We start from the raw sequence: 55467 nt of genomic DNA on the forward strand, positions 1-55467 counted from the left end.
TCCAGCCGCCGTGCCAGGTCGGAATGGTTCTTGGCCTCCATCAGGTCCAGGGTCGCGACGTGGGTCTGGGTCTGGGCGGCGAAGTTGGCGCGGGCGACCAGTTCGATCTCACGCCGGGCGCCGGTCTCGCGCTCGACCACGGCCTCTAGCCGCGTCAGGGCGGCGGCACCGAACTCGACCACGTTGCGGCCGTGCGGCCGCAGACCGATCTCTTCCAGCAGAGAGCGGTCGTCGAGCAGGGTCTGGGGATGGGTCTGCAGCCAGCCGCGCACGTCGGGCCAATGCAAGCCGTCGCCGATATGGGGCGTTGCGTCCGATTCCGACGTTTCGAAAAGGTCCAATGAGCCGCTCAAACAGACCTCTCCGGGAACCGCGATGCTACAGAATGGACTGACCCGTCTTGGCCCAGTCCGCCACGAAGGCATCAAGACCCTTGTCGGTTAACGGGTGGTTCACCAAGGCCTTGAATGTGTCGGCGCCGAAGGTGGCGGCGTCCGATCCGGCGACGGCGGCGGCGGCGACATGGCCGACATTGCGCAGGGACGCGGCCAGGATCTGGGTCTCGAAACCGTGGACGTCATACAGGACGCGGATTTCTTCCAGCAGGCCGATGCCGTCGGCGCCGTTGTCTTCCAGACGTCCGACGAACGGCGAGACGAAGGTGGCGCCGGCCTTGGCGGCCAGCAGGGCCTGGGCGGCCGAGAAGCACAGGGTGACGTTGGTCTTGATGCCCTTGTCGGTGAAGACGCGGCAGGCGCGCAGGCCGTCCCAGGTCAGGGGCAGTTTCACCACCACGTTCGGCGCGATGGCGGCCAGCTTGTCGCCTTCCTTGACCATGGTCTCGAAATCGAGCGAGACGGCCTCGGCGGAAATCGGCCCCTCGACCAGGGCGCAGATTTCGGCGATGACCTCGGCGATGTTCCGACCCGACTTGGCGATCAGCGACGGATTGGTGGTGACGCCATCCACCATTCCTGTGGGGACCATGTCCTTGATGACGGCGACGTCGGCGGTATCGAGAAAGAGTTTCATGGGCGGCTTCATAGCCGAGGGCGCAGTTCGGTGAAAGTCGCCTCCGTCCTCATTCCCCTGCCGGTGCCCGAGGCCTTCGATTACGAGGTGCCCGAAGCCCTGAGCCTGGCCCACGGAGATTTGGCGCGGGGCGATCAGGTCGCCGTGCCGCTGGGGCCGCGTCTGATCCGGGGCGTGGTTTCCGAGGTGTTCGAGACGACGGGGTCGAACCGGCGGCTGAAGGCGATCGACAGCTTGCTGGACGATCCGCCCCTGCCGGCGGGCGTTATGGATTTCGTGGAATGGGCCGGACGCTGGACCCTGTCGGCGCCGGGCGAGATGGCGGCGACGGCGTTGAAGGGCTTGCGCGCGCCTCGGCCCCGGCCGGAACGCCGGGTGCGTCGGGTGGGCGAGCGGTCGCCCTCGCGCGCCACTCCAGCCCGGGCGGGCGTGCTGGAGGCCCTGGGCGATCGCGCCATGCCGCCGGCCGATCTCGCGCGGGCGGCGGGCGTGTCGTCGGGCGTGGTCAAGGGCCTGATCGACGAAGGCGTGTTGGAGATCATCGAGATCGCGGCCGAGGCGGCGTTCGACCGGCCCGACCCCGACCATGCGCCCGCCGCGTTGAACGGCGACCAGGCGGCGTCGGCGACGGCGTTGGCGGAGGGCGTGGCGGGTGGCGGCTTCCGCCCCTTCCTGCTGGATGGGGTGACGGGGTCGGGCAAGACCGAGGCCTATCTGGAGGCGATCGCGCGGGTGCTGCACGCCGATCCGGCGGCGCAAACGCTGATCCTGCTGCCCGAGATCGCTCTGACCCAGGCCCTGATCGAACGGATCACGGCGCGGTTCGGCGCCGCCCCGGCCGAATGGCATTCCGGCGTCGCCCCGCCGCGCCGCCGCCAGGTGTGGGAGGCGGTCGTCGCCGGGCGCTGCAACATCGTGGTCGGGGCGCGCTCGGCCCTGTTTCTGCCCTTCGTCAATCTGCGCCTGATCGTCGTGGACGAGGAGCATGACGGCTCGTTCAAACAGGAGGAAGGCCTGGTCTATCACGGCCGCGACCTGGCCGTGGCGCGGGCGCGGATCGAGGGGGCGGCGGTGGTCCTGGGCTCGGCGACGCCGTCTCTGGAGACGCTGTGGAACGCGCAGAGCGGGCGCTACGACTGGCTGAAGCTGGGCGCGCGGCACGGGACGGCGGTCCTGCCGGACATCGCCCTGCTGGACCTGCGTCAGAACACACCCGATCCGCAGACCTGGCTGTCGCAGCCGCTGCGGTTGGCCATCGGCGAAACCCTGCTGCGGGGTGAGCAGACCCTGCTGTTCCTTAACCGGCGCGGCTATGCGCCCGTGGTCCTGTGTCGCGTCTGTGGTCATCGGCTGACGGCGCCGGACACCGACAGCTGGCTGGTCGAGCATCGCTACACCGGGCGGCTGGTCTGTCACCTGACCGGCTTCTCTATGGCGCGGCCCAAACTGTGTCCCTCGTGCGGAGCTGAGGATTCGCTGGTCTCGGTCGGGCCAGGGGTCGAGCGGGTCGAGGAAGAGGTGCGCCAACTGTTTCCTGAGGCGCGCACGGCGGTCTTCAGCTCCGACACTGCGCCCGACGCCCGGTCGGCGCGCGCCTTGATCCAGAAGATGACGGACGGGGAGATCGACATTCTGGTGGCGACACAGGCCGCGGCCAAGGGTCACAACTTCCCGCGCCTGACGTTGGTGGGCGTGGTGGATGCGGACCTGGGGCTACGCGGCGGCGACCTGCGTGCGGCCGAGCGGACCTATCAGCTTTTGGCCCAGGCGACCGGGAGAGCGGGACGGGCGGATCGGCCGGGGCGGGCGCTGCTTCAGACCTGGACGCCCGAGCACCCGGTGCTGATGGCGCTGGCGGCCGGTGATCGCGACGCCTTCGTCGAGGCGGAAATGGCCGAGCGCGAGGCGGCGTCCCTGCCGCCCTATGGCCGGCTGGCGGCGATCATCCTGTCCAGCGAGAATGCGGCCGCCGTCGAGAAGACGGCGAACGACCTGGCCCAGGCCATTCCCAACGCCGAACGGCTGGAGGTCTATGGCCCCGCCGATGCGCCGCTCGCCTTGGTGCGGGGGAGGCGGCGCAAGCGGCTGCTGGTGCGGGCCGACCGGGACGTGAACCTCCAGGCCTTCCTGCGGGCCTGGCTTCAGCGGGTGAAGGTGCCGGGCTCCGTCCGCCTGACGGTGGACGTGGACCCCTACTCGTTCCTCTAGAGGCGGAAGTCAGACCGCCATAACGGTGCCGAGCAGCAGGCGGGCGCCGGGGCGGCCCAGGGTGGCGTTGGTCGCCGCCTGAAGCGCGGCCGACAGCTGGTCGATGTCGGGCACGACGCCGGGACGCAGGCCGTTGGCAAAGCGCTGGGCGGCGGTGTTGTAGGCGGCGCGGAGGCGCGGCGCGGACTGCTGGGCGCGGGTGCGAAGGGTCGCATCGGGCACATCGACGCCGGTTTCGATGGTCAGCACGCCCCGACGACCGTTCGCCTGAAGGATCGAGGCGGTGATGACTGGCAGCCGGATATAGGTGTCGGCCGACGGCGCCGCGCCGCCGCTCGAAGCGCGGGCGGAGGGTGAGGCGGCCGTCGCGACGACGGCGAGACCGAGAAGAGCGCGGCGTTCCATGGTGAGGTCTCTACCGGCCAGGATTTAAGAAACTGCTGAGCCTGGATCGCATAAGGATATCTTTATGTGTTTGTTGATACTCGGCGCGCGCCGGGCTATGAGGGCCCAAACTCATTGCGGCCGGGAGCCCAAGCCATGACCGACTACATCGTTCGCGACATCACCTTGGCCGATTGGGGCAACAAGGAAATCGAGATCGCTGAAACCGAAATGCCGGGCCTGATGTCCCTGCGTGACGAGTTCGGCGCAAGCCAGCCGCTGAAGGGCGCCCGCATCGCCGGCAGCCTGCACATGACCATCCAGACGGCGGTCCTGATCCAGACGCTGGAAGCCTTGGGCGCTGAAGTGCGCTGGGCCTCGTGCAACATCTTCTCGACGCAGGACCACGCCGCCGCCGCCATCGCCGCCAACGGCACGCCGGTCTTCGCCACCAAGGGCGAGACGCTGGAAGAGTACTGGGACTACGCCCACAAGATTTTCGAATGGGCCGACGGCGGCTATCCGAACCTGATCCTGGATGACGGCGGCGATGCGACCCTGCTGTGCGTGCTGGGCCCCAAGGCCGAGAAGGACATCTCGGTTCTGGCGAACCCGCAGAACGAAGAAGAAGAGGCTCTCTTCAAGGTCATGAAGCGCTATCTGGCTGAGAAGCCCGGCTTCTATTCGGCCATCCGCGACGCCATCGGCGGCGTGTCGGAAGAGACGACCACGGGTGTGCACCGCCTGTATCAGATGGCCGAAAAGGGCGAGCTGCCCTTCCCCGCCATCAACGTCAACGACAGCGTCACCAAGTCCAAGTTCGACAACCTGTATGGCTGCCGTGAATCGTTGGTCGACGCGATCCGTCGCGGCACCGATGTCATGCTGTCGGGCAAGGTCGCGGTGGTCTGCGGCTACGGCGACGTGGGCAAGGGCTCGGCCGCTTCGCTGCGTCAGGGCGGCGCCCGCGTGATCGTGACCGAGATCGATCCGATCTGCGCCCTGCAGGCTGCGATGGAAGGCTATGAGGTCCAGACGCTGGACGACACCGCCGGCCGCGCCGACATCTATGTGACGACGACCGGCAACAAGGACGTCATCACCGTCGATCACATGCGGCAGATGAAGAACAACGCCATCGTCTGCAACATCGGCCACTTCGACTCGGAGATTCAGGTCGCCGGCCTGAAGAACTTCAAGTGGGACGAGATCAAGCCGCAGGTCCACCACGTCGAGTTCCCGGACGGCAAGAAGATCATCCTGCTGTCGGAAGGCCGCCTGGTGAACCTGGGCAACGCCACGGGCCACCCGTCCTTCGTGATGTCGGCGTCCTTCACCAACCAGACGCTGGCCCAGATCGAACTGTGGACCAACGCCGACAAGTACGAGAACAAGGTCTACACCCTGCCCAAGCACCTGGACGAGAAGGTCGCCATGCTGCACCTGGCCAAGCTGGGCGCCAAGCTGACCGTCCTGACCAAGGACCAGGCCGATTACATCAACGTGCCGGTCGAAGGCCCGTTCAAGGCGGATCACTACCGTTACTAAGCTCTCCCCGAGGCTGGAACCGCGAGGTTCCAAGTGACGAGGGCGTCTTCGGACGCCCTCGTCGACGTCCTGGTGGTCGGGGCCGGCGCGGCCGGGATGATGGCCGCCATCGAGGCCGGGCGACGCGGGCGGCGGGTCAGGGTCGTGGACCATGGCGACCGGCCCGGCGAGAAGATCCGCATCTCGGGCGGCGGACGCTGCAACTTCACCAATCTGGGCTGCGGACCGGCGAATTTTCTGGGCGAGAACCCCCGGTTCGCGACGTCGGCCCTGCGCCGCTACACCCAGCACGACTTCGTCAAGCGCATCGATAGGGCCGGGATCGCCTGGCACGAGAAGACGCTGGGCCAGCTGTTCTGCGACGACAGCGCCAAGCAGATCGTCCGTATGCTGACCGACGACATGGCGGCGGCGGGCGTCGTCCTGAGCCTGAAGACCGGGGTGTCGCGGATCGAACGATCCGGCGAGGGCTTCACGGCGATCCTGTCGGACGGATCGCAGGTCACGGCGGCGTCGCTGGTCGTGGCGACCGGCGGCAAGTCGATCCCCAAGATGGGGGCGACCGGCTGGGCCTATGAGATGGCGCGGCAGTTCGACATTCGCGTCACCGAGACGCGGCCGGCGCTGGTGCCGCTGACGTTCGAGGCCGGGCTGCTGGAGACGCTGACGCCGCTGGCGGGCGTGGCGGTGGACGCCTCGGTCGCCTCGGCGCCCGAAGGGGCCAAGGCGCGCAAGGCCAGCTTCCACGAGGCGATGCTGTTCACCCACCGCGGCCTGTCGGGTCCGGCCATTCTGCAGATCAGCTCCTACTGGCGCGAGGGCGAGGCGGTGGTGGCCTCGATGGCGCCCGGCCGCGACGTGTTCGAGGAGTTGAAGGCGGCCAAGGCGTCGAACGGCAAACAGGCGGTGCACACCGCGCTGGGCCATATCGTGCCGCGCCGTCTGGCCGAGAGCCTGTGCCACCGCGAAGGGGCGTCGGGCAATCTGGCGGACCTGTCGGACAAGGTGCTGCGGCGGCTGGATCAGGCGGTCAACGCCTGGGCGGTCAAGCCGGTGGGGTCCGAAGGTTACAGGACCGCCGAGGTGACGCTGGGCGGGGTCGATACGGCCGCGCTGGACCAGCAGACGATGCAGGCCAAGGCGGTTCCGGGCCTATATTTCATCGGCGAGGCGGTGGACGTGACCGGCTGGCTGGGCGGCTATAATTTCCAGTGGGCCTGGTCGTCGGGCTGGGCCGCCGGGCAGGTCTGCTAGAGTTTTTGAGGTGCAATCTGTGCACTTTAGCCGGCGGGTTCGCCGACAAAAACACCGTCTAATTCGTCTAATCTGTCTATTTCGGCGCGCGTTCTGGCGGCGCGCGAAGATGTCAAAGATCGGGGCGCCATTTTAACCCGGTCCAGGGCCATGACAGGCGAAGGGTCGCTGGTCGGTCGTAAGCCGTGGTAAAAGCTCGCAATCGTCGTCGCCTATACGATGGCAGGGGCGGCCAAAGCCCCCTGCGGCCCCGCGACGCATGGCGGCGGGCTGCGACGGCGCCTAGCTTGAAGAGGCGGAACGGGCCCCTCTGGCGTTCTCGCGGTCTGGCGTCCCCCTTCCTTGCGCCGGATCGTGCGACGCGATGTCGGACCGCAAGGGCGTGTCGATGCGGCGAAGCTTTCCCCTCCTGGCCTGTCGCATCGACCGCCCATTCTTTTTCGATCGGAGCCCGACATGCCCCTTCTGATGTGCCCCAATGACAACGCCGCCATGCAGACGCTGGAGCGCAACGGCGTCCAGTTCGACATGTGCCCCGACTGCCGTGGGGTCTGGCTGGATCGCGGCGAGCTGGAAAAGCTGATGGCGGCCGCCGTCGAGGAGGGCCGCGCCACAGCCCCGGTCGCGCCCGCGCCGCAGGCCTATGCGCCGCAGCCTCAGCCCTATGCCCAGCCCCAGTCCCAACCCTGGGGCGGCGGGGCGTCACAGCCGTATCGCGGCGACGATCGAGGCTACCGGAGCGACAAATATCGCGACGACCGGCATCGCGACGACGACTATCGCTACAAGAAAAAGAAGCGCGACAGCATCTTCGACATCTTCGATTGAGATCGGTTAGGCCGCCAGACCGGCCTGTTGCATCAGTCCCTTGATCGCCGTGACGCCTTCCGGCGCGGCGGTCAGGGCGGTGCGGACATCGGGCGAGCGCAGCAATTTGATGGCTTCGACGCGGGCGCGGTCGGCGACGGGGCCCAGCGGGCCGGCTTCGCCGGTCGCCAGTTTGAGAAGGGCCGTCAGCTTCTGCGGCGCCGTCACCTGGGCGCGGATAATCTGGGCGACCAGTTTGGCGTCGGCTTCCAGATTGGCGCCGACCGCGCCGATGGCGCCCATGATCTGGGTCTGGTCGTGGTCGGCCAGATGCGCGGCCTGGACCGAGCGTTGAAGCCGCGCCAGGGTCGCGAGTTTGTGCGAGGCGCTCGGGCCGCCGGGGACGGACTGGCGGATCTCGGTTTCGAAACGCAGCGAGCCGATACAGGCGCTGAGCCAGCGCGCGGCGGCGCGTTTGTTGGCCCCGCCGGTGACGTTCTCGCACAGGCGGGTCAGCTGCTCGGCCTCGGCCAAGACCGTCGGGCAGGGGTTGACGTAGGCGCCGACGAAATCGGCCGTGACCAGGCTCTTGGAGCGTTCGACGAAGGCGGTCTGAACCTCTTCCAGCGTCAGCAGTCGCCCGGCCGAGGCCGTCAGGGCCATGGCCAGCAGACGCAGGATATCGATCTCTCCGACCGGATCATGGGGGCGGAGGCGGCGCTGGCTGGTCAGTTCGCGTGTGACGAGACGAGCGAGGGATGCGGCGAGAAGCGGAAACTCACCCGAGGCCAGATGCAGGCCCAGGCGCGCGGCCGGTCCCTCGACCTGGGGCATCATCAGGGCGAGGCGCGGGTCCATCCGTAACAGGGCGTCCATCTCGTCCGGCGCGACCATGCGGACGATAGCCGCCAGATTGGCGCCCTGATCCAAGGACGGGCCCAAAATCTCGGTCAGGTTGGTGCGCACGGCCAGCATTTCGGCGACGATCTGCTCGACCACCACGACGACCAGGGCGCGCGGCGGGCCGTCGGCGGGCGCGGCGTCCATCAAATCCATCAGCACGGTCAGGCGATCACGGGCGCCGCGCCGATCCTTCAGCGCGCCGGCGACGACGCCGCCCATGCGCAGCGCCCGATCCGGCGCGCCGGTCAGCCGATGCGCCAGATCGGCGATGGAGCGGTCGTCCAGAGCGGGGAACAGGCCGTCGCGTCCGGCCTTGCGCAGCCGGGCCATCGCCTGTTCGGTGAGCTTTTGATAGTGGCGCACGACCCCGTGCACCTCCTGGCCCGTGGCCTGGCTTTCGGGGACCGCGACCTTTTGGATGGCGTGCTGGAGCTCGACCCCGGCCGCCTCCAGCCGTTCGGCGACATCGGGCCGATGCAGCAGTTCGAAGGCAGTCACGCCCTCGCGTTTCAGCCAGTCCTCCAGCGCCCGGCCGATCAGGGCGCGGGCATGGGGCGAATAGAGTTCGGCCGGACTGCTGCAGGCCGGCGGGACCGCCTTGTCGGCGACCTTCTTCTTTCGCTCCTCCGGCGCGCCCAGCGTCAGGATGGTCAGGGAGCTGAACTCCATCGTCTCGGGGTCCAGCGTCTCCTTGGTCACGCGCGAGGCGATGGCGAGACGGTCCCGAAGCTGTTCCTCGGCGGTTTCGATGGCGTGTTTGCGGTCTTCGGTCGCGATCAGCAGCGTCCACGACGACGGGGCGCTCTTGCGGACATAGACTTCGTAGTGGATCGGACCCGCCATGGGGCGATCCTGCATCCCAAGCCTTTAAGGCGAGGTTTTCGAAGGCGGAATGTTTCTGCCCGCGCCGGAGCGACGCGGTGCGCGCGTTGAAACGAGGCGGCGCCGTGACCATCTGGACGTCACCGAACCGCTTTCGGGTTGCAGGCGATTTTCATTCGGCCCGAAACGCCTTAGCCCTAATGTGACCGAGATCGAACGGTTACGCTTGCTGTGCGTTCTTGCTCGCGGGAACGTAAAGTTCAGGAGAAGACACCCTTGGCCAACATCACTCTGGTCGATGACGACGAGAACATCGTGGCGTCTGTTTCGCTGGCGCTGGAAAGCCATGGCCACAAGATCACCGCCTATCACGACGGGGCCTCGGGTCTGGCCGCGCTGGAATCCTCGCCGCCCGATCTGGCGATCCTGGACGTGAAGATGCCGCGCATGGACGGGATGGAGGTGCTGCGTCGCCTGCGCCAGACCTCGCAGATCCCGGTGATCATGCTGACGTCCAAGGACGAGGAGATCGACGAGATCCTGGGCTTCAACCTGGGCGCCGACGACTATATCCACAAACCCTTCAGCCAGCGTCTGCTGATCGAGCGGGTCAAGGCGCTGTTGCGCCGCACGGGCGCCGATGGCGGCGAACCGGAATCGGCGGCCGAGGTCTCGGGCCGGGCGATCAAGCGCGGCAAGCTGTCGATGGACCCGGCGCGCCACGAGTCGACCTGGGACGGCAAGCCCGTCAAGCTGACGGTGACCGAGTTCCTGCTGCTGCAGGCCCTGGCTCAGCGTCCCGGCTTCGTGAAGAGCCGCGACAACCTGATGGACGCCGCCTACGACGACCAGGTCTATGTCGACGACCGCACCATCGACAGCCACGTGAAGCGGATGCGCAAGAAGTTCCGCGCCGTGGACAATGAGTTCGACGCGATCGAGACCCTGTATGGCGTCGGCTACCGCTACCGCGAGAGCTGAACCGGGCGGGCGCGAGCCCGACGAGGAGCCCCAGCGCCGGCCGTTGTTCCGCTTCGGCGGATCGCGGCTGGGCGGCTTCATCCTGGTGCTCAATCTGCTCAGCCTGCTGATCCTGTTCGGCGGGGCGTTGGCGATCAATGAATGGCGTCCGGGCCTGATCGAGGCGCGTCAGGAATCGCTGACGGTCCAGGCCGAGCTGCTGGCAAACGTGTTGCGCGAAGAAGGCGTGACACGGGGCGAACCGACGCCTGAACTGGACCCCATCCGCGCGTCGATCTGGCTGACCGACCGGTTCATCCCGGCGGGCCAGCGGGTGCGACTGTATGATGTGAACGGCCTGTTGCTGGTCGACAGCTATCAGGTGACGGAGGCCATCGGCGGGCGGCCACTGCCCGACGCGCAGCCGGCGGGGACGGCGACCGAGGACGCCGCCAAGGCCAATCTGCTGTCCGAGCGCCGCGTCGCCCGCGCCGACAGCGAACTGGCGGCCGAGGTCGCCGCGGCGCTGGACGGCTCGCCCCAATCGACCCTGCGTCGCAATGAATCCGGCGACCGCGTCGTCTCCGTCTCCATCCCCGTGCGCCATGTGCGTCAGGTGCTGGGCGTGCTGACCGTCGAATCGGGGGACGTGGACGAAATCCTGGGCGCTCAACGGCAGGCGCTGTTCCCGTTCGCCCTGGTGGCGCTGGGGGTCAATCTCCTGGGGTCGCTGCTGCTGCATCTGTTCGTGGCGCGGCCGATCATGCGGCTGTCTGCGGCGGCGGATCAGGTGAAACTTCAGCGCGCGCGGGCCATCTCCCTGCCGGATCTGGAGGATCGCAAGGACGAGATCGGCGATCTGGCGCGGTCGCTGGAATCGATGACCGACACCCTGTCGACGCGGATGGACGCCATCGAACGGTTCGCGGCCGATGTGTCGCACGAGATCAAGAACCCCCTGACCTCGATCCGGTCTGCGCTGGAGACCCTGCCGCTGGTCAAGACCGATGCGCACCGCGAGAAGCTGACGGCGCTGTTGCAGCAGGACGTGCGTCGGCTGGACCGGCTGATCACCGATATCTCCAACGCCTCGCGGCTGGATGCGGAGCTGTCGCGCGATCGGCCCCGGCCGGTCGATCTGAACCGTCTGCTGGTCGATATCGTCGGCGTCTATGAGACCACGGCCAAGCCGGGCGACATTCCGGTCGTGCTCACGGCGCCCGAACAGGCCCTGCGGGTCATGGGGCGCGACGGGCCGCTGGGGCAGGTGTTCCGCAACCTGATCGACAACGCCCGCTCGTTCAGCCCCGCAGGCGGCGTGGTGCGGGTGACGCTGGAGGACATCGGGGACGATCTGCCGATCCGCGTGCGGGTCGAGGACCAGGGGCCAGGCATCCCGGCCGAGAACCTGGAGACGGTGTTCGAGCGGTTCTACACCTCGCGGCCCAAGGGGGCGGTGTTCGGCTCCAACTCGGGCCTGGGCCTGTCCATCGTGCGTCAGATCGTCGAGGCGCATGGCGGTCGCGTCCACGCCGAAAACAAGACCGAAGGCGGGGCGCGGTTCGAGATCGTCTTCCCGGCGGTCGGCCGCTGGTCGTGACCCCGGGCCAGCCAGTCCACGCCACCACCGTCGCCGTGCGCCGGCGCGGGGCCTGGCAGGGGGTGATGATCCTGGGACCGTCGGGCGCGGGCAAAAGCGATCTGGCGCTGCGGCTGATCGCGCGCGGCTGGCGGCTGGTCAGCGACGACTACACCCAGGTCTGGGCCTCGGACGGGGCCGTTCATGCGTCGGCGCCAGCCTCCATCGCCGGTCGGATCGAGGTGCGCGGCCTTGGAATCGTGGCCGCCAGAACACGCCCGGTCTGTCGCGTGGCGCTGGCCGTCGCCTGTGTGGCGGAAGGCGTCGAACGGCTTCCGGAGCCGCAGACACGGGCTTTCGCGGGGGTCGATCTGCCCCTGCTGGCGTTCGATCCCCGACCCGCCTCGGCCGTCGATGTGGTCGCAGCGGCGTTGGAGACGCTTTGAAACCCCGAAAGACGGGTCTATGACACGCCCCTTGCGGTCCATAGAGGGCGGCGTCCGGCCTCCCTTGCCGGGCGGGGGAATGCCTGGGACGGTTCGGGGCGGGATGCGAGTGAAGTCCTCATGATCGGTCTGGTGATCGTCACCCACGGCGGGTTGGCGTCCGAGTTTCTCTCCGCCATGGAGCATGTGGTCGGCCCGCAGCGCGGCGTCGCGGCCATCTGCATTGGCCCCGACGACGACATGGAGCGTCGGCGTCGCGACATCGTCGATGCGGCGGCGGCCGTGGATGACGGCGAAGGGGTCATCCTGCTGACCGACATGTTCGGCGGCACGCCGTCGAACCTGGCCATCTCGGTGATGGAACAGACCCGCGCCGAAGTCATCGCCGGGCTGAACCTGCCCATGCTGATCAAACTGGCCAGCGTGCGCGGGCGCGAGACGCTGGAATCCTGCGTGGCCCATGCGCAGGATGCGGGCCGCAAATACATCTCCGTCGCGTCCTGGGTGCTCGCAGGCGAAAAATGACCGTCACCGCGACCCTGAACATCTGCAATACGCGCGGTCTGCACGCCCGCGCCTCGGCCAAGTTCGTCAAACTGGCCTCCAGCTTCGAAAGCGAGATCCACGTCACCCGCGACGGCGTGACGGTGGACGCCCGCTCGATCATGGGCCTGCTGATGCTGGGCGCCGGCATCGGCTGCAGCATCGACGTCTCCGCCGAAGGCCCTGACGCCGAAGAGGCCATGGAAGCTCTGACCGACCTGGTCGCGCGGAAATTCGACGAGGATCAGTAGGGCGTCGTCATCCCCGGATATGGAACCACTTCGATTTTTGAGCGGTCCATTGCCAGGCGGCTGATTTCAAAACGAATCTACGAAACGGCGGGGATCCAGATCTCGATCCTGGATCCCAGGCGAGCGCCGGTCAAGTAACGCGCCGATCCGCCGTGGGCCTCGGCGATTGCGCGGACCGCGGCCAAGCCCAGGCCGGTCCCGCCGTTCTCGCCTGACCCGTGTTTGAAGGCGGTGAAAACGGATCGGGTCATGGCGTCGGGCAGACCTGGGCCGCTGTCCTCCACGGCGATGACGGCGAAGTGTTCATCGGTGATCAAGCTGACCGAGACAGGGCCGGGATCGGCGTGGCGACGCACGTTGTCGAGCAGAGCCAGGACAGCCTGCTGAATGCGGTCGCCGTCGCAAACGACCACAGTAGTCGGCGTCGTCCAGGTGATCGGATAGCCCTCCGCCTCGGCTTCCGCGTCGACCAGGGCGCGGACATCCTCCAATCGCTTACCCAGGTCCTGGGGCGTCAGGCGCAGTTGCAAACGACCGCTATCTGCCAAGCTCACGACACGCAGATCCTCGATCAGGCGGCCCAAGGCGTCGACCGGCTTGAGCAAAGTCAGGATCATCTCGCGGTCCAGCGGCAGGACGCCGTCGGCGGCCGCTTGCAGGCGGCCTTTCACGATGGTGACGGGCGTTCGCAGTTCGTGCGCGATCGAGGCGTTCCAAGTCGTCATGTCGGCGGCGAGCGTCTCCAGCCGCGCAGCCATCAGGTTGAAGTCGTCCACAAGGTCGGCTGTCTCGGAAAAAGACCGATCGCCAGCCATGGCGCGCGCCGACAGGTCGCCATCGGCGATCGCACGTGCGGCGCCGGACAAGGAGGCGAGAGGCATGACAAGGCGGCGGGCCAACTGCAGCCCGGCCACGGTCGCGCCGATCAGGGCCACGACGGCGGCTGAGGCCAGAGCGACATAATCCACGGACTGCGGTCGCCAGGCCTGGGGCGAGGCCACCGCATCGGGATAATTTTCGAAGACCCAGCCGTACAGGGCGAATGCGCCGGCTGCGCTCAGTCCAAGCACCCCCAGGATGACCAGCGCCGTGCGCACGGCGATGCGACGGCCGAGCGCGCGGGCGGCCCTCACGTCAGGACCTCGAGGCGATAACCCACGCCACGAACGCCGACGAGGACGCCGTCGGCGCCTGCGTTTCGTAACTTGAGCCGCAGCTTGCTGAGGTGGCTATCCACCGTGCGATCGAGCACCTCGTCGCCTTTCAAGCAGGCGTCGGCTAGCTCGGCGCGAGAAAAGACCCGCATCGGATAGCGCGCCATGTGGGCCAGCATGCGGAACTCGGTCAGGGTCAGGGGCAGGCGCTGCGGCTTGTCCAGCCCGCACCACTGGACGATGTGCGCCTCCAGATCGATCTCGAGCGGACCCAGGCGGATTACGCCGCCTTGGCCCGAGCCGCCGCTGCGGCGCAGTATGGCGTGGGCGCGCGCCACGACCTCGACCGGATTGAACGGTTTGACGACATAGTCGTCCGCGCCGATGCGCAACGCCTGAAGCTTGTCGATGTCCTGATCCAGCGCAGTGAGCATGATGACGGGCGTCTCGCCTCTACGCCTCAGTTCGCCCAGCACGCCCCAGCCATCGACGCGCGGCATGCGCACGTCCAGCAGCACCAGATCGGGCCGAAGGGCGGCGTGCAGATCCAGCGCGATCTGGCCATCCATGGCGCGGACGGTGCGAAACCCCTCACGCACGAGATAGGCGTCAAGCACGGCGGCGATCTCGGGTTCGTCTTCGGCGATGATGACCAAGGCGCTCATGGTGTCTCCACGACATCGCCCAGCGATGGACGGCGATCCAGACCAGATGGGGTGCCTCCACGATTTCTCCACCAAGTCCACACCCAGGCCCCACGGCCCCGTGCGAAGCGGCCCCAAACCGAAACCGCCTCCGAGATCCAATGAAGTTCAGCGCCCACCAGATCTTCGTCGCCGCCATGACCGCCGTAAACGTCGCCGTGTTGGCCGCCTGTGGCGTGTTCATCCTGGCGATGCTGTGAAGCGCAGGGATCGGCATTGGGCGCGGGTTGCGGCGGCCGCGAGCCTGATCGCGCTGATCGCGGGGTGCGCCAAGCCGGTCGAACCGCCTGCGCCGCCCCCGCCTCCGCCGCCTTCGATTCAGCTGGACGACAGCGTGGCGCAGACGGCGTCGGTCTATCTGGTCTTCATGCGGGATGTCGCCACATTCGAGGGCGGCTTCGTCGATGCGGAGGCGGTGCAGGCGGCGTTGCAGCGCGGAGCGACTTCCAACGCCGAGCAGTTGGCGCGGGGGCTGGTAGCCTATGGAGCGGTGCTGGCGATGCAGTCGCCGGACTTCGTTGCGGGGGTGCGGTCCTATGCCGCCGATCCTACGCAGCGCCGCGAAATCCTGGACCGTCTGACGGCCGACCCCGCCTATGCGGTGAGCCTGCCTGGCGCAGACGTGGCGGCCGGGCTGATCGCCGAGGTCATGGAGGAGGGCGCCGCAGCCATCGAGGCCGCAGCGGATCGGGTGGAGACGGATGCCTATACGATCCAGGCGCGTAGCGATCCGCGCCGTCGATGGGCGGGCCAGCCCGTCGCGGACCGACAGGGGCGGCTGGAGCGTGCGAAGGCCGCGTCCGCCGCAATGCAGCTGGCGTCGGACGTCGAGAGCGAGACGCTGCTGAAGGTTGCCCACGCCGAACCCTCTCGGATCCCGACGTCGCCTCTGGCGGCTCCCTATAAACCGGCGGTGGCCCGGTCCCTGTCCGTCGCCGCGCGGGCGCTGCTGGGCGAAAGCGTCAAGGACGATGGAAATGACGGTGTCCTGCAGGATCCGAACGCCACCTTCTGCCTGCAGATGTCCAAGCTGAACCTGTTTCAGTGCCTGGCCGCCGCCAAGCCCAGCTACGAAGACATGTTCTGCATCGGCCGACACGTCGTCAGGGACATGGCCGACTGCACGCGCACGGCGTTGAATGCCGTAGGATCTTGATGAAAGAGACGTGATCGAGGGCGACCGCCGCCGAGGGGCCGCTACAGCCCCAGCGCCCGTCGGATGTCGCGCCAGTCGATGTATTTGAAGTTCTGCGTGCCGACATCGTTGACGTCGTCCTGGATGACGACGAGGCCTTCGGGGAAGGAGCCGACCTGACCGCTGGCGGCCGCCAGGCCGTCGGTGCCGGTGACGCCGTCGACCGCGCCGTCCACGATCTTGAAGCGGCCCTTGTACTCGGGCGCCGGGCCGTCGATGCGCCAGACGGGGAAGGTGGAATCGCCCTGGCTGGAGGCGATCAGGTAGCGGCCCGAGGCGTCGGCGATCGTCGTCAGGCCTTCGGCGTCGGCGACCAGGATGTCCCTGGCGATGGGCTGGATCAGGGTGCGGGCCGCGCCCGAGGCCGGGTTCAGGCCATAGCGCCACAGGCCGACGTTCTCCTCGTTGATATAGAGGGCGTCGGTCGCTTCGTCGGCGGCGCAGCCTTCGGAGATGGTTCCGATCTCGGCGGTGCGGACCAGACGCGCCGTGGGCCGGCCGGCGGCGTCCACGCCCAGGATGAACTGGCGAAGCTCGCCCTCGTGCCCGACCAGGATGGCGTAAACCTCGGCTCCGCGCCGCGCAAAGCAGAAGCCGTAGGGTTCGACCACGTCGGTGGCGACCGCGCCCCAATAGCGCACGCCGTTCTGGCCGGTCCCGGCCGGGTCGAAGGTATAGAGGGAGATGCCGGTCTTGCCCGGCGTGCGGTCGCTGGCGCCCAGCACCACCTGCGGACGGCCGCCGACCGATAGGCCCTCGACCACATCGACATTGTTCAGCAGGCCCTCGGGCAGGAACTGCAGGATCTTGCCGTCGAAGCCGTAGATGTAGAGGCCGGACTTCTTGTCCGTGCCGGCGACGAAGCCGGGGGTCGATTGGCCCATGATCCTGACCGGGTTCGCTGAGGCCCAGACGGCGGGGTCGTCGGCGGCGTCCTGACCCGCCGTGCCGACCGACGGGGTTTCCAGCACGGCCTGGACCGGGGCGCCGGCGCCGACGAGGCCCGCGCCCTCGCCCTGATAATCGACCTCATGCGTGGCGCAGGCGGCGAGCAGGGCCAGGGCGGCGCAGGCGGTCAGCGAGCGGGCGAGGGAAAAGCGCATTTTGGTCTCCGGACGATCTGAACGCGTCCCTGTGGCCAAGCCGCGTGTGGGTCAACGGCGCGGGCGTGACGGTTCGGCGTCGGTTCGATGACTGATGTTCCGTCAAGGGATCAAGCGTCGCCGTTCCGTCGGAAAACCGCGAACTGGGCGTCGTGGAATCGTCGCGGTCGCGTCGCCGCCCAAGGTTAAGCGGCCCCTCCATCGGCTGAAGCGAAACTTCGCTCGCCGAAGGGGACCTGACATGAAACTGAACCTGCTGATGGGCGCCGCGATCGCGCCGATGATCCTGGCGCCGCTGGCCATGCCCGCCCATGCCGATGTCGACGCCGTGGCCTCGGCATCAGCTGCGGTCGCCGGCGACGTGATCTACGGCCGGGTGACTAACGCCGCCGGCGCGCCCCTGCCGGGCGCCGAGGTTCTGGTGCGCGGGACCAGCCAGCGAGCCGTGACCAACACCCAGGGCGAGTTCACCCTGCCGACCGCCAGCGGCTCCATGGTGCTTGAGGTCAACTATCTGGGCCTGCCCTCGACTAGCCAGACGGTCGTGACGACGCCGGGCGAAGACGCCAACGTCGCCATCGTGCTGGGCGCCCAGTCTGCGACGGACGTGGCCGACGTGGTCGTGACCGGCGTGATCACCGACGGCGTCGCCCGCTCGCTGAACCAGCAGAAGAATGCGCAAGGCACGGTCAACGTCCTGTCGGCCGACGCCATCGGCCGCTACCCCGACCCCAACGTCGCCGAATCCCTGCAACGCGTCCAGGGCATCGCTATCCAGCGCGACCAGGGCGAAGGGCGCTACATCAATGTGCGCGGCGCGCCGGCCGCCTTCACCGCCGTGTCGGTGGACGGGGTCGCCATCCCGGCCGTGTCGCCGACGACCCGCGCCGTCGATCTGGACACCCTGCCGTCGGACATCGTCTCCAGCGTCGAGGTGTCCAAGACCCTGACGCCCGCCCAGGACGCCGATTCCATCGCCGGCGCCGTGGACATCAAGACCCGCTCGCCCTTCGACAAGCGCCGCCTGGCCGTTAGCGGCTATGCGGGCGGCAGCTACAACGACTACGGTGGTTCGGACACACGCGCGGGCGCCACGGCGTCCAACGTCTTCGGCCTGGATCAGACCTTGGGCGCCCTGGTGTCCGTCAGCTATTCCGAGACCAACCGCCGCCCGGACAACGTCGAAAACGGCTGGGTTCTGATCAACCGCAACGCCGCGCAGGGCGGCGGCCAGATCTGGGGTCTGGAGAACACCCTGTTCAAGGACTACGAGACCGAACGGACCCGCAAGGCCGTGACCGGCGCGCTTGAATGGCGGCCCAGCGACGCCATCCGTTTGTGGGTCAAGGGCTCCTACGCCCAGTTCCGCGACGACGAGTTCCGCAACACGCTGAACTTCACCTATAGCGACGGAACGCTGCAGCCGGGTTCGACCGACACAAGCGCGACCTTCACCAACGCCCGCATCTACAAGCAACTGCGTCACCGCACCCAGGAGAACGACATCTCCACCCTGGTGCTGGGCGGCGAGCAGACGTTCGGCAATGGGGCGGTCTGGGACGGCGCCCTGTCGTTCGCCAACAGCAAACAGACCTATCCGCATCGCGACGAGCTGGTCTATCGCTCCAGCGCGACGACCCTGTCCTACAACACGGCCGACCATTATCAACCGACCTATTCGGCCTTCAGCGAGCCGACCGGCTTCTATCTGAACGCCAACAACTACAGCTTCCGCGAAAACACCTTCCGCTCGAACACGACCGAGCAGGACGATGTGGCGTTCAAGACCAATCTGTCGCTGCCTACCGTCATCGGCGGCCGCGAAGTCGAGCTGAAGTTCGGCGCCAAATACAGCACCCGCGACGTGGCGGCCGATGAAGAGCGGTTCCGCGACCGCAGCGCGGCCGCCAGCTCCGGCACGCTGGCCCCGCTGCTGAGCGATCGTCCGTCGCAGAACTACGACTACAATCTGGGCTTCAAGTTCGATGCGGGCTTGGTAACCGACTATTTCGACCGCGTCCGCGCGGGCTCGACCAATCCCGATCCGGCCGCCGGCGTGCGCCGCATTCCGCAGTCGATCACCGCCGACTATACGGCGCAGGAAGATATTCTGGCGGGTTACGGCCAGGCCCGGTTCGATATAGGCGCGACCAATGTGCTGGTCGGCCTGCGTGTCGAGAAGACCGACTTCGAAGGCTCGGCGACCAGCGTGGCCCTGTCCGGCGCGCAGACTCCGGTCAAGGTCGATCGCGACCAGACCGATTTGTTCCCCAACCTGACGCTGCGCCACAGCTTCAGCGATCAGCTGGTCGGTCGTTTCGCCCTGACCCGCGCCATTTCGCGCCCGGACTATACCGACATCGTTCCGCGCGTTCTGGAAACCACCGACAGCGGCCGCACGACGGTCACGCGCGGCAATCCCGACCTGAAGCCGACCCTGTCGAACAACGTCGATGCGGGACTGGAATACTACCTGCGTCCGCTGGGCGTGATTTCGGCCAACGCCTTCTACAAGGACCTGTCGAACTACCGCTTCACCCTGGTGACGGACGGCGTGCCCTATGTCACCCCGACCACCACGGTCGCTCAGGTCACCGAGGCCCGCAACGCCCGTGACGGCCATATCGCCGGCATCGAGTTCAACTGGCAGCAGACGTTCGACTTCCTGCCGGGCTGGGCGTCGGGCTTCGGCGTCTTCGCCAACTACACGCTGACGGATGCGGAGATCAAAACCAGCCGCGCCTTCGCCGGTCGCGACACCTTCGTTCTGCCGGGTCAGTCTGACGAGACCTATAACGCCGCCCTGTTCTACGAACAGTACGGCTTCAGCGCCCGCATCTCCTACACGCATCGCAGCGACTTCCTGGAGGCGATCGACGCGACCAACCCCGGCAAGGACCTCTATGTCGAGGGTCGCGGCCAGCTGGACTTCACCGCCAGCTACGACTTCGGCAATGGGGTGGAAGTGTTCGGCGAGGCCAAGAACCTGACCGACAGCGCGGGCGTCCGCTACTACGGCGTCAAAGAGCGGACCTACGAGTACGAGAAGTTCGGCTACAACGTCTTCCTGGGCGTACGCTTCAAGCTCTGAGCGCGCCGGTCAGACATGATCGAAGGGGCCGGGCGGCGACGTCCGGCCCTTTTTCGTGGTTTCCGCCTCTGCAATTGCTCGAAACGCGGCCCCATATGGGGTCTAGCGGTTGACCCGTGCGGGGTCGGCGCTAGTGTCCGCGCGCCTTTCCCCGCGCGCCAGAAGACCAGAGGATACCATGGCCGAAGCCACCGCCGCCTACGACGTCGTCATCATCGGCGGAGGCCCTGGCGGCTATAACGCCGCGATCCGGGCGGGCCAGCTGGGCCTGAAGGTCGCCTGCGTGGAGATGCGTTCGACGCTGGGCGGAACCTGCCTGAACGTCGGCTGCATGCCATCCAAGGCTCTGCTGCATGCCTCGGAACTGTGGAATGCCGCAAACACCGAGTTCGCCAAGATCGGCATCGAGGTCCAGCCCAAGCTGCACCTGGGCCAGATGCACAAGGCCAAGGACGACAGCGTCACGGCCCTGACCAAGGGGATCGAGTTCCTGTTTAAGAAGAACAAGGCCGACTGGATCAAGGGCAAGGGCAAGATCGTCGGAAAGGGCAAGGTCGAGGTGACCGCCGCCGACGGCTCGGTCCAGACGCTGGACGCCAAGAACATCGTCATCGCCACCGGCTCGGAGCCGACCCCGTTGCCGGGCGTCGCCTTTGAAGACGGCAAGGTCATCGATTCCACCGGCGCCCTGTCGCTGCCGGCCGTGCCCAAGAAGCTGATCGTGGTCGGCGCCGGCATCATCGGCCTGGAGCTGGGTTCGGTCTGGCGCCGTCTGGGCGCCGAGGTCACTGTGGTCGAGTTCCTGGACCGGATCACACCCGGCATGGACACCGAGGTCGCCACCGCCTTCCAGCGCATCCTGACCAAACAGGGCATGAGCTTCAAACTGGGCGCCAAGGTCACGGGCGCCAAGTCGGGCAAGGACGGGGTGGAACTAACCGTCGAGCCGTCGGCCGGCGGCGCTGCCGAGACGATCAAGGGCGATGTGGTGCTGGTCGCCATCGGCCGTCGTCCGTACACGGACGGTCTGGGCCTGGAGAGCGTCGGCGTGACGCCGGACAAGCGCGGCTTCATCGACCATGACCACTTCAAGGTGGCGGATGGCGTCTGGGTGATCGGCGACGTGACCCACGGTCCGATGCTGGCCCACAAGGCGGAAGAAGACGCGGTCGCCGTGATCGACACCATCGCCGGCAAATACGGCCACGTCGACTATGCGCTGGTCCCCAGCGTCGTCTACACCTTCCCCGAAGTGGCCTGGGTCGGTCAGACCGAGGACCAGCTGAAGGCGGCCGGCGTTCAGTACAAGAAGGGCAAATTCCCCTTCACCGCCAACAGCCGCGCCAAGATCAATCACGAGACCGACGGCTTCGTGAAGGTTCTAGCCGACGCCGCGACTGACAAGGTGCTGGGCGTCCACATCATGGGCCCGCAGGCCGGCGAGATGATCCACGAGGCGGCCATCACCATGAGCTTCGGCGGCGCGTCGGAAGACATCGCCCGTACCTGCCACGCCCACCCGACCCGTTCGGAAGCCGTCCGTCAGGCGGCCATGGATGTCGAAGGCTGGATGATGCAGGCCTGATCCGAAACGGCTCGAGACTCCAAGCAAGGCCCGGATGGCGACGTCCGGGCCTTCGTCACATCAGGCCAGACCCTTCAGCCGATAAAGCGCCTCCAGCGCCTCGCGCGGGGTAAGGTCGTCGGGGTCCACGTCACGCAGGGCCAGTTCCACGGGGGAGGGGCCGCGTATCGGTTCCGGCTCGGCGACGGCGAACAGGGGCAGGTCGTCCAGTCGGGCGGCGGCGGCCTTTTCGCCTTCCAGCCGGTTCAGCACCGAGCGAGCGCGGGCGACGACGGAGGCTGGGACGCCGGCTAGTTTGGCGACCTGAACGCCGTAGGAACGATCGGCGGCGCCGGGCGCCGCCTCGTGCAGGAAGACCAGCTCGCCGTTCCACTCGCGCGCGACCATGGACAGGTTGCAGACGTGATCCAGCCGCGTCTCCAGCTGGGCCAGCTCGTGATAATGGGTGGCGAACAGGGTGCGGGCGCGATTGGTCTCGTGCAGGGCCTCGGCCGTGGCCCAGGCGATGGCCAGACCATCGTAGGTGGCGGTGCCGCGCCCGATCTCGTCCAGAACGACGAAGCTTTGCGGCGTGGCCTGGGTCAGGATGGCGGCGGTCTCGACCATCTCCATCATGAAGGTGGAGCGGCCGCGCGCCAGGTCGTCGCCGGCGCCGACGCGACTGAACAGACGGTCCACCACGCCCAGCCGCATGGACCGAGCGGGCACGAAGGCGCCGGCCTGGGCCAGGATCACCAGAAGCGCGTTTTGGCGCAGGAAGGTCGATTTACCGGCCATGTTCGGGCCAGTGACGATGGCGAGGCGCGATCCGTCCTGACCCGACCCGTCCAGCCGGGCGTTGTTGGGGGTGTAGGGATCGCCGCCCGCCTTGACCGCCGCCTCCACGACGGGGTGGCGGCCGGCCTCGACGCAGAAGGTCAGGGTGTCGTCCACGATCGGGCGGGTCGCGCCGACTTCCTGGGCCCATTCGGCGAGGGCGGCGTGGGCGTCCAGTTCGGCGAGCGCCTCGGCGACGGCCTGCAGCGGCTGGGCCAGCCGGGCGGCCTCGCGTCGCCAGCCCTCGAAGGTCTCGCCTTCGATGGCGAGCGCCCGGTGGCCGGCCTGGCTGATCTTGGCGTCCAGTTCCGACAGTTCGACGGTGGTGAAGCGGACCTGGGCCGCCAGGGTCTGGCGGTGGATGAAGAGGCTGTCGGGCCCGGCGCGGAGCAAGGCTTCGGCGGCCTTGGCGCTGGTTTCGAGGAAATAGCCCAGCAAGGCGTTGTGCTTGATCTTGAACGGCACGCCGGACTCGGCGACGGCGCGGGCCTCCAGATCGGCGACGACGCGGCGGCTGTCGTCGCGCAGGGTGCGGGCGGCGTCCAGTTCGGGGCGATAGTCGGGGCGCACATAGCCGCCGTCGCGGGCCAGATGGGACGGCTCGTCCACCAGGCCGTCGATCAGGTCGGCCTTCAGCCGCGAGACGTCGGCAGACAGGGTCAGCCGGTCCAGCGCCGAGGCGATGCGGCGCGGCTGGCCGGTCAGGGGATCGACCTGACCCACGAACAGACCGGCGACGCCCTCCGCGATCGACAGGCCGGTGCGCACGGCGGCCAGGTCGCGCGGGCCGCCCCGACCCAGCGCCAATCGTCCGACGGCGCGGGCGATGTCGGAGGAGGCCTTCAACGCGTCGCGCAGATCGCGACGCAGATCGCGGCGCTCCAAGAGCCATTCGACGGCGTCGAGCTGCTCGTTGATGGCCAGGGGATCGCGCAGGGGCCGGGCGATGCGTTCGGCCAGGGCCCGGGCGCCGCCCGAGGTGACGGTGCGGTCGATGCAGGCGAGCAGGCTGCCCTCGCGCTCGCCGCGCTGGGTGCGATCGATCTCAAGACTGGCGCGGGTCGCAGGGTCGATGGCCAGAAAGCCGCTTTCGCCCAGACGGCGCGGCGGGGCCAGGGCAGGGACCTTGCCGGCTTGGGTCGTCTCCAGATAGGCGGCGATCAGACCCAGCGCCGAGACCTCGGCCTCCTCGAAAGCGCCGAAGCCGTCGAGCGCCGAGACGCCGTACAGGCGTTCGACGCGGGCGCGCGCGGCCTGGGGTTCGGCGATGGCGCCGGCCAGCGCCTGGACCACGCCGCCCGAGCCGTCCAAGGCGTCGCGGGTGGTCTCGTCAGAATACATACGGTCGGTGACCAGGACTTCAGACGGGCGGAAGGCGGCCAGGGCCGCGCCCAGGTCTTCGATAGAACAGGCGACGCTGTCGACCGCGCCGGACGACAGTTCGACCACGGCGACGGCCGCCCGACCTTTACGCACCGCGACCGCCGCCAGACGGTTGGCGCCGCGCGCGTCCAGCAGGCTGTCCTCGGTCAGGGTGCCGGGGGTGACGACCCGGACCACGCCGCGATGCACCACGGCCTTGCCGCCGCGCTTCTTGGCTTCGGCGGGGTCTTCCAGCTGTTCGCAGATGGCGACCTTGTGGCCGATGCGGATCAGGCGGGCGAGATAGCCCTCCATCGCATGGACCGGCACGCCGGCCATCGGAATGTCCTCGCCCTGATGCTTGCCGCGCTTGGTCAGGGTGATGCCGAGCGCCGCCGCCGCGACCTCGGCGTCCTTGAAGAACAGCTCGTAGAAGTCGCCCATGCGGAAGAACAGGATGGCGTCCGGCTGGCCCGCCTTGGCCGTCAGATATTGCGCCATGAACGGCGTCGCGCCTTCCAACGAGGCGGCGATTTCCGGGGGATGAGAGACGGGGGCGTTCATGTGGCCACAGGGTGACGGATCGCGCCCGGCGGCTCAAGGCCGTTGACCGGCTCTTGCACAGGCTTGTCGGCCCTGCGATAGGCCGCGTCAGGCGGTTAAGGGAACACGGTGTGACGCCGTGGCTGTGCCCGCAACTGTAGGCGGCGAGAGCGTCGTCCGTCCGGGGTTTCGATCCCGGCGCCACTGGGCAACTGGGAAGGCGAGGACGGCGGTTTACGACCCGCAAGCCAGGAGACCTGGCCGCCGACGTCGCTCGCTCCTGTCCGGGACCAGACAGCAGCGCGGTTTCTCCGTGGAAGCGACCCGACCTTGCGCCGTCCAGACCCTTAAGCGGTCTGGCGGGTCGGTTCGCTCATGACGGTCTCTCGCGCGCATTCGCGGGACCGAACACGGGGGTATCGCTCAATGAAGCGTTCCATTCTTCTTTCGACGGCGGCGATCGCGGCCGCCTTCGCCGCACCTGCCTTTGCCGAGGACGCGACCCAGCTGGACCAGGTGATCGTCACCGCCACCCGCATCCCGGCCATCGTCGCCGACACGCCCGGCGCCCGCGTCATCGACGGCAAGATCATCGCGCAGCGCGGCGCGATCTTCGCCGCCGACATCCTGGCCGATGTGCCGGGTCTGTCGGTGACGCGTTCGGGCGCCTTTGGCGGTGTAGCCCAGGTGCGGATGCGCGGCGCGACGCCCGGCAAGACCCTGGTCCTGGTCGACGGCGCGCCGGTCAACGATGCGGCCGAGCCGAACGGCGCCTATGATTTCTCCAGCTTCGAGCTGGCCGATATCGCGCGGATCGAAGTGCTGAGCGGCCCGCAGTCGTCGCTGTGGGGATCCGACGCCATTGGCGGGGTGATTTCCTTCACGACGCAAGAGATCGACGGCCTGCGCGCCGAGGCCGAGGCCGGCAGCTTCGACACCGTGCGCGGCCGCGTGTCGGCGGGCGTCGCCAACGAGACCTACGCCTTCAGCGCCTATGCGTCGCGCTTCGACACCGACGGGATTTCGGCGGCGGACGAGGCGGACGGCAACACCGAGGCCGACGGCTTCCGTAGCACGACGCTCGGCGCCAAGGGTCGCTATGTCCTGTCCGATGCAGTCAAGGTCGATGGATCGGTGCGCTGGAACAAATCCAAGGCCGATATCGACGGCTTCCCGGCGCCGAACTATGCGCTGGCCGACACCGACGACACCCAGGAAAGCGAGCAGTGGTCGGGCTTTGGCCGGGTGACGGCCAAGGCGTTCGGCCTGACGCATCAGTTCAGCGTCTCGGCGTCGGATTTGGATCGCAGCTCGGTCAGCGGCGGCTTCGGCTCGACCTTCACCGGCGACCGTCAGGCCTATCGCTGGCAGGCGAACGGCCAGGCGCAGGACATCGACTATGCGTTCGGCGTCGAGCGGAACGAGGCCTCGGCGGCCCTGTCGTCAGGCCTGTCGCGCGACCTGTCGATCACCTCGGTGTTCGGCGTGGCCCAATACGATGTCGGCGCGCTGAACCTGACCGGCGGACTGCGTTATGACGACACCGACGATTTCGGCTCCAAGACGACGGGGCGGGTGTCGGCGGCCTATGATCTGGCCGGGGGTTTCATCCTGTCGGGCGCCTATGGCACAGGCTTCAAGTCGCCGACGGTCAGCCAGGCGGTCTGCGACTTCTGCTTTGCGCCTCGGCCCTATCCCGAGCTGAAGCCGGAAACGGCCGACAGCGTCGAGGTCGCCCTGGGCTGGGCCTCGGCCGACGGACGGTTGGACGGGCGGGCGACCCTTTATCGCCTGAATGTCGAGGACCAGATCACTTATTCGGCCGGTCGCTACATCAATGTCGCCAAGACGCGTTCGGACGGGTTCGAGCTGGAAGGCCGCGCCCTGCTGGGCGGCGGCTTCGACCTGACCCTGGCCTATGCCTGGACCGACGCGACGGACCGCACGACAGGCGCGCGCCTGCTGCGAGTGCCGGAACACGCGGGTTCGGCGACCCTGGGCTGGACGGGCGACCGTCTGTCCGGCGCGCTGACCGTGCGGGCGGAAGGCGATCAGGACGATTCGGGCGGCTTCTCGACCGTGGCGCGCGACGGCTTCGTCACCGCCAATCTGAACGCGGCCTATGAACTGACCGATCAGGTCACGCTGACGGCGCGGATCGAGAACCTGGGCGACGAACACTATCAGCAGGTGTTCGGATACGGCGAGCCGGGACGGTCCGGCTATGTCGGGATCAGGCTGCGCTACTGATCCGGGCGCGGGCGTCGGCGGTGAAGGCCGCCGGCGCCTCGAGCGCCAGGGCCGACCAGTCTAGATTGGGACAGGGGGCGTGGGCGGCGGCCAGGATGGCGCGCAGTTCGGCGGCCGAGGCGACGCTGGCCACGACCTTGTCGACGCCGGGAAGGGCCAGGGCGTAACCGAGCGCCGCCTGCATCGGATCGCAGCGCTGCTCGGCCAGACGCCGGCGCGTGCGCGACAGGGCCTGGGCATGACTGGCCAGTTCGGTGGGCAGATCGTCGCCGCCGGCGAACAGCAGGCCGCCAGCGAAGACCGAAGACAGATGAACCGAGGCGCCTGTGTCGGCGATGGCTTCCAGCACGCCGTCCTGGGCCGCGCGCTGGTCCAATAGGCTGCAGGGCACCTGGACCACATCGGCTTCCAGACGGCGGGCCAGAAGCGCGGGGCCGTCCTCGATCGTGGCGCAGAAACCGATGCGGCGGAACAGGCCGCGATCCTTCAGGCTGCGGGCGCGATCCCACAGGGCGCGGCCCTCGGCGCCGGCCAGATCGGCGGCGTTGGAAATCAGAAGCACGTCACCGCGCGGTAGGCCCATCCGCTCCAGCGAACGACGAGCGCGGGCCTCGACCCGGTCCAGACCTTCGCTGAGCGGCACGGTGCGGACCGTGACCTGGAAAGGCGAGGGGAAGGGCCAGGCCTGGCCCAACAGGCGTTCGCCGTCGCCCTCGGGCCGGGTGGCGATCAGCTTGACCCCGGCGTCGGCTCCGGTTTGCAGCAGAAAACGCATGGCTTCCTCGCGAGCGCCGGACGGCGCGCTCATGAAGGCGCCGGGCGCGCGCTCGGGCTCGGTCACCACGGCGAGGGCCAGGCGATGGATGGGCGACGACGCCGAAGGTGTGGCGGGGGAATACGACACGCCCGACACTATGATCGCCAATGCTTAAGGGACGCTGAGCGAGACCTTAAGCGAACCCTACTTATCCACCGCTGATATGCGCACTGAGGCGAAAATCAGGCGTCGGCGTCAGGCTGCAAGTCCGGGTGGGCCGAGGCGAAGGCGGGGTGGGCCAGGGCGGTCTGTTCGACCGCCAGCAGACGCGGCCAGGGCGACAGGTCCATGTTGAAGCGCCGCGCCGAATACATCTGCGGAATCAAATAACAATCGACCAGGGTCGGGGCGTCGCCGAAGCTCCATCCGGCGCCGTGGCGGGCGACCAAAGCCTCCAGCGCGTCGAAGCCCGGCGCGATCCACCGGGCCGCCCAGGCGTCCACGGCGGCCTGATCGGCGTTCAATTCAGACCGGATGGCCTTCAACACGCGCAGATTGTTGAGCGGATGAATGTCGCAGCCGATCAGCGCGGCCATGGCGCGCACGTTCGCCCGGTCGTTCGCCCCCTTCGGCAGCAGAGCCGGGTCGGGGCGGGTTTCCTCCAGCCATTCCAGAATGGCCGGGCTCTGGGTCAGGACCATATCGCCGTCCTGGAGGGCGGGGACCATGCCCTGCGGGTTCAGCGCCACATAGTCGGGCGTCTTCTGTTCGCCCTTGCGCAGGTCGTGAGCGGCGTTGTCGTAGGTGATCCCCTTCAGGTTCAGGGCGATGCGGACCCGGTAGCTGGCGCCCGAGCGCCAGTAGCCGTGCAGGATCATGGCTGGATCTCGAAGCTGAGCGTTTCCAGACCGTCGATGGTGACGACCACGCGGTCGCCCGGCTTGACCGGGCCGACGCCGGACGGGGTGCCGGTGAAGATCAGGTCCCCGGGTTGCAGCGACCACAGGGCGGCGGCGGCCGCGACGATCCGGTCGGGGTTCAGAATCATGTCGTTCAGGACGCTGTCCTGTCTGGTTTCGCCATTGACGCTCAGGCGGATGGCGCCATCGGGCGACGGCAGGTCGCCCAGGGTGATGGGACCGCAGGGCGCGGACTGATCGAACCCCTTGGCGGCGTCCCAGGGCCGGCCGGCGGTCTTGGCCTCGGCCTGAAGATCGCGGCGGGTCAGGTCGCAGCCGACGGCCCAGCCGACGATAGCGACGCCGCCATCCTTGCCCGGCCCGATCGCGGCGACCAGTTCGGCCTCGTAGTGCAGGTTCGCGGTGGCCGACGGATAGGATGGGTTCGCGCCGTCGGAAACGATGGCGTCGCCCGGCTTAGTGAAGAAGAAGGGCGTCTGTTTGTCGGGGTCCGACCCCATTTCGCGCGCATGGGCGGCGTAGTTCTGGCCCACGCACAGAATGCGGCGAACGGGGAACCGCTGGCCCGATCCGACGATCGGCAAGGACGGGGCGGGGCGGGGCGCGAACAGCCATTGGGTCATGGCGACCGTTCTAGTGCGGCGAAAAGCCCGTGGCGAGAGGCGCACAGCCGACCCACCTAACGGAACCTCGTTGCGCATGTGGCGTTGCAACACGGGGTTCTCTATTCTACCGCCAAGCTTTCAACGGAGCGCGCACCATGGCCACCACCAAGGCTCGAGAAGATATCAAGGCCGACCTGAAGACCCTCAAAGAGGATCTGAAGACCGGCGCCCGCGAAGAGACCCAACGCCTGCGCGACAAGGCCGCCGAGGCCGAGGCCAAGCTGCGCGCCAAGAGCGACGAAGTCCGCGAGCAGGCCCGCAGCTATTACGACGAGGCCCGCGTGAAGGGTCGCGAATATTATGACGACGCGGCCGAACGCTTCGATGAGGCGCAACGCTATGTCGTCGAGCGCGTGCAGGAGCGTCCGCTGCAATCGACCGCCGTGGCGCTCGGCGTCGGCGTCATCCTCGGCATGCTGCTGGCCGGCCGCCGTCGCTGATGTTCAAGGGCATCGTCAAAAAACTGGTGGCGACGGCTGTCGTCGCCGCCAGTGCTTTCCTGGCCGTCGTCTTCCTTGGCGTGGCCATCTTCTATGCGCTCAGCCTGACGCTGACGCCGCTCGGCGCGGCGGCCGTGACCTTTGGTCTGTTCGCCCTGGTCGCCCTGATCGTGGCGCTGGTCTTCCTGAAGGGCGACAAGCACGACGACGCCGAAGAGGAAGATGAGCCTGAGGGCCTGCTGGGCAAGGTGATCCACATCGTTCGCGAGCGGCCGATCGTCGGCGCCGTGGGCGGTCTGGGCGCCGCCTTCCTGTTGCTGCGCAACCCGGCTCTGGCGGCGATCGTCGCCAGCATGGTCGCGGATCGCAAGATGGATCAGGGCGGCTATTCGCGTCGTCGCCGTCGATAGGCGATGGAACGGCCAGGCGACCCTGGCGTTGATGATGCAGACCGACGAACGGCTCCCGGGTCGCCGACGGCAACATCAACTCAGGAGAGCTAAACCCATGATGCGCTGGGCAATTATCTTCCTCGTCGTGGCCCTCGTCGCGGCCGTTCTCGGCTTCGGCGGCATTGCGAACTTCTCGTTCGAGATCGCGAAGTTCGTCGCCGTCGTGGCCATTATCCTGTTCGTCATCGCCTTGGTGGCCGGCGGACTGCGTGGACGCGGCGCGCCACGACTTTAGGCTAATATACGAAGTCGAACGAGGGGCGGAGCCAAAGGCTTCGCCCCTTTTTCATGCGTAGAGCGGCCCGTTAAGAAAGAACTTTACAACACAAAGCAAATGAGTGATGTTGTCTCAACGGTTCGAGGAGGAGAGCATCATGACCCGCGAGACCCAAGCCATTCAGGACGACATCGCCTATATGCGCAGCCTGGCGCACGAGGGGCGGCATGCCCCCCTTCTGGCCGGGCCGATCCTCATAGCCGCGGCCGTGGTTTTCGGTGGCGCTAGTCTCGGGCAATGGGCGATTCAATCGGGCGCCGTTCAAGTGAATCCATGGGCTCAGTTGTGGTTGTGGATCGGCGCAGGCGTCGTCTTCGCAGTCGCCCTGAGTCTCTTGATCGGGCGTATGAAGGGAAAGCCCGGCATCAACTCAGCGGGAAACAAGGCAGTGGGAGCAGCTTGGTCCGGCGTAGGCTACGGAATCTTCGTAACCTGGCTGGCGCTGGTTGCCCTGTCCGTAAAGACCGGAAACTGGTCGTGGATGGCCGTGATGCCGACGACGGTGCTGGTTGCCTATGGCTCGGCCTGGATGATTGGCGCAGCGATGACCAAAACGCGCTGGATGTCGTTCACGGCCTTTGCGGCCTATGCCGGCGCGGTTGCCGTGGCTTGGTTCATCGACAGCCCCATGATTTATCTGGTCTTCACGATTGTCCTCGTCGCCATCGCGCTGGTCCCGGGCATCGTCCTGATGCGTCAGGAACCGTCGGAGGTGGTCTGAGCATGGCCGACGACTTCGACATCAGCCGGATCGACGACGTCATTCACGGGCGCATCCGGCTGGGGATCATGGCTTTTCTGTCCGGGGCCGGATCGGCCGACTTCACCACCCTGAAGACCCGGTTGCAGACCACGGACGGCAATCTGTCGGTCCATCTGCGAAAGCTGGAAGAGGCGGGGTTTGTCGCCGTCTCCAAGCGTTTCAACGGTCGCAAGCCGCTGACGGAGGCCAGTCTGACCGATCAGGGACGCGACGCCTTCGTCGCCTATCTGGATGCAATGGCGGGCCTGCTGCCAGAGCGGTGAACATAGGCTAGAAGCGCGGTCATGACCGACCGCCTTCACGCCTTCGAGGCCATCGACAACTTTCGGGACTATGGCGACTACGCCACGGCGGCCGGGCGGCGCGTGAAGCCCGGCCGTCTGCTGCGTTCGGCCCACCACGCGCGGGCCAGCGAGGCGGATCTGGAGCGGCTGAAGGCGCTGGACATCGGGGCGGTGGTCGATCTGCGCCGACCCGGCGAGCGCCGCGATCAGCCGTCGCGCCGGCCTGAAGGCTTCAGCGGACAGGTCATCGAGGGCGGCGTGGACGACGGCGCCGAGGCGCCGCACATCACCTTTCTGAAGACCGCCGATCTGACGCCGGACTCCGGGCGGCGCTTCATGACCCAGACCTATCGCACCCTGCCGTTCGACGCCTCGCATCAGGAGGTGTTCGGCCGCTATTTCCAGGCCTTGGCGGATCAGGCCGAAACTTCTCGAAATCGGGCGGTGGTGATCCATTGCGCGGCGGGCAAGGATCGGACCGGTTTTCTCGCCGCCCTGACCCACCATCTGCTGGGCGTGTCGCGCGACGACATGGTCGAGGACTATCTGCTGACCAACACCGCCGTCGATCTGGCGGGCCGGGCGCCCGGCATCGCCAGACAGCTGCACAAGATGACGGGTCGGGTCGCGTCGGACGACGCGATCGTGGCCTTTCTGGGGGTCGAGGCCGCCTATCTGGAGGCCGCATTCGCCGAGGTCGAAGCGCGGCACGGATCGGTGGACGCCTATCTGAAGGAGGCGCTGGGCGTCGATGCGACGCGCCGTGATCGGATCGTGGAGCGGCTGACCGCGTGAGCGAGGTTTTCAGCCACACTGTCACGCGCGACGCGCCCTGGGTCGATCCGGTCGCGGTGGCGGCGGGTCTCGGCGGCGGCGACGGCGCCTTGGCCCTGTTGTCGGACGGCGGGCCGGGCGGCCGCTGGTCCCATGTCGCCCAGGCGCCGGACGTCGCGCGGGTCGGCCCGGTGGATGACGCCGCGCCGTTCGAGGCGCTGCGGGATCCGCTGTTTGCCGCCGGCGCCGTCGGTCTGGCTGCCTATGACGCGGGCGCCCGGCCGGCCACCGGACCGCGCGAGACGGTCTGGCCCGACCTGATGCTGGCGCGCTATCCCGCCATGCTGAGCTTCGATCATCAGCATCGCTCAGTGTGCGCCACGGGAAGAGGCGCGACGGCGGAGCAGGCGGCGGCCGCAGCCGAGCGGGCCCTGACCTGGCTGGCGACGGCAGCGCCGGTCGTGACGCCCTCCGCGCCGGCCGAGCGGTTCGAGGCCGAGGCGCCGGCGAGCGCCTACCGCGACGCGGTCGCGGATGTGGTGCAGCGCATCGGGGCGGGGGAGCTGTTCCAGGCCAATATCGCCCGGGCCTGGTCCGGGGAGCTGAGCCCCGGCCGCGATCCGTTCGAGGTCTTCCTGCGGCTGCAAAAGGAGCGGGCGTCGCCGTTCGGGGCCTATTGGCGGGTCGGGGATCGGGCGCTGGTGTCGAACTCCCCCGAACTGTTCCTCGCCTTCGATCCCGCCAGCCGCCGCATCGAGGCGCGTCCGATCAAGGGCACACGCCCACGCGCGGACGATTTCGATCAGGACCAGGCCCTGGCGAGCGAGCTTCGGGCCAGCCTGAAGGATCGGGCGGAAAATCTGATGATCGTGGACCTGATGCGCAACGATCTGGCGCGCGTGTCACGGCCCGGATCGGTTCAAGTGGAGACGCTGTTCGAAGTCGAGCAGCACCCGACGGTGCATCATCTGGTCTCGACCGTGACGGGTGAGGCCCAGCCCGCAGTGGGTCCAGCCGACCTGCTGGAAGCGACCTTTCCGCCCGGCTCGATCACCGGCGCGCCTAAACATCAGGCGATGAAGGTGATCGCCGCGCACGAGCCGCCGCGCGGACCCTGGTGCGGGTCGTTGTTCCTGATCGCGGACGGCGGCGCCGTGACCGCATCGGTCTTGATCCGGACCGCCGGTTTCGAACTGAACGACGGCGTCTGGAACTATCGCACCCTCGCCGGCGCCGGCATCGTCGCGGACAGCGATCCGGCCGCCGAGGAGGCTGAGACGGACGTCAAGATGTCAGCGATGCGACAGGCGTTGGTCGGGATGTAAGGGTCAGCAACCGCTGCAGGGGATCATTTCAACGGTGCGCGGTCGCAGATAGGCCATGCGGCTGAACTTGGTCACATATGGCGCGACCCGGTCGAATGGTGATTTGTAATCATAAAAGGCTTCGGCAACGATCACTGACTCGCCGTTGGCGAGCATGTCTGAAGGGACCTTGGCCTGCGCGACCGTCAGTTTCGACGAGATGCCTTTTCCAACGCTCCAGTCCACCTTGTAGGTCGTCGCGTTTACACGCGTGACGCTGCTGACGCGTTGGGTCAGTGAGGACGAAGCAAACGGCGCCATGATCAGGTCGCCGATCGCGAACACATCTGTCAGGTCGGTTTTGCTTGTGCTGTCGCTCTGGGACACCAAGTCCGCCACCATCGCGGCGACGTGGCCAGTTCGTTTCAGCGCCATATAGCCCTGACAGAACTCCACCATGCTGAAATAGAACAAGATCAGGATTGGCGCGAGAAATGCAAATTCGACTGCGGCGATGCCGCGAGTGTCGCGTCCGTATGATCGAACGAATGGGGGCATGCGAAAGCGCGTCATTGCCACGGTTCATTGCGAAAAGCGGTCGTCGCCGTAAGCAAGACTTTGCCTGTTCCGATCCGAGATACCGCCTGGCTTAAAAGAGGCGTAGCGAGAGGATGTGCATACCAGATACGAACCAAAATCAGATCACCAGCCTTGCCGCCGTTGTAGATGGTCTTTTTGTCATCCATGGCGTTATTGGTAATTGGGTCCTCGACAGCCGGCGCGCTGAACTTGGGAATAACTCTCACATCCACGGTCATTCGACTGTCGCAGTCGGATTTGAACACGACCATCTTCGAGCAGACCTGGGCTTTGAACTTGGTCTTGTCGAAACCCTGCGCGTGAGCCTGGCCAGTGCGAATGAGACGGCCGCTATCCATGGCCGCCGTTTCGAGCACTGAATCCAGAACAAATACGACGCCTAACTCCAGGATCGAAAAGATCATCAGGAAGAAGGGGATGGCGACCATGGCGAACTCGACCGCAGCCGACCCGTCTCGCTTCCGCCTGAAGGGGCTGAAACGCGGCTTCAATGATCTCCGAGCGCGCATGGTTGAAGTCAGGGGGCTGTGGGCGCAGCAGATGCCGAGGGGGACCGGACGCTGGGCGTGCACGAGGCGCCGCAGGCCATCTCCGTCGCCTGAGCGCCCCGCCAGACCCGAACCGAACCGGTAGAGCCGCCTGTCACGACGATCTCACGCTGGAACAGGGTGCGGCCTACGCCGTCGACAGCGACGACTTCAGTGACGCCATAGCCCTTGCCGACGATGAACATGGTGTTGGCGTCGACCAGCGAGACATCTGCGATCTGGGGGTTGCCGACGATGATGGAAGCGGCGGCGCCGCGAAGCTGAACGCGCGCCGAGCGATCGATCTCAACATTCAGCGCGCCGTCCTGGGCGCTGGCGACGACGGGGGCGACGATGAGGGCGGCGGCGATCAGGAAGGACGGGATGCGAGACATCGGCGGCTCTTGATAGTGGCGCGTGCAGACGCGGACGCGCGCATGATGCAGCCGTGATCCTCAACAAAGGCTGAAGCGCCGATATGAGAATTTTCTTTGGTAAATCCTCGCGTAACCAAACCTCGTGACTCAGATTTAACGGGCCTCGTGCATTTTGATCCTGCGTTTGGGGGTCAAGCGGGCTACCGGCTCCCCCCGCCAAGTTGCTCGCTAGACCATTTGAAAAAGGAACTACCCATGACCAAGTTCATCTCGCGCTTCGCCAAAGACGAATCGGGCGCCACCGCCATCGAATACGGCCTGATCGCTGCTCTCATCGCCGTCGCCCTGATCACCGTGCTTGGCACCATGAGCGGCAGCCTGAAAGACACCTTCACGAAGGTCAGCACTGAGCTCGACACCGCGAACGCCGGCTAATCGCCAAACGTTCAAAGTCCTGAGAATGGGGCCGGGGCTGAAAAGCTCCGGCCCTTTTCTGTGGTCGAAACCCAACATTAAGTCCTGTCGCACAACATGCCGGTCATGGATATTCTGCTGCTCACCCTGCTCGGTGTCTTCCCGGCCCTGGTCGTCGTCGGGGGTCTGCACGACCTGATCACCATGAAGATTCCGAACTGGATCTCGTTGGCTCTGATCGGCGCCTTCTTCCCCATCGCCTTTCTGATCGGCGCGGCGCCGATGGATGTCGCCATCCATATCGGCATCGGGTTCGCGGCCTTGCTGGTCGGCATGGGCATGTTCGCCGCCGGCTGGATCGGCGGAGGCGACGCCAAGCTGCTGGCCGCCAGCTGTCTGTGGATGGGGATGAGCGGCGTCGCGCCCTTTTTGATTTACACCGGCATCGCGGGCGGGGCCTTCTGCCTGCTGCTGATGACCGCGCGTCAGTATTTTCCGATGGTCGCCCCGTCGGTGTCGCAAGGCTGGGTTATCAATCTGATGCAGCCCAAGGGCGATATTCCTTACGGCGTCGCCATCGCCATCGGCGCCCTGCTGGCCCTGCCCGAGAGCGGGCTGCTGCTGACCTTCGCCTCCGGTCGCTGACACCCCGTTGACCGGCGTTCGCGGCGCTTAGGAAGCGTTAACCCGCAAGGCCCATGATCGTTAACGGTAGGCGTCGGGGGATGAATCCGAAACACAGCGCCTGCTGGAGACATCCTGGATGAAGCCCGCCCGCATCGTCGTCATCTGCATCGCCGCCGTCTCGGCCATCGGTCTGGCCCTGGTGGTCCGGGCCATGGGGTCGTCGTCGAACGAACCCACGACACCCGCCGCCGCCGCTCCCGTCGAAGTCCGTCCGATGGCCAAGGTTCTGGTCGCCGCCAAGGACCTGGAACCCGGCAAGCGTCTGGTGGAAGCTGACCTCGAATGGAAAGATTGGCCCGTCGATGAGGTCAATCCCGTCTTCATCACCGATGGCTCCACGCCGGTGCCCGCCAAACCCGCTGCGGAAAGCGCAACGGCGAAGGCGACGGACGCCGTGAACCGCGTCGCCAAGGCGGCCACGGAACTGGCCACGACCGGCGCCAAGTCCGACTATATCGGCTCGGTGGTCCGCGAACCCATTCTGGCCGGCGAGCCGATCGTGTCGCGCAAGATCGTGCGCGCCGGCGACAGCGGTTATCTGGCCGCCTATCTGGAGCCGGGCATGCGGGCGATGGCCATCGCCGTGACGGTGGAATCCGCCGCCGGCGGGTTCATCCTGCCGGGCGACCGCGTCGATGTGGTGCTGACCGCCGAAACAAACCGCGACGGCGCCGTTGAGGGCGCGACCAAGTCAAAGTTCGCCTCGGGCGTCGTGCTGCAGAACATCAAGGTCCTGGCCATCGACCAGGCGACCCGCGTCGGCGACGACGCCCAGGCCGTGGTGGGCGCCACCGCGACCCTGGAAGTCCGACCGCAGGACTCGGTTCTGCTGGCCCAGGCCAAGTCCGAGGGCGAACTGTCGCTGTCGCTGCGATCCTATGCCGACACCGCCGGACCGTCCGGTGCCACGCGCCGCCCCGTTGCAGCCGTTTCCCAACCCCAGGCCGTGCGCATCTATCGCGGCGGCGCGCCGGAAGTGGTGGCCGTGCCATGAGGACCCAACCGATGCGCCGACCCACGATGCGCAAGGCCGCCGCCGCAGCCGCCTGCGCCCTTCTGGCCACTCTGGCCGCCGCGCCGGCCGGCGTCGCCCAGACCCGCGCCGCCGTCTCGACGGGTGCGGCGCAGCGCCTTATCAACCTGCCGCGCGGCACCTCGTTCGCGGTGGATCTGCCCGCCGACGCCCGCGACGTCATCGTCTCCAATCCGCAGGTGGCCGAGGCCATGCTGCACTCGCCGCGGCGCATCACAGTTATCGGCATCGCGCCGGGAGAAACCGACGCCGTCTTCTTGGACGCAGCCGGCCGCACCATACTGAGCCTGCGGGTTCGGGTGGACGCCGGCACCAGCGCGCTTCAGGACACGTTGAGCCGCATCGCTCCTGGTGGGCAGATCCACGCGGAAGCCGTCAACGACAGCGTCATCCTGACGGGGGTTGCAGATAATCCCGCTCAAGCGGCTCAGGCCGCGCGCGTGGCCGCCGCCTTCGTCTCAGCGCCGGAGAAGGTGATCAACATGATCAGCGTCGCCGGTTCCGACCAGGTGACGCTGCGGGTGCGCGTGGTGGAGGTGCAACGCAACGCGCTGAAACAGCTTGGCTTCAGCTCCGACATCTTGAAGGGCGCGGGCATCCATTCGTATGGCTTCAGCCGACCCAATACCTACGGCGTCAACGGATCGGCGGCCGGCGGAACGGGTCTGTGCTACGGTCAAAATGGCGGCCGGACGACTAACGTGTCGAACTCGAACACCACCACCAGCCAGACCAGTTCCGGCGGGGCGTCGGCAAGTGGTCAACAGGCGACGAGCGGTTCCTTCCCCTCGACCGTCACCGTGACAGATGTCAATGGCAACGTGGTCCAGATTCCTGCGACGGCTATCGGTCAGTCCACTGTGTCATCTGGCTCTAGCAACACGATCACCAGCGCCATCTCCAATATTGCGTCGACCGCCTTCCAGACACTGACGGGCACGAATGCGAGCGGCTGTCTTGAGGCCTTCGAACGCGTGGGATTGGCCCGGACGCTGGCCGAACCCAACCTGACGTCTGTGAATGGCGAAGCGGCGAACTTCCTGGCCGGCGGCGAGTTTCCGCTGCCGACAGGACGTGACCGGGATGGCAACATCACCGTGATCTACAAGCCCTATGGCGTGGGTCTGGCCTTCCGGCCGGTGGTGATGTCCGGCGGTCGCATTTCCTTGCAGGTGAAGGTCGAGGTTTCAGAACTAACGGCTCAAGGCGGTTTCACCATCGGCGCCGGCACGCCCTCGTCCATCACTCTGCCGGGTCTGACGGTTCGGCGCAGTGAAAACACCGTGGAACTGCCATCGGGCGGATCGATGATGATCGCGGGCCTGCTTCAGGAAACCACGCGCCAGACGGTGGACTCTCTGCCGGGGGTGACCAACCTGCCGGTCCTGGGATCGTTGTTCCGGTCGCGCGATTATCTGATGGGTGAAACCGAACTGGTGGTCATCGTCGAGCCCTATATCGTCAGTCCGACCTCGCCCGATCGGATGCAGACGCCGGCCGACGGCCTGCGCATGGCCAGCGATAGTCAGACCATTTTCTTCGGCCAGTTGAACCAGGTCTACGGGCTGCCGAATGCGCCCCCGGCCGGTTCGGTCGGCTATGTGATCGAGTGAGCACATCCATGACTCGCACCCTGATTGCTACACTTGTGACGACCACGGCCCTGGCGCTGGGCGCCTGTGTCGGCGGCCCCGCCAGCTTGGGCGGCGAGCCGCCGCTGACGCCGACCTCGCGTTATCAACTCCAGGTCGAGCCGAATCTGGATCGGATCGCCCTCGCGGTTCACGACAGCGGCCTGTCACCAACGCAAAACGGCGCGCTGCAAGAGTTGGTCGGGCGCTATCGCTACGTCGACGCCGTGCCGATGGTCATCGAAGCCCCCGCCGGAAACGATCCGGTGGCCCTGAAGATCGCCTATGACGTTCAATCGGCCTTGGCGGCCTACGGCGTCGCGCCGGAGCGCATCACCTTGGTCAGCTACGCCGCGCCGGATCCGCGTGCGCCCGTGGTCGTCGGCTATCAGACGATCCGCGCCGCCGTGCCGCAGTGCGGAACCGCCTGGGGCAATCTGAGCCGGACCGGCGACAATCAGTCGGCATCGAACTTTGGATGCGCCGTGACGGCCAATCTGGCGGCCCAGATTGAGGATCCACGCGACATCCAGCGGCCACGCGCCATGACGCCAGCAGACGCCGGGCGGCGAACCGTAGTGTTCGATGCCTATCGCGGCGGCAAGCCGACGTCGGCGGATCGTGAAGACCTGATCCGGGATACCGCCGTGTCCCGTGCGGTGAACTGATCATGAGCACAGCCCCAGCCCCTCGCGGGTTCGACACCTTCGACGACGCGTTCGATGTCGATATGGAGTTCGCGCCTCCGGTTGACGACGTCGCAGCGCCGCGCAGCCCGCTTCAGTTCACGCCTGCGGCGTCGGCGATGCCGGCCGGTGCGGCGCCTCAGCCCCAATCGCCGCTTCAAGCCGCGCCCCTGGCGCCGGTCTCGGCCGCCCCGGTCTATGCGCCCGACGCCGCTGGCTTCAATCCGGTCGGTGACGTGGTCGCCCAGGCGCAAGCCAGCCTGATGGACACGGGTCTGGCCTTTACCGGTCTGGCCCCCGCCAGCAACATCGGTGAAGTGTCGGTGCCGCGCATCGCCATCCATGTCTTCGCCGAGCGCCAGGACACCCTCGCCTCGGCCGAGCGTGCGGCCCAGGACCGTCGCCTGTCGCGCGCCACGACCCAGATCCGAGTCGGCGGCGTCGCTGCGGCCGTCGAGACCTATCAGCATGAGCCGACACCGCCGCTGATCATCGTCGAGTGCCTGAAAGACCCCCAGACCCTGCTGTGGGAAGTCGATCAGCTGGCCGAGGTCTGCGACGCCGGCACCAAGGTCGTGGTGATCGGCGCGACGAACGACATCATCCTGTTCCGCGAGCTGATGCGGCGCGGGGTCAGTGAATATCTGGTCGCGCCCTTGCAGCCGCTGCAGCTGATTGCGGCCATCGGCGGCCTGTTCAACGACCCGGCCCAGCCCTTCGTGGGTCGCACCATCGCCTTCGTCGGGGCGCGGGGCGGGGCGGGGGCCTCGGCCGTGGCGCACAACACCGCCTATGCGATTTCCGAGCGGATCGGCGCCAATACGGTGATCGTCGATTACGACCTGCCGTTCGGCACCGCCGGCCTGGATTTCAACCAGGACCCGCTGAACGGCGTCGCCGACGCCCTGGGCCAGCCCGATCGGCTGGATTCAACGCTGCTGGACCGGATGATGGTCCGCTGCACCGACAAGCTGAGCCTGTTTGCGGCGCCCGCCAGTCTCGACACGGACTGGGACATCTCGACCGAGGCGTTCGAGGAGGTCACCAACCAGATCCGCGCCACGGCGCCCTTCGTCGTGCTGGACCTTCCGCACCTGTGGTCGCCGTGGATGCGCCGCACCCTGATCAGCGCTGACGAGGTGGTGGTCGTGGCGACGCCGGACCTGGCGTCCCTGCGCAACGCCAAAAACATGATCGACCTGATCCGTCAGGGCCGCCCCAATGACGCGCCGCCGCGCCTGGTGCTGAACCAGGTCGGCGTGCCGGGTCGCCCGGAAATTCCGGCCAAGGACTTCGGCGCGGCGCTCGGGGTGCATCCGAGCCTGATCATTCCGTTCGACGCCAAGACCTTTGGCGCGGCCGCCAACAACGGCCAGATGATCCTGGACGCCGGCGCGAAGACCAAGTCGGCCGAAGCCTTCCAGACCTTGGCCCAGATCGTGTCGCGCCGCGAACTGCCGATGGTGGCGGGCCCCAAGGCCAAGCCGGCAAAGGCTGGCAAGGCAGAGAAGACCAAGCCGGCCGATGGGGCGTCGAAATCCTTGTTCGCCAATATGTTCAAGAAGCGCTGACGCATGTTCGGCAAACGCACAGGTCAGCCCGGCGCCGCCCCTGCGCCCCTGCGGCCGGCTCCGGCCCCCGCTGCGGCATCCGCGCCCGGCGGCGAACCTGTGTCCGTGTTCAGCATGCAGGCGACCGCCGCGCCGATGGCGGCGACAAGCAAGACGCCAGCCTACGCCTTTGCTGACGAGGAACTGGAGCCGGCGGCCGACGCCTTCGACCGCGCGTCCGCGCCGACCCAGCCCGCGCCGGCCGATCGTCTGGACGCCCTGGCTTCGCGTCCCAAGCCCAAGCCGGCGCCTGAGGCTCCGCGTCCTACCGGCAATGTCGCAGGCACGGGCCCGAAGGCCACGGCGGGTCTTGAACAGCTGAAGAAGGCCCAGGCGGTCGCCGAGATCGTCCGCGAACAGAGCGACTACTATCACGCCACGAAGACGACGATCTTCAACGCGTTGATGAACACCATCGACCTGGCCCAGCTGGCGCATCTGGACCAGAAGGCGGCGTCGGAAGAGATCCGCGACATCGTCGCCGAACTGGTGGCGATCAAGAACGTCTCCATGTCGGTCGCCGAGCAGGAGCATCTGGTTCAGGACATCGTCAACGACGTTCTGGGCTATGGTCCGCTGGAGCCGCTGCTGAGCCGCGACGACATCGCCGACATCATGGTCAATGGCGCCGGCCGCGTCTTCATCGAGGTCGCAGGCAAGGTGCAGCTGACCAATGTCCGGTTCCGCGACAACACTCAGCTGATGAATATCTGCCAGCGGATCGTGAGCCAGGTCGGCCGTCGCGTGGACGAAAGCAGCCCCATCTGCGACGCCCGTCTGCCGGACGGTTCGCGCGTCAACGTCATCGCTCCGCCGCTGGCTATCGACGGCCCGACGCTGACGATCCGGAAGTTCAAGAAGGACAAGCTGACGATGAAGAATCTGGTGGAGTACGCCTCCATCAGTCCCGAGGGCGCGCGCGTTCTCGGCGTCATAGGCGCGTCGCGATGCAATCTGGTCATCTCGGGCGGCACCGGCTCGGGCAAGACGACGCTGCTGAACACCCTGACGGCCTTCATCGACCCGACCGAGCGCGTCATCACCTGCGAGGACGCCGCCGAACTGCAACTGCAGCAGCCGCACGTCGTGCGTCTGGAAACTCGCCCGCCGAACCTGGAAGGCCAGGGCACGATCACGATGCGGGATCTGGTCAAGAACTGCCTGCGGATGCGTCCCGAGCGGATCATCGTCGGCGAGGTGCGCGGACCCGAGGCGTTCGACCTGTTGCAGGCCATGAACACGGGCCACGACGGGTCCATGGGCACGCTGCACGCCAACAGCCCGCGCGAGGCCATCAGCCGGATGGAGTCCATGATCACCATGGGCGGCTACGGCCTGCCGTCCAAGACGATCCGCGAAATGATCGTCGGCTCGGTTGACGTCATCATCCAGGCCGCCCGTCTGCGCGACGGTTCGCGCCGCATCACTCACATCACCGAGGTCGTGGGCCTGGAAGGCGATGTGATCGTGACGCAGGACCTGTTTGTCTACGACATCACTGGCGAGGACGAGAACGGCAAGATCATCGGCCGTCATCGCTCGACCGGCATCGCCCGTCCCCGCTTCTGGGACCGCGCCCGATACTACGGGCTGGAGCGCGAGCTGGCCGACGCCCTGGACGCGGCGGAATAGGACGATGCTTCCAATTCTCGCCGCCGTTCTGGCCTTCATCACCATCGGCGGACTGGGCTGGGTCTTCGTCGGTGGAGACGATTCCTCGGCCCAAGCCGTCAAGCGCGCCCAGAGCATGGGCGAACCCAAGAAGAGCGCCGCGATCGCCCGCAAGGCCGCCGCCGCCAATACGCCGGAGGCGCGTCGCAAGCAGATCCTGGTTCAGTTGCAGGACGCCGACCGGCGCGAGCGCAAGGCGCGCACGACCCTGGCGGCCCGCCTGAAACAGGCCGGCCTGAGTTTGAGCGTCCGCACCTTCTACATCATCTCGGCGGTGGTCGGGCTGGTGACTGGCCTAGGCGCGCTGATCTTCGGACTGCCGATCCTGGTGGTGCTAGGGATCGCCTTGATTTTCGGCCTGGGACTGCCGCGCTGGGTCGTGGGCTTCCTCGGCAAATCGCGGATGAAGAAGTTCTCGCTTGAGTTTCCCAACGCCGTCGACGTGATCGTGCGCGGCATCAAGTCGGGCCTGCCGGTCCACGAGTGTTTCAAGATCATCGCCCGCGAGAGCTCGGCTCCGCTTGGGCCCGAATTTCAGACGCTTGTTGAGGGCCTGGGCGTCGGCCTGACCCTGGAGCAGGCGTTGGAGAAGATGTACGGCCGGATGCCGACGTCGGAATTGCGATTCTTCACAATCGTCATCGCCATCCAGCAGAAGACCGGCGGCAACCTGGCCGAGGCGCTGGGTAATCTGTCGGCCGTGCTCCGCGCTCGTCGGATGATGGGCGAAAAGATCAAGGCTCTGTCGTCCGAAGCCCTGGCTTCGGCCGGCATCATCGCCTCCCTGCCGCCTGCGGTCATGACGATGGTCATGTTCACGACCCCCTCGTACATGATGCCGCTGTTCACCGATTTCCGCGGCAACTTCATGCTGCTGATGGCGGCGCTGCTGATGGCGACCGGCATCTTCGTCATGAAGCGCATGATCTCGTTCAAGTTCTAAGGCCGGGATCATGGAAAGCTTCATCCGCTTCATCACCGACCCGCAGAACCTGCTTAGCATCGGCGTGGGTGTGCTGGTCTTCGCCACGGTCGTCACCCTGTTGTCGTCGATGACGGGCGGGGTTGCGCTGGACAAGCGGATGAAGGCCGTCGCGGAACGCCGCGACGACCTGAAACGCCGATCACGCGCGAACATGGCCGGTGGTCAGGGCGCGCTGCGTCACACTGATGACGGCTTCAAGAAGCGGATCGTGGATCGGCTGAACCTCAGCAAGCTGCTGGAAGATCCCAAGGTCGCGGGTCAGATGGTGCAGGCCGGCTATCGCGGGCCGCGTCCGCTGACGACCTTCTACTTCTTCCGCTTCGCTTCGCCCTTCATTTTCATGATCGTGGCGGCCTTCTATCTATTCGTGATCAAGGTCGTGGACTGGCCTACGATGAACAAGGTGACCGCGACCATGGCGGCGGCGGTCGCCGGCTTCTATGCGCCGAACATCTATTTGAAAAATCGGATCGACAAGCGCCGCGCCTCGATCATGCAGGCGTTCCCTGACGCGCTGGACCTTCTGCTGATCTGTGTCGAGGCGGGCATGTCGATCGAGGCGGCGATCGCCAAGGTCAGCCAGGAGATGGGGCCGTCTTCGATCGATCTGGCCGAGGAGCTTTCGCTGCTGTCGGCGGAGTTGAGCTATCTGCCCGACCGTCGCATGGCCTACGAAAATCTGGGCAAGCGCACCAACCACCCGGGCGTGAAGTCGGTCGCGACCGCCATGACGCAGGCCGAGACCTACGGCACGCCGCTGGCCACCGCTTTGCGTGTGATGGCGAAGGAAAATCGCGATTTGCGGATGTCCGCCGCAGAGAAGAAGGCCTCGGCCCTGCCGGCCAAACTGACCGTGCCCATGATCCTGTTCTTCCTGCCGGTCCTGTTCATCGTCATTCTGGGGCCGGCGATCCTGAACGTCATCGATATGATGAAGGACGGGCGTTAGGCGCGCTCCGCCGCCGCCTTCAGACCCTCTGCGGCGCTTTCCAGCGCCTTTTTCATCGCCGGGCGATGCTTGTCGTGGAACAGCTCGCCGCGAATGCCTGAAAAGCGGATGCCGATGGCGACGATGCAGTTGCCGGGCGCCAGCTCCTCGATCTGGATGTAGCGCAGGCTCTGGAACAGGAATCCGCGCCGTTCGGCCCAGACCAGCCGCGCGCGCGGCTGCCATTCCACCACCTGGGCCGCCGACTGGCGTTCCGCCATGTCCGGCCATGCCTCGGTCATGGTCAGACGGCCGCCATAGGCGATGGCGCCCTCGACGTCCCTGTCGATCGGGTTCCAGGCGCCCCAGCCGGGCAGGTCCGCGACCAGGTCCCAGATGCGGTCCGAGGTCGCCTGAACGCCGACGCGTTTTTCGATGCGAGTGTCATCCATGGTTTCGCTCTGACACGGCTGGCCGCCGGAAGAAAGGCGCCGAGCCTCAGTCGGCGGCGTCGATCCGCTTCAACCGCCGTCCGTCGTCCAGCGCCAGCCGCGTCTTGACCTCGAACAGATCGGCGCCGGCCGGAATGATCAGCAGCTTCTTGGGCTGGGCCGTGTTGACGGCGACGACGGCGCCCTTGGGACAGATGTCGAAACAGTCGGCGCCGACGACCGTCAGCTCGCCCTTGCGACCCTGTTTGCCCTTCTTCAGGTGCAGATATTTGCGCAGCGCCTTCTTCAGCGTCAGATCGCCGCCGGGGCCGAAGCCGCCGTCCAGCTTTTTCGAACATTTGCGGCAGACCAGAACGACGTCTCGCCATTCGGTCTTTGCGCTCTTGAAGGCCTTCTCACCCATGCGGACAGAAATCGCCGTTCGCGACGGCTTGCACAAGCGGGTGCGGCGCCGTCACCTGTCGTCGGGCTGAAAATTTCACGGGACCTTCACATGCGCCGATTGTTCGCCGCCTCCACACTGGCGCTGCTGCTTGCCGCCGGCGCCGCTCAGGCTCAGGTCGATACGGCCAGCGTGGACGCCGCCGTGCAGCGCGTCATGCCAGAGGTCGTCGCCTGGCGGCGAGACTTTCACCAGCATCCCGAACTGGGCTTCGCCGAGACCCGTTCGGCCGGGGTGATCGCCGAACACCTGCGGTCGCTGGGACTGGAGGTCCGAACCGGGGTCGGCAAGACGGGCGTGATCGGTGTGCTGCGCGGCGCGCGATCGGGGCGGGTCGTGGCCCTGCGCGCCGACATGGACGCCCTGCCGGTGCAGGAGGCGACCGGCCTCGACTTCGCCTCGAGCGCGACCGGGACCTATATGGGCAATACGGTTCCCGTGGCCCACGCCTGCGGCCACGACATGCATATGGCCATGCTGATGGGCGCGGCCGAGGTGCTGGCCGGGATGAAGGACCGGATCGCCGGCACGGTGGTCTTCGTCTTCCAGCCGGCCGAGGAGGGCGCGCCTCCGGGAGAGCCCAAGGGCGGGGCGGCCCTGATGATCGCCGAAGGGGGGCTGAACGATCCCAAGCCTGAGGCTATCTTTGGCCTGCACGTCGTGCCGGGCCGTCCGGGCAGCGTCTTCTATCGGCCGGAAGGGTTCATGGCCGCCTCCGACCGCGTGGACATCCGCCTGAAGGGCAAGCAGACGCACGGCGCCTGGCCTTGGCGCGGGGTCGATGTGATCGCGGTGGCGGGTCAGGTGGTCGAGACGGTCAACACCCTGACCGCGCGCACGGTCGATCCGACCACGACCCCGACCGTCTTCACCATCGCCACGATCAACGCCGGCGTCCGCTACAACATCATCCCCGACAGCGCGACGCTGTCGGGCACCCTGCGCACCTTCGATACGGCCCAGCGCGACGCCCTGGTCGCCCGTGCGGAGACCGCCATCGACCACGTCGCAGAGGCCTACGGCGCCACCGCCGAGTTCGGCGTCAAACAGAATGCGGCTTTGGTGTTCAACGACCCCGGCCTGTCCGCCTGGCTGGCCCCGGTCCTGACCGAGGCGGCGGGCGAGGGCAACGTCAACCCCGCCACGCCCCCGACCACGGTGGCCGAGGACTTCAGCTATTTCCAGCAGGTCATCCCCGGCGTCTTCTACCATCTCGGGGCCAGTCCCGACGGCGTCGACCCGTCCCAGTCCGCCCCGAACCATTCGCCGGAGTTTTCACCGAACGAGAAGGTGCTGCCGCTGGGGGTGAAGACGCATGTGCTGACGGCGCTGCGGTTCTTGGAGCGGAGTTAGGCAGGGCGTGATTACACGCATCAGCTAACGTCTTGGCAGGGCGGCGGACGCCGAATGTCGTTTAGCTGACTACTTCTGCATCTTTGCAGCATCGGCCATCATGGCTTCGGTGATGAAACCTGCAACAAGACGAAATGCATGAGCCGTGGGATGTTCAGCTTCAAACAGATCGCTTTCATCAACCGCCAAGTCCATCGCCCCTGCTCCTAGCCGATCATAATTCTGGCGATAGACTTGCCAGAGATAATCGACGTCCATGTATGCCGAGACAACTTCCTCAAGGAACGATGCCTCGGCACCCTCGCTATCCCACGGACCGAAAAGTTCTTCATATGCGCCTTGGCTCCCGAGGCTCACGCGCTCTACAAACTCGTCGAAATGATCACTTAGAGGGTTGTTCGTCTGATCGAAAAGCCAGCACCAGATGTGGACTGCATAGCCGACGGCAAACGGGTAAATCTCTCGCCAAGTCTCATGATCTGCACGATCGCTGACTCGCTCATATGATCGCCATGTCTTGAGGGTGACATGGTCGGCGAGAAGTTGGATCTCAGCAGTCGACATAGCTACCCTAAAAATAGGCCTTATCAGCTAGTCCCACCCTCTTGAGAACCAGCCATATGGTCAATGCAAAACTATGGCTTGCTCTGACTGCCAAAGGTTAAATTGGGCGGCTTCGCCGAGCTGATTTCGCCTATGTGAATTGACGACAGATAGTCGCTCTACAACCGCTCGAACACCGTCTCGATCACCCGGCGATAGACCGCCGTCAGCGTCTCCAGCTCCGCCGTCGGCACGCGTTCGTCGATCTGGTGCATGGTCTGGCCGACCAGGCCCAGTTCCAGCACCGGGCACAGGGCGCGGATGAAGCGGGCGTCGGAGGTGCCGCCGGTGGTCGAGGCCTCGGGGCGACGGCCCGCCACGGCCTCGACAGCGTCCTGAACCGCCTCCACGAAGGCGCCCGGCTCGGTCAGGAAGGCCTCGCCCGAGCATAGGTGCTCCAGGGTGATCTGAAGTCCGGTCTCGGCCTGCATGGCGCCGGCCTCGCGGTTCAGCCAGTCGATCAGGGCGTCGCCGGTATGGCTGGGGTTGAAGCGGATGTTCAGCCGCGCCGTCGCCTGGGCCGGGATGATGTTGGTCGCCGGATTGCCGATGTCGATGGTGGTGATTTCCAGGTTCGATGGGGGGAAGTTCTCGTAGCCTTCGTCCAGAACGTGGTCGTTCAGGTGGGCCATCAGCTTCGCGATCACCGGGGCCGGGTTGGCGGCGCGCTCGGGATAGGCGACGTGGCCTTGCTTGCCGTGGACGGTGATCCAGGTGTTCAACGAGCCGCGCCGCCCGACCTTGATCATGTCGCCCAGCTGTTGCGACGACGAGGGTTCGCCGACGACGCAGGCGTCGATGACCTCGCCCTCGGCGGCCAGGGCCTCGACCACGCGCTTGGTGCCGTGCAGGGCGGGGCCTTCCTCGTCGCCGGTGATCAGGAAGGAGAGGGAGCCCTCGGGCTCGCGGTCCGCGATGACCTGGGACACGGCGGCGACCCAGGCGGCGATCCCGCCCTTCATGTCCACTGCGCCGCGACCGTACAGGACGCCGTCCTTGACCTCGGCGTTGAAGGGTTGCGACGACCACTGATCCGACGGGCCGGTCGGGACCACGTCCGTATGGCCGGCGAAACACAGGTTGGGCGAGGCGGTCCCGCGCCGCGCATACAGGTTCTCGATCCGCGCATGGACGCCTTGCCCGCCTGGTCCCTCGAAGGCCAGTCGGCGGCAGGTGAAGCCCAGCGCCGTCAGATGCCGCTCCAGCACATCCATCGCCCCCTCGTCGGCGGGGGTGACGGAGGGGATGCGGATCAGGTCGCGAGTCAGTTCGACGGGATCGATAACGGGAGTTGATGCGCGGCTCATGCGGCTATGCTTTACGGAAATCGCACGAAGGCGAGAAGGCCCATGCCCAAGATCGACATCGACAGCGCGCCGAGAGGCGACGGTACGACCTATCCCGAAGAGTTCGCAGAGCCGTGCAAGCCACGCCGCCGCTGGCGGCTGGGCGATGCGGCGGGGCTGAGCCAGTTCGGCGTCAACCTGCTGCGGCTGCCCGACGGCGCCTGGTCCAGCCAGCGCCACTGGCACGCCGACGAGGACGAGTTCGTCATGGTGGTCGAGGGCGAGGTGGTCCTGATCGAGGACGACGGCGAGACGGTTCTGCGCGCCGGCGACTGCGCCGGGTTCAAGGCCGGCGTGCCGAACGGCCATAAGCTGGAGAACCGATCCGGCCATGACGCGGTTCTGCTCGAGGTCGGCACGCGCAGCCCGACCGTCACCCCTTGCGACTACCCCGACATCGACATGGTCCTGCCTGCGGGCGCGGACCGCTATTTCCACCGCGACGGTTCGCCCTATCCGAAACAGCCCAGACGCACGTGACCTCAGACTCCATTGACGCCGGCCCCGACAGTCCGTGGGGCATTCGCGACTTCCGCCTGTTGTGGTTCGGCCGCGTGGTCGCCGTTCTGGCGATCCAGATTCAGTCGTCGGCCCTGTTGTGGCAGGTCTATGAGATCGCCCGGCGCGATCACCCGATCGAGGAGGCCAGCCTGTATCTGGGGCTGGTGGGGCTGTGTCAGTTCCTGCCGTTGCTGGCCTTTACCCTGCCCGCCGGGGCGATGGCGGATCGGCGCGACAGAAAGCGCACGGTGTGGATCTCGATCCTGGTCGAGGCGGCCTGCGCGGGATCGTTCCTGGCCATGGCCCTGCATGGCAACCCGCCGCTGTGGGGTCTGTTGGCGGTCGCGGCCCTGTTTGGCGCGGCGCGGGCGTTCTTGGCGCCGGCCAGCCAGGCCTTCCTGCCGATGGTGGTGGGGCGCAAGGCCCTGCCGCCCGCCATCGCGGCCCAGTCCATCGCGTTTCAGACCGGGGCTATCGCCGGCCCGGCCCTGGGCGGGGTGATCGTGGGGGTGAACGTGCCCCTGGCCTATGCGGTGTCGTTGGGCATGTTCCTGCTGGCTGTCGCGGCCTTCATCCTGATCCGCACCAGCGGCAAGCCCGCGCCCCAGGCCAATCCGCTGTCGCCGGTGGATTCGGTCAAGGAGGGGCTGGCCTATGTCTGGAAGACCAAGATCGTGCTGGGCGCCATTTCGTTGGATCTGGTGGTGGTGCTGCTGGCGGGCGTGGCCCTGCTGACGCCCATCTTCGCGCGCGACATCCTGCATGTCGGACCGCAAGGGTTCGGCCTGCTGCGGGCGTCGTTCGGCGTGGGGGCCATGGTCATGGCCATTTATCTGAGCCGCTATCCGATCCGTCAGAACGGCGGGCGCTGGATGTTCGCGGCGGTGGCGGTGTTCGGCCTGTGCACCATCACCTTCGGCCTGTCGCGCATCGTCTGGCTGTCGGGCCTGGCCCTGTTCATTGGCGGGGCGGCGGACATGATCAGCGTCAATGTGCGCCAGACCCTGATCCAACTGGCCACGCCCGATCACATGCGCGGCCGGGTGTCGTCGGTGTCCATGCTGTTCATCGGCGCCTCGAACGAACTGGGCGAGGCCTATTCCGGCGTCATGGTCCGGCTGCTGGGCGCGGTCGGCGCGGCGGTGTTCGGCGGGTTCGGCGCCCTGGCCGCGACCGGGGCCTGGGCGACGATGTTCCCGGGGCTGAGGAAGGCGGACAAGCTCACTTGAGTGGCGAGTATCGCGTGACGAGTGGCGAGGACGATATCGAACGGCTCGTCACTCGCCACTAACTACTCGCCACCCGGCGCGATCACCACGCCTTGAAATGCTTCGACAGCTTCAGGCCCTGGTTCTGATAATGGCTGCCGCTTTCGCCATACAGGCGGCTGGGGCGTTCGGTCAGGGGCTCGTAAACCAGGCGGGCGACGATCTGGCCGTGTTCCAGCAGGAACGGCGTGTCGTGGGTGCGGACTTCCAACACGCCTTTCGAGCCCGCGCCATGCGCCTCGTCGGTGCCGAAGCCGGGGTCGAAGAAGCCGGCGTAGTGGACGCGGAACTCGCCGACCGACGGATCGATGGGGGTCATTTCGGCGGCCTGATCGACCGGGATTTCGACGTCGTCGGACGAGGCCAGAATGTAGAACTCGCCCGGATCCAGCAGCAGTTCGCCACGGCGCAGGCTCAGCGGCTCCCAGAAGTCGCGCGGGTCGTGGCCGTCGATGTGGTCCAGATCCACCACGCCCGCATGGCGACGCCCGCGGAAGCCGACGATGTCGCCGCCCTGCAGATCGACGCCGACCGAGCGGGTCTCCAGCTTGGGCGGGTCGCCGGCCTTGAGCCGCAGCTGGTTCAGGCGCGTGCCGGGACGGACCAGGATGGAGAAGGTCTGGGGCGCGACCTCCATATAGAGCGGGCCGTCATAGCCTTCTGCCACGTCATCGAAGCTGGCGCCCTGATCGGTCAGCAGACGCACGAAGACATCGACGCGGCCGGTCGAGCTTTTCGGATTGGCGCGGGCGATAAGGCCCTGGGGCAGTTTCAGCCGCTCCTGAAGGCGCACGATATAGACGCAGCCCTTTTCCAGCACGACGCCCGCCTCGGTGATCTCGATGGCGTGCATGGCCACGTCTGCGATGCGGTCCTCGACCTTGCGTCGCCCGGGCAGGAAGGAGGCGCGCACGCGCCAGGCTTGGTCCGACAGCCGCAGATCCAGGCTGGCCGGCTGGACCTGGTCGTGGTCGAAGGGCGTGTCGGACGTGACGGCGCCGGCGGCGATCAGCGTCTCGATGGACTGGGCGGGCAGGATGCCGGGACGGGGCGCTTGGAAGGAGCTCATGGCGTCTGTCTCACACGGTTTTCACGACTTGTCTCCAAGTCGCGCTTGCAGCCCGCGCGTGGCGGGGCGAGCATATAGCCCATGCACGATGGTCCTGCCTATACCGCCGAGACGAACGGCATTCTGATCCGGGTGCGGCCCAGCTATCTGGCGGGCCAGTCCGATCCCGACGAAGGCCGCTGGGTCTGGGCCTACCAGATCGAGATCGTGAACCTGACGGGCTCGACGGTGCAGCTGATGGCGCGTCGCTGGACCATCACCGACGGCCACGGCCATGTCGAAGAGGTGCGCGGCCCCGGCGTGGTCGGCGAACAGCCGGTGATCGAGCCGGGCGGCAGCTACGCCTACGCCTCGGGCTGTCCGCTGGGCACCGACAGCGGCTCAATGGTGGGCGCCTATTATATGACGGATGCGGATGGGCGCAGTTTCGAGGCGCAGATTCCGGCGTTCTCGCTAGATACGCCGGATGCGCGGCGGGTGCTGAACTGAGGGCGGATGGGGCTGCGTCAACCCGGATGAACCGCAGCCCCGCCCCCGAAGTCTCGCCGGCCGCTTGCGCGAACCGGCGAGGGGGAAGTCGGCTCCCTAGGGAGCATCTTTTTGGCGCTACGTTCGCGAAGCGGTCGCTCGCGACTTGAGCGCAGTCGTGCGCCCTGCGCGAAACGCCGCGCTCATGTCGCGCGAAGCGCGGTAGCGCCCTTAGATGTAACGACGCAGGCTGCGGGCCAGATCGGAACCGCTTTCCTTGGAGCCGCGACGGACTTGCGGCTGGTAGGCGACACGGGCGTGTTCGACGCAATAGACGCCTTCCGACGAGCGGCGGCCGCAGAAGCTGAACTCGCGCGACGACGGGTCGCCGATCGGCCATTTGCACATGTGGGCGCCTAGCGTCATCACGGTCGCCGTGCCCGGCAGGTCCGGGATCGGGGCGGGGACGGGCGCGGCGGGTTCGACCGGCTTGGGCTGGACGGCTTCCAGACGGCGCGGGGCCGAAGGTTGCTGCGCCGGAGCGGCCGGCGCCGGACGCGGACGCGCGGTGCGGAAGGTCGCGGCGACGGTGCGCGCCGGTTGCGACGGGGCGGCCCGGCCCGACAGGCCCAGACGGTGCACCTTGCCGATCACGGCGTTTCGGGTGACCCCGCCGCCCAGTTGTTTGGCGATCTGGCTCGCGGACTGGCCCTCAAGCCAGAGCTTCTTTAGCGCGCCTACGCGGTCGTCGGTCCAGCCTGCGGTCATGCCACCCTCCAGCGAGTTTGGATTCAATATCTAGGTCCAGGCTCCCCCTCCGGGGTCTTGACCTACAACTAATCGTAAACCAGCCGTTAAGAGACGCAAGATGTGCGAATCATCCTGTCCACAGAAACCAGATATTGAATCATCGTTAAGGTTAAGGCGGCGCCGTCGTTTTCGGGACGATCTCGCCTGATCTCTTGCGAAGCGCGGCGGTCGAGCGCATCTGGCGGGCCATGACCGATACGCCCGATCTGATCTCCACCCGGCCTGCCGGCCTCCCGCAGCCGCGTCGCTATCCGGGGATCAACTGGATCGGGGTGCAGACCCTGTATCTGCGCGAGGTGCGTCGCTTCTGGAAGGTGGGCGCCCAGACGGTGGCGGCGCCGGTGGTCACGACGCTGCTCTATATGCTGGTGTTCGTGGTGGCGCTTCAGAACGCGCGGCCGCCGCTGCACGGCACGCCGTTCGCGCTGTTCGTCGCGCCCGGCCTCATCATGATGGCCATGTTGAACAACGCCTTCGCCAACGCCTCGTCCAGCCTGATCCAGGCCAAGATCATGGGTACCGCGACCGATTTCCTGACCCCGCCGCTCAGCCCGCTGGAGCTGACGCTGGGCTTTACGCTAGGCGCCGCGACGCGCGGCCTGGCGGTCGGTCTGGTGACGGCGATCTGCGTGCTGCCGTTCGCGCCGCTGGCCATCGCCAACATCTTCGCCATCGTCTGGTTCGCCCTGGCCGCCTGTTTCATCATGGGCATGACCGGGGTGCTGGCGGGGCTGTGGAGCGAGAAATTTGACCACCTGTCGGCGGTCCAGAACTTCATCGTCATGCCAATGACCTTCCTGTCGGGGACCTTCTATCTGGTCGAGAACCTGCCCGAGCCGTTCCGGGCGCTGAGCCGCTACAACCCCTTCTTCTATCTGATCGACGGCTTCCGTTACGGCTTCATCGGCCATGCCGAGAGCAATCTGACGGTCGGCGTCATAGGGTCGGCCGTGCTGATGGCCGTCATGGGCGTGGTTTGCTGGCTGGTGTTCCGCTCGGGCTGGCGTCTTAAGAGCTAGATCGCTACCTGTTGCGGATCGCTCCCCCGAGAGGTCCGCTTCATGCTGTTTCGTTCGCTCGTCGCCGCCACGGCCCTGTTCGCCGCTGTTCCCGCCTTCGCTCAGGAAGCGACGCCCCAGGCCGGCGACCGCCCCGACATCGCCGCCGGCGCTGCCCAGTTCGTCAAGCCCACCAATGCCGAGCGGACCCAGGTCCTGGTCGGTTTCCTGACGACGCTGGGCTTCACGCCCGAAATCCAGACCTTCGAGGGTGGCAACCAGGCCACCGGCCCGATGGAAGGCGCCAATGTCGTCGTCACCGTGGGCGAGGGCGACAAGGATATCGTCCTGACCGCCCACTATGACGCGGTGAAGCTGCGCGACGGAACCCTGTCGCAGGGCATTGTCGACAACGTCGGCTCGGTCATGGCGATGATGGAAGCGGCCAAGACGCTGGACATGGCGCTGGAAGGTCAGCCGGTCGCCCACCGCTTCGTCTTCGTCTTCACCGACCAGGAAGAGCTGGGCCTTCTGGGCGCCAAGGCCTTCCTTGAGAAACACGGCAAGGACCGGATCGCCGCCGTCATCAATGCCGATGTCGCCGCCTATGGCCAGACGGTCATGTATGGCGAGAACAATGGGCCGCAGTCGGCCTTCGTGCTGGAGACGCTGCGCGGCCTGTGCGCCGAACGCGGCTTCGACTGCATGCCCTATCCGACCTATCCGCCTAGCGACGACCGCGCTTTCTCGGCCGCCGGCGTGCCGGTGGTGTCGATGGGCACCCAGGATGCGGTCGGCGCCCACCAGATGTGGCTGGCCTTCAACGGCGGCAAGGACAACGGTTTGAAGGAGGGCTTCGTCCCGCCCGTCTTCCAGCGCATCCACTCGACCGAAGACAAGCTGTCGCATCTGAAGGGCGTCGACGTCGCCCGTTTCGGCCTGTTCATCGCCGACCTGGGCCTGGCGCTGGACAAGAAGCTGGTCGAAATCCAGGCCAAGGACGCGGCCGTCGCCGCCGAAACCGCACCGGCGGCCCCGGTAACGACGCCCGGCGGCGAGTGACGACGGTCATCGAGGTTCGCGGCGTCCAGCCGACGCCGAAGGAAGGTCGGGCGGCCGTCAAGGCGTGGCCCGTCGTCCGGCGCTGTGCGAACCTGCCCGTGTTGTTTCTGGGCGGCGCCATGCTGGCGACCATCGCCGTCTGCATTGGTTTGCCCCTGGAGCGGACCGGCTGGATCGTCGGCCTGCAGTTGGTTGGGCTGTACGGCTTTATCGGGCTGTCGGCGCTGGCGCATTACAGGGTTATGGCGGCGGCGCGCCGGTCGCCGATTGCGCAGAAGCCAACCGACTGGCGCATCGATGACAGCGGTCTGGCCCTGTCGGGGGCGGATTTCGAAACCCGCATCGGCTGGCGCAATCTGGTCGCGGTGGTGGAGGAGAAGGATCGGCTGCTCTTCGCAGCCTCGCCCAACACCAACTTCATCCTGCCCTTGCGCGTGCTGGAGACGGATCAACTGCAGGCGTTGCGCGTCTTGATCGCCGATGTGCGAGCGCGGGGCGTCCTTGGCGCCGGTGTTGACTAAGACCCTCCCGCGTCCGACAACGCCTGACCGTATTGATCCGGCTCCGTCGCGCTCGCGCCGGGGCCGTCTCGCTTTTGGAGGTCTTGGTCCCGTGTCCACTGAGCATTTGATGGGTGTCTACAATCGCGCGCCGCTGGAAGTGGAACGCGGCCGAGGCGCGCGTCTGTGGGCGACCGACGGGACCGAATATCTCGACTGCGTCGCCGGCATCTCGACCAACGGCCTGGGCCACGCCCATCCCGAACTGGT

The 55467-nt window shown here is 66.9% G+C and carries 56 protein-coding genes, 1 pseudogene and 1 riboswitch (2 of these 58 cut by a window edge); of the genes and pseudogenes, 37 read left to right on the forward strand and 20 right to left on the reverse strand.

All coding sequences use genetic code 11. The features are described from left to right. Positions 1-341, reverse strand: the 5' portion of a protein-coding gene (locus tag GGC30_RS04245; protein WP_153922852.1) for a DUF484 family protein. It extends 373 nt beyond the left edge of the window; 341 of the gene's 714 nt are visible here — the first part of the coding sequence; it begins with the start codon at positions 339-341; the stop codon falls past the left edge of the window. A 37-nt stretch (positions 342-378) separates the two neighbouring features. Next, positions 379-1032: a fructose-6-phosphate aldolase gene (gene fsa, locus GGC30_RS04250; protein ID WP_026108568.1), complete on the reverse strand. Its 654-nt coding sequence runs from the start codon at positions 1030-1032 to the stop codon at positions 379-381. Between the two features lie 30 nt (positions 1033-1062). Here fsa and GGC30_RS04255 point away from each other — a divergent pair, with 30 nt between their 5' ends. Then, entirely contained in the window at positions 1063-3240 is a 2178-nt protein-coding gene (locus GGC30_RS04255; RefSeq protein ID WP_370451869.1) for a primosomal protein N', read from the forward strand. A 9-nt stretch (positions 3241-3249) separates the two neighbouring features. Here GGC30_RS04255 and GGC30_RS04260 read toward each other — a convergent pair whose 3' ends face one another. Next, positions 3250-3645, reverse strand: a complete 396-nt coding sequence (locus GGC30_RS04260) for a Tat pathway signal protein (RefSeq protein WP_153922853.1) — start codon at positions 3643-3645, stop codon at positions 3250-3252. A gap of 135 nt (positions 3646-3780) precedes the next feature. On the opposite strand from GGC30_RS04260, the gene ahcY reads away from it, so the two are divergent. The 3 genes from ahcY (at position 3781) to GGC30_RS04275 (ending at position 7254) form a co-directional block, all read left to right on the forward strand. Beyond that, entirely contained in the window at positions 3781-5172 is a 1392-nt protein-coding gene (gene ahcY / locus GGC30_RS04265) for an adenosylhomocysteinase (RefSeq protein WP_017506126.1), read from the forward strand. A gap of 33 nt (positions 5173-5205) precedes the next feature. Further along, positions 5206-6426: an NAD(P)/FAD-dependent oxidoreductase gene (locus tag GGC30_RS04270; RefSeq protein WP_370451870.1), complete on the forward strand. Its 1221-nt coding sequence runs from the start codon at positions 5206-5208 to the stop codon at positions 6424-6426. Between the two features lie 456 nt (positions 6427-6882). Beyond that, positions 6883-7254, forward strand: coding sequence for a zf-TFIIB domain-containing protein (locus GGC30_RS04275; RefSeq protein ID WP_153922854.1), 372 nt, complete (start codon positions 6883-6885; stop codon positions 7252-7254). A gap of 6 nt (positions 7255-7260) precedes the next feature. Here GGC30_RS04275 and GGC30_RS04280 read toward each other — a convergent pair whose 3' ends face one another. Next, positions 7261-8979: a hypothetical protein gene (locus GGC30_RS04280; protein WP_194943521.1), complete on the reverse strand. Its 1719-nt coding sequence runs from the start codon at positions 8977-8979 to the stop codon at positions 7261-7263. A gap of 255 nt (positions 8980-9234) precedes the next feature. Between GGC30_RS04280 and GGC30_RS04285 the strand changes: the two genes are divergently transcribed. The 5 genes from GGC30_RS04285 to GGC30_RS04305 all read left to right on the forward strand — a co-directional run bounded on the left by GGC30_RS04285 (position 9235) and on the right by GGC30_RS04305 (position 12737). Then, entirely contained in the window at positions 9235-9939 is a 705-nt protein-coding gene (locus GGC30_RS04285) for a response regulator transcription factor (protein WP_039243953.1), read from the forward strand. Beyond that, positions 9908-11518: an ATP-binding protein gene (locus tag GGC30_RS04290; RefSeq protein WP_153922856.1), complete on the forward strand. Its 1611-nt coding sequence runs from the start codon at positions 9908-9910 to the stop codon at positions 11516-11518. Before GGC30_RS04285 ends, GGC30_RS04290 begins: the two co-directional genes overlap by 32 nt. Beyond that, positions 11515-11943 carry an HPr kinase/phosphorylase gene (locus GGC30_RS04295; protein ID WP_174086695.1) on the forward strand — a complete coding sequence of 143 codons (429 nt, stop codon included), beginning with the start codon at positions 11515-11517 and terminating at the stop codon, positions 11941-11943. Before GGC30_RS04290 ends, GGC30_RS04295 begins: the two co-directional genes overlap by 4 nt. 120 nt (positions 11944-12063) lie before the next feature. After that, the gene (locus GGC30_RS04300) at positions 12064-12468 is read left to right on the forward strand and encodes a PTS sugar transporter subunit IIA (protein ID WP_017506133.1); all 405 of its coding nucleotides are present in this window, start codon (positions 12064-12066) and stop codon (positions 12466-12468) included. Next, positions 12465-12737: an HPr family phosphocarrier protein gene (locus GGC30_RS04305; protein ID WP_017506134.1), complete on the forward strand. Its 273-nt coding sequence runs from the start codon at positions 12465-12467 to the stop codon at positions 12735-12737. Before GGC30_RS04300 ends, GGC30_RS04305 begins: the two co-directional genes overlap by 4 nt. A 77-nt stretch (positions 12738-12814) precedes the next feature. Here the strand turns inward: GGC30_RS04305 and GGC30_RS04310 are convergent, their stop codons facing one another. Continuing rightward, on the reverse strand, positions 12815-13870 hold the full coding sequence (locus GGC30_RS04310; RefSeq protein WP_153922858.1) for an ATP-binding protein: 1056 nt from the start codon (positions 13868-13870) through the stop codon (positions 12815-12817). Further along, positions 13867-14556, reverse strand: coding sequence for a response regulator (locus tag GGC30_RS04315; RefSeq protein ID WP_137720756.1), 690 nt, complete (start codon positions 14554-14556; stop codon positions 13867-13869). The genes GGC30_RS04310 and GGC30_RS04315 overlap by 4 nt, the downstream gene beginning before the upstream one ends. Positions 14557-14791: 235 nt before the next feature. Here GGC30_RS04315 and GGC30_RS04320 point away from each other — a divergent pair, with 235 nt between their 5' ends. After that, positions 14792-15751: a hypothetical protein gene (locus tag GGC30_RS04320; protein WP_153922859.1), complete on the forward strand. Its 960-nt coding sequence runs from the start codon at positions 14792-14794 to the stop codon at positions 15749-15751. Between the two features lie 41 nt (positions 15752-15792). Here GGC30_RS04320 and GGC30_RS04325 read toward each other — a convergent pair whose 3' ends face one another. Then, positions 15793-16893 carry a phytase gene (locus tag GGC30_RS04325; RefSeq protein ID WP_153922860.1) on the reverse strand — a complete coding sequence of 367 codons (1101 nt, stop codon included), beginning with the start codon at positions 16891-16893 and terminating at the stop codon, positions 15793-15795. A 241-nt stretch (positions 16894-17134) separates the two neighbouring features. Here GGC30_RS04325 and GGC30_RS04330 point away from each other — a divergent pair, with 241 nt between their 5' ends. Continuing rightward, positions 17135-19984 (forward strand): TonB-dependent receptor, encoded by a 2850-nt coding sequence (locus tag GGC30_RS04330; protein WP_153922861.1) that lies wholly within the window; start codon positions 17135-17137, stop codon positions 19982-19984. A 178-nt stretch (positions 19985-20162) separates the two neighbouring features. Then, positions 20163-21569 carry a dihydrolipoyl dehydrogenase gene (lpdA, locus tag GGC30_RS04335; RefSeq protein WP_153922862.1) on the forward strand — a complete coding sequence of 469 codons (1407 nt, stop codon included), beginning with the start codon at positions 20163-20165 and terminating at the stop codon, positions 21567-21569. A 60-nt stretch (positions 21570-21629) separates the two neighbouring features. Here lpdA and mutS read toward each other — a convergent pair whose 3' ends face one another. Next, positions 21630-24311 carry a DNA mismatch repair protein MutS gene (mutS, locus tag GGC30_RS04340; RefSeq protein WP_153922863.1) on the reverse strand — a complete coding sequence of 894 codons (2682 nt, stop codon included), beginning with the start codon at positions 24309-24311 and terminating at the stop codon, positions 21630-21632. Between the two features lie 50 nt (positions 24312-24361). Further along, positions 24362-24571, forward strand: a riboswitch (cobalamin riboswitch). 145 nt (positions 24572-24716) lie between these two features. On the opposite strand from mutS, the gene GGC30_RS04345 reads away from it, so the two are divergent. Further along, positions 24717-26540, forward strand: coding sequence for a TonB-dependent siderophore receptor (locus GGC30_RS04345; protein WP_153922864.1), 1824 nt, complete (start codon positions 24717-24719; stop codon positions 26538-26540). Here GGC30_RS04345 and GGC30_RS04350 read toward each other — a convergent pair. The 3 genes from GGC30_RS04350 to GGC30_RS04360 all read right to left on the reverse strand — a co-directional run bounded on the left by GGC30_RS04350 (position 26524) and on the right by GGC30_RS04360 (position 28840). Further along, on the reverse strand, positions 26524-27444 hold the full coding sequence (locus GGC30_RS04350; RefSeq protein ID WP_370451871.1) for an aldo/keto reductase: 921 nt from the start codon (positions 27442-27444) through the stop codon (positions 26524-26526). The genes GGC30_RS04345 and GGC30_RS04350 overlap by 17 nt on opposite strands. A gap of 95 nt (positions 27445-27539) precedes the next feature. Then, complete coding sequence (gene maiA / locus GGC30_RS04355) at positions 27540-28175, reverse strand: maleylacetoacetate isomerase (RefSeq protein WP_153922866.1); 636 nt, start codon at positions 28173-28175, stop codon at positions 27540-27542. After that, positions 28172-28840, reverse strand: a complete 669-nt coding sequence (locus GGC30_RS04360) for a fumarylacetoacetate hydrolase family protein (protein ID WP_153922867.1) — start codon at positions 28838-28840, stop codon at positions 28172-28174. Before GGC30_RS04360 ends, maiA begins: the two co-directional genes overlap by 4 nt. Positions 28841-28977: 137 nt before the next feature. On the opposite strand from GGC30_RS04360, the gene GGC30_RS04365 reads away from it, so the two are divergent. The 7 genes from GGC30_RS04365 to GGC30_RS04395 all read left to right on the forward strand — a co-directional run bounded on the left by GGC30_RS04365 (position 28978) and on the right by GGC30_RS04395 (position 33197). Next, positions 28978-29322, forward strand: a complete 345-nt coding sequence (locus tag GGC30_RS04365) for a YqjD family protein (RefSeq protein WP_017506144.1) — start codon at positions 28978-28980, stop codon at positions 29320-29322. Further along, on the forward strand, positions 29322-29732 hold the full coding sequence (locus GGC30_RS04370) for a hypothetical protein (protein WP_091750734.1): 411 nt from the start codon (positions 29322-29324) through the stop codon (positions 29730-29732). Before GGC30_RS04365 ends, GGC30_RS04370 begins: the two co-directional genes overlap by 1 nt. Before the next feature lie 97 nt (positions 29733-29829). Then, positions 29830-30009, forward strand: coding sequence for a DUF1328 domain-containing protein (locus GGC30_RS04375; protein ID WP_039243970.1), 180 nt, complete (start codon positions 29830-29832; stop codon positions 30007-30009). A gap of 139 nt (positions 30010-30148) precedes the next feature. Further along, entirely contained in the window at positions 30149-30772 is a 624-nt protein-coding gene (locus tag GGC30_RS04380) for a hypothetical protein (RefSeq protein WP_228763587.1), read from the forward strand. A 2-nt stretch (positions 30773-30774) separates the two neighbouring features. Then, complete coding sequence (locus tag GGC30_RS04385) at positions 30775-31077, forward strand: transcriptional regulator (RefSeq protein ID WP_017506148.1); 303 nt, start codon at positions 30775-30777, stop codon at positions 31075-31077. A 21-nt stretch (positions 31078-31098) separates the two neighbouring features. Continuing rightward, positions 31099-31893 carry a tyrosine-protein phosphatase gene (locus tag GGC30_RS04390; protein ID WP_153922868.1) on the forward strand — a complete coding sequence of 265 codons (795 nt, stop codon included), beginning with the start codon at positions 31099-31101 and terminating at the stop codon, positions 31891-31893. Next, the gene (locus GGC30_RS04395; protein ID WP_370451872.1) at positions 31890-33197 is read left to right on the forward strand and encodes an anthranilate synthase component I family protein; all 1308 of its coding nucleotides are present in this window, start codon (positions 31890-31892) and stop codon (positions 33195-33197) included. Before GGC30_RS04390 ends, GGC30_RS04395 begins: the two co-directional genes overlap by 4 nt. Positions 33198-33200: 3 nt before the next feature. On the opposite strand, the gene GGC30_RS04400 is transcribed toward GGC30_RS04395, so the two are convergent. The 3 genes from GGC30_RS04400 to GGC30_RS04410 are packed head-to-tail and all read right to left on the reverse strand — an operon-like array spanning position 33201 to position 34698. Beyond that, positions 33201-33749, reverse strand: a complete 549-nt coding sequence (locus GGC30_RS04400; protein ID WP_153922869.1) for a TadE/TadG family type IV pilus assembly protein — start codon at positions 33747-33749, stop codon at positions 33201-33203. Next, complete coding sequence (locus GGC30_RS04405; RefSeq protein WP_137720771.1) at positions 33746-34285, reverse strand: TadE/TadG family type IV pilus assembly protein; 540 nt, start codon at positions 34283-34285, stop codon at positions 33746-33748. The genes GGC30_RS04400 and GGC30_RS04405 overlap by 4 nt, the downstream gene beginning before the upstream one ends. Positions 34286-34293: 8 nt before the next feature. After that, complete coding sequence (locus tag GGC30_RS04410; protein ID WP_153922870.1) at positions 34294-34698, reverse strand: pilus assembly protein N-terminal domain-containing protein; 405 nt, start codon at positions 34696-34698, stop codon at positions 34294-34296. Positions 34699-34935: 237 nt separating this feature from the next. Here GGC30_RS04410 and GGC30_RS04415 point away from each other — a divergent pair, with 237 nt between their 5' ends. The 9 genes and pseudogenes from GGC30_RS04415 to GGC30_RS04455 all read left to right on the forward strand — a co-directional run bounded on the left by GGC30_RS04415 (position 34936) and on the right by GGC30_RS04455 (position 44346). Further along, entirely contained in the window at positions 34936-35115 is a 180-nt protein-coding gene (locus tag GGC30_RS04415) for a Flp family type IVb pilin (protein WP_091750715.1), read from the forward strand. A 105-nt stretch (positions 35116-35220) separates the two neighbouring features. Beyond that, the gene (locus tag GGC30_RS04420; RefSeq protein WP_194943522.1) at positions 35221-35739 is read left to right on the forward strand and encodes a prepilin peptidase; all 519 of its coding nucleotides are present in this window, start codon (positions 35221-35223) and stop codon (positions 35737-35739) included. A gap of 118 nt (positions 35740-35857) precedes the next feature. Further along, positions 35858-36775, forward strand: coding sequence for a Flp pilus assembly protein CpaB (gene cpaB / locus GGC30_RS04425; protein ID WP_153922872.1), 918 nt, complete (start codon positions 35858-35860; stop codon positions 36773-36775). A gap of 11 nt (positions 36776-36786) precedes the next feature. Then, a complete protein-coding gene (locus GGC30_RS04430) occupies positions 36787-38427 on the forward strand; it encodes a type II and III secretion system protein family protein (RefSeq protein ID WP_153922873.1) in 1641 nt (546 codons plus the stop codon). Between the two features lie 8 nt (positions 38428-38435). Further along, a complete protein-coding gene (locus tag GGC30_RS04435) occupies positions 38436-39113 on the forward strand; it encodes a CpaD family pilus assembly protein (RefSeq protein WP_153922874.1) in 678 nt (225 codons plus the stop codon). A 2-nt stretch (positions 39114-39115) separates the two neighbouring features. Beyond that, entirely contained in the window at positions 39116-40702 is a 1587-nt protein-coding gene (locus GGC30_RS04440) for a cellulose synthase operon protein YhjQ/BcsQ (RefSeq protein ID WP_153922875.1), read from the forward strand. Between the two features lie 172 nt (positions 40703-40874). Next, a pseudogene (locus GGC30_RS04445) lies at positions 40875-42373 on the forward strand (CpaF family protein). A 4-nt stretch (positions 42374-42377) separates the two neighbouring features. Next, positions 42378-43355, forward strand: a complete 978-nt coding sequence (locus tag GGC30_RS04450; protein ID WP_153922876.1) for a type II secretion system F family protein — start codon at positions 42378-42380, stop codon at positions 43353-43355. A gap of 10 nt (positions 43356-43365) precedes the next feature. Continuing rightward, positions 43366-44346, forward strand: coding sequence for a type II secretion system F family protein (locus GGC30_RS04455; protein WP_153922877.1), 981 nt, complete (start codon positions 43366-43368; stop codon positions 44344-44346). Here GGC30_RS04455 and GGC30_RS04460 read toward each other — a convergent pair. Then, positions 44343-44777 carry an SRPBCC domain-containing protein gene (locus tag GGC30_RS04460; protein WP_153922878.1) on the reverse strand — a complete coding sequence of 145 codons (435 nt, stop codon included), beginning with the start codon at positions 44775-44777 and terminating at the stop codon, positions 44343-44345. The genes GGC30_RS04455 and GGC30_RS04460 overlap by 4 nt on opposite strands. 46 nt (positions 44778-44823) lie before the next feature. Further along, complete coding sequence (locus GGC30_RS04465; RefSeq protein WP_153922879.1) at positions 44824-45180, reverse strand: hypothetical protein; 357 nt, start codon at positions 45178-45180, stop codon at positions 44824-44826. Between the two features lie 90 nt (positions 45181-45270). Between GGC30_RS04465 and GGC30_RS04470 the strand changes: the two genes are divergently transcribed. Continuing rightward, on the forward strand, positions 45271-46572 hold the full coding sequence (locus GGC30_RS04470) for an amidohydrolase (protein WP_153922880.1): 1302 nt from the start codon (positions 45271-45273) through the stop codon (positions 46570-46572). Positions 46573-46641: 69 nt separating this feature from the next. Here the strand turns inward: GGC30_RS04470 and GGC30_RS04475 are convergent, their stop codons facing one another. After that, a complete protein-coding gene (locus tag GGC30_RS04475) occupies positions 46642-47136 on the reverse strand; it encodes a hypothetical protein (RefSeq protein ID WP_153922881.1) in 495 nt (164 codons plus the stop codon). A 158-nt stretch (positions 47137-47294) separates the two neighbouring features. Further along, complete coding sequence (gene dapE / locus GGC30_RS04480; protein WP_153922882.1) at positions 47295-48482, reverse strand: succinyl-diaminopimelate desuccinylase; 1188 nt, start codon at positions 48480-48482, stop codon at positions 47295-47297. Positions 48483-48524: 42 nt separating this feature from the next. Here dapE and GGC30_RS04485 point away from each other — a divergent pair, with 42 nt between their 5' ends. Both GGC30_RS04485 and GGC30_RS04490 read left to right on the forward strand, forming a co-directional pair. Continuing rightward, positions 48525-49001, forward strand: coding sequence for a cupin domain-containing protein (locus tag GGC30_RS04485; protein WP_153922883.1), 477 nt, complete (start codon positions 48525-48527; stop codon positions 48999-49001). Further along, entirely contained in the window at positions 48998-50251 is a 1254-nt protein-coding gene (locus GGC30_RS04490) for an MFS transporter (RefSeq protein WP_370451873.1), read from the forward strand. The genes GGC30_RS04485 and GGC30_RS04490 overlap by 4 nt, the downstream gene beginning before the upstream one ends. Before the next feature lie 82 nt (positions 50252-50333). On the opposite strand, the gene GGC30_RS04495 is transcribed toward GGC30_RS04490, so the two are convergent. Continuing rightward, positions 50334-51359: a 2'-deoxycytidine 5'-triphosphate deaminase gene (locus GGC30_RS04495; protein WP_055754408.1), complete on the reverse strand. Its 1026-nt coding sequence runs from the start codon at positions 51357-51359 to the stop codon at positions 50334-50336. A gap of 81 nt (positions 51360-51440) precedes the next feature. Between GGC30_RS04495 and apaG the strand changes: the two genes are divergently transcribed. Beyond that, positions 51441-51848, forward strand: coding sequence for a Co2+/Mg2+ efflux protein ApaG (gene apaG / locus GGC30_RS04500; protein WP_017506618.1), 408 nt, complete (start codon positions 51441-51443; stop codon positions 51846-51848). Positions 51849-52058: 210 nt separating this feature from the next. Here apaG and GGC30_RS04505 read toward each other — a convergent pair whose 3' ends face one another. Continuing rightward, positions 52059-52595: a GcrA family cell cycle regulator gene (locus GGC30_RS04505; RefSeq protein ID WP_017506617.1), complete on the reverse strand. Its 537-nt coding sequence runs from the start codon at positions 52593-52595 to the stop codon at positions 52059-52061. Positions 52596-52825: 230 nt separating this feature from the next. Here GGC30_RS04505 and GGC30_RS04510 point away from each other — a divergent pair, with 230 nt between their 5' ends. The 4 genes from GGC30_RS04510 to GGC30_RS04525 form a co-directional block, all read left to right on the forward strand. Beyond that, positions 52826-53656 carry an ABC transporter permease gene (locus GGC30_RS04510; protein ID WP_153922884.1) on the forward strand — a complete coding sequence of 277 codons (831 nt, stop codon included), beginning with the start codon at positions 52826-52828 and terminating at the stop codon, positions 53654-53656. A 42-nt stretch (positions 53657-53698) separates the two neighbouring features. Then, entirely contained in the window at positions 53699-54697 is a 999-nt protein-coding gene (locus GGC30_RS04515) for a M28 family metallopeptidase (RefSeq protein WP_153922885.1), read from the forward strand. Further along, a complete protein-coding gene (locus GGC30_RS04520) occupies positions 54694-55218 on the forward strand; it encodes a YcxB family protein (RefSeq protein ID WP_153922886.1) in 525 nt (174 codons plus the stop codon). The genes GGC30_RS04515 and GGC30_RS04520 overlap by 4 nt, the downstream gene beginning before the upstream one ends. A gap of 91 nt (positions 55219-55309) precedes the next feature. Continuing rightward, positions 55310-55467 carry the beginning of an aspartate aminotransferase family protein gene (locus tag GGC30_RS04525; RefSeq protein WP_295189207.1) on the forward strand. It continues 1036 nt past the right edge of the window, so the window shows 158 of its 1194 coding nt (coding positions 1-158); its start codon is at positions 55310-55312; its stop codon lies off the right edge, out of view.

This window comes from Brevundimonas sp. SPF441, assembly GCF_009661015.1.
In the GTDB taxonomy this organism is placed as follows: domain Bacteria; phylum Pseudomonadota; class Alphaproteobacteria; order Caulobacterales; family Caulobacteraceae; genus Brevundimonas; species Brevundimonas vesicularis.

What these genes read in the sequence shown, in the direction of transcription:
- fsa (WP_026108568.1), bottom strand. Translation starts at nt 1,032, where the DNA reads ATGAAACTCTTTCTCGATACCGCCGACGTCGCCGTCATCAAGGACATG.
- GGC30_RS04260 (WP_153922853.1), bottom strand. Translation starts at nt 3,645, where the DNA reads ATGGAACGCCGCGCTCTTCTCGGTCTCGCCGTCGTCGCGACGGCCGCC.
- ahcY (WP_017506126.1), top strand. Translation starts at nt 3,781, where the DNA reads ATGACCGACTACATCGTTCGCGACATCACCTTGGCCGATTGGGGCAAC.
- GGC30_RS04275 (WP_153922854.1), top strand. Translation starts at nt 6,883, where the DNA reads ATGCCCCTTCTGATGTGCCCCAATGACAACGCCGCCATGCAGACGCTG.
- GGC30_RS04280 (WP_194943521.1), bottom strand. Translation starts at nt 8,979, where the DNA reads ATGGCGGGTCCGATCCACTACGAAGTCTATGTCCGCAAGAGCGCCCCG.
- GGC30_RS04290 (WP_153922856.1), top strand. Translation starts at nt 9,908, where the DNA reads ATGGCGTCGGCTACCGCTACCGCGAGAGCTGAACCGGGCGGGCGCGAG.
- GGC30_RS04300 (WP_017506133.1), top strand. Translation starts at nt 12,064, where the DNA reads ATGATCGGTCTGGTGATCGTCACCCACGGCGGGTTGGCGTCCGAGTTT.
- GGC30_RS04305 (WP_017506134.1), top strand. Translation starts at nt 12,465, where the DNA reads ATGACCGTCACCGCGACCCTGAACATCTGCAATACGCGCGGTCTGCAC.
- GGC30_RS04315 (WP_137720756.1), bottom strand. Translation starts at nt 14,556, where the DNA reads ATGAGCGCCTTGGTCATCATCGCCGAAGACGAACCCGAGATCGCCGCC.
- GGC30_RS04325 (WP_153922860.1), bottom strand. Translation starts at nt 16,893, where the DNA reads ATGCGCTTTTCCCTCGCCCGCTCGCTGACCGCCTGCGCCGCCCTGGCC.
- GGC30_RS04330 (WP_153922861.1), top strand. Translation starts at nt 17,135, where the DNA reads ATGAAACTGAACCTGCTGATGGGCGCCGCGATCGCGCCGATGATCCTG.
- lpdA (WP_153922862.1), top strand. Translation starts at nt 20,163, where the DNA reads ATGGCCGAAGCCACCGCCGCCTACGACGTCGTCATCATCGGCGGAGGC.
- mutS (WP_153922863.1), bottom strand. Translation starts at nt 24,311, where the DNA reads ATGAACGCCCCCGTCTCTCATCCCCCGGAAATCGCCGCCTCGTTGGAA.
- GGC30_RS04345 (WP_153922864.1), top strand. Translation starts at nt 24,717, where the DNA reads ATGAAGCGTTCCATTCTTCTTTCGACGGCGGCGATCGCGGCCGCCTTC.
- maiA (WP_153922866.1), bottom strand. Translation starts at nt 28,175, where the DNA reads ATGATCCTGCACGGCTACTGGCGCTCGGGCGCCAGCTACCGGGTCCGC.
- GGC30_RS04360 (WP_153922867.1), bottom strand. Translation starts at nt 28,840, where the DNA reads ATGACCCAATGGCTGTTCGCGCCCCGCCCCGCCCCGTCCTTGCCGATC.
- GGC30_RS04365 (WP_017506144.1), top strand. Translation starts at nt 28,978, where the DNA reads ATGGCCACCACCAAGGCTCGAGAAGATATCAAGGCCGACCTGAAGACC.
- GGC30_RS04370 (WP_091750734.1), top strand. Translation starts at nt 29,322, where the DNA reads ATGTTCAAGGGCATCGTCAAAAAACTGGTGGCGACGGCTGTCGTCGCC.
- GGC30_RS04375 (WP_039243970.1), top strand. Translation starts at nt 29,830, where the DNA reads ATGATGCGCTGGGCAATTATCTTCCTCGTCGTGGCCCTCGTCGCGGCC.
- GGC30_RS04380 (WP_228763587.1), top strand. Translation starts at nt 30,149, where the DNA reads ATGACCCGCGAGACCCAAGCCATTCAGGACGACATCGCCTATATGCGC.
- GGC30_RS04385 (WP_017506148.1), top strand. Translation starts at nt 30,775, where the DNA reads ATGGCCGACGACTTCGACATCAGCCGGATCGACGACGTCATTCACGGG.
- GGC30_RS04390 (WP_153922868.1), top strand. Translation starts at nt 31,099, where the DNA reads ATGACCGACCGCCTTCACGCCTTCGAGGCCATCGACAACTTTCGGGAC.
- GGC30_RS04400 (WP_153922869.1), bottom strand. Translation starts at nt 33,749, where the DNA reads ATGACGCGCTTTCGCATGCCCCCATTCGTTCGATCATACGGACGCGAC.
- GGC30_RS04405 (WP_137720771.1), bottom strand. Translation starts at nt 34,285, where the DNA reads ATGCGCGCTCGGAGATCATTGAAGCCGCGTTTCAGCCCCTTCAGGCGG.
- GGC30_RS04410 (WP_153922870.1), bottom strand. Translation starts at nt 34,698, where the DNA reads ATGTCTCGCATCCCGTCCTTCCTGATCGCCGCCGCCCTCATCGTCGCC.
- GGC30_RS04415 (WP_091750715.1), top strand. Translation starts at nt 34,936, where the DNA reads ATGACCAAGTTCATCTCGCGCTTCGCCAAAGACGAATCGGGCGCCACC.
- GGC30_RS04420 (WP_194943522.1), top strand. Translation starts at nt 35,221, where the DNA reads ATGGATATTCTGCTGCTCACCCTGCTCGGTGTCTTCCCGGCCCTGGTC.
- cpaB (WP_153922872.1), top strand. Translation starts at nt 35,858, where the DNA reads ATGAAGCCCGCCCGCATCGTCGTCATCTGCATCGCCGCCGTCTCGGCC.
- GGC30_RS04430 (WP_153922873.1), top strand. Translation starts at nt 36,787, where the DNA reads ATGCGCCGACCCACGATGCGCAAGGCCGCCGCCGCAGCCGCCTGCGCC.
- GGC30_RS04435 (WP_153922874.1), top strand. Translation starts at nt 38,436, where the DNA reads ATGACTCGCACCCTGATTGCTACACTTGTGACGACCACGGCCCTGGCG.
- GGC30_RS04440 (WP_153922875.1), top strand. Translation starts at nt 39,116, where the DNA reads ATGAGCACAGCCCCAGCCCCTCGCGGGTTCGACACCTTCGACGACGCG.
- GGC30_RS04450 (WP_153922876.1), top strand. Translation starts at nt 42,378, where the DNA reads ATGCTTCCAATTCTCGCCGCCGTTCTGGCCTTCATCACCATCGGCGGA.
- GGC30_RS04455 (WP_153922877.1), top strand. Translation starts at nt 43,366, where the DNA reads ATGGAAAGCTTCATCCGCTTCATCACCGACCCGCAGAACCTGCTTAGC.
- GGC30_RS04460 (WP_153922878.1), bottom strand. Translation starts at nt 44,777, where the DNA reads ATGGATGACACTCGCATCGAAAAACGCGTCGGCGTTCAGGCGACCTCG.
- GGC30_RS04465 (WP_153922879.1), bottom strand. Translation starts at nt 45,180, where the DNA reads ATGGGTGAGAAGGCCTTCAAGAGCGCAAAGACCGAATGGCGAGACGTC.
- GGC30_RS04470 (WP_153922880.1), top strand. Translation starts at nt 45,271, where the DNA reads ATGCGCCGATTGTTCGCCGCCTCCACACTGGCGCTGCTGCTTGCCGCC.
- GGC30_RS04475 (WP_153922881.1), bottom strand. Translation starts at nt 47,136, where the DNA reads ATGTCGACTGCTGAGATCCAACTTCTCGCCGACCATGTCACCCTCAAG.
- dapE (WP_153922882.1), bottom strand. Translation starts at nt 48,482, where the DNA reads ATGAGCCGCGCATCAACTCCCGTTATCGATCCCGTCGAACTGACTCGC.
- GGC30_RS04485 (WP_153922883.1), top strand. Translation starts at nt 48,525, where the DNA reads ATGCCCAAGATCGACATCGACAGCGCGCCGAGAGGCGACGGTACGACC.
- GGC30_RS04495 (WP_055754408.1), bottom strand. Translation starts at nt 51,359, where the DNA reads ATGAGCTCCTTCCAAGCGCCCCGTCCCGGCATCCTGCCCGCCCAGTCC.
- apaG (WP_017506618.1), top strand. Translation starts at nt 51,441, where the DNA reads ATGCACGATGGTCCTGCCTATACCGCCGAGACGAACGGCATTCTGATC.
- GGC30_RS04505 (WP_017506617.1), bottom strand. Translation starts at nt 52,595, where the DNA reads ATGACCGCAGGCTGGACCGACGACCGCGTAGGCGCGCTAAAGAAGCTC.
- GGC30_RS04510 (WP_153922884.1), top strand. Translation starts at nt 52,826, where the DNA reads ATGACCGATACGCCCGATCTGATCTCCACCCGGCCTGCCGGCCTCCCG.
- GGC30_RS04515 (WP_153922885.1), top strand. Translation starts at nt 53,699, where the DNA reads ATGCTGTTTCGTTCGCTCGTCGCCGCCACGGCCCTGTTCGCCGCTGTT.